This window comes from Methanoculleus sp. (assembly GCF_036677455.1).
Taxonomy (GTDB): Archaea; Halobacteriota; Methanomicrobia; order Methanomicrobiales; family Methanoculleaceae; genus Methanoculleus.
The window spans coordinates 1-54912 of sequence record NZ_JAVBWL010000043.1 but is presented as its reverse complement, the minus strand read 5'-3'; the positions used below and the strand labels follow the sequence as shown (position 1 = coordinate 54912).

The 54912-nt window shown below is 60.5% G+C and carries 62 protein-coding genes and 2 tRNA genes (1 of these 64 only partly in view); 47 read left to right on the top strand and 17 right to left on the bottom strand.

Annotated elements, in window-relative coordinates; all coding sequences use genetic code 11:
• The 5 genes from V6K60_RS09870 to V6K60_RS09850 all read right to left on the bottom strand — a co-directional run.
• Positions 1–614, bottom strand: partial view of an RNA-guided endonuclease InsQ/TnpB family protein gene (locus V6K60_RS09870; RefSeq protein ID WP_332450351.1) — the 5' end (the start) only. 649 nt of this gene lie to the left of the window's left edge; only the first 614 of its 1263 coding nucleotides appear in the window; the start codon lies at positions 612–614; its stop codon lies off the left edge, out of view.
• Positions 615–742: 128 nt separating this feature from the next.
• Positions 743–1003, bottom strand: a complete 261-nt coding sequence (locus tag V6K60_RS09865) for a type II toxin-antitoxin system HicB family antitoxin (protein WP_332450350.1) — start codon at positions 1001–1003, stop codon at positions 743–745.
• 143 nt (positions 1004–1146) lie between these two features.
• The gene (locus V6K60_RS09860) at positions 1147–2010 is read right to left on the bottom strand and encodes a TIM barrel protein (protein ID WP_332450349.1); all 864 of its coding nucleotides are present in this window, start codon (positions 2008–2010) and stop codon (positions 1147–1149) included.
• 41 nt (positions 2011–2051) lie between these two features.
• Positions 2052–2124: transfer RNA gene (locus tag V6K60_RS09855), tRNA-Gln, on the bottom strand.
• A 53-nt stretch (positions 2125–2177) separates the two neighbouring features.
• Positions 2178–2909: a thymidylate synthase gene (locus V6K60_RS09850; RefSeq protein WP_332450348.1), complete on the bottom strand. Its 732-nt coding sequence runs from the start codon at positions 2907–2909 to the stop codon at positions 2178–2180.
• Positions 2910–3404: 495 nt separating this feature from the next.
• Between V6K60_RS09850 and V6K60_RS09845 the strand changes: the two genes are divergently transcribed.
• From V6K60_RS09845 to V6K60_RS09810, 8 genes are all read left to right on the top strand, one after another.
• Entirely contained in the window at positions 3405–5747 is a 2343-nt protein-coding gene (locus tag V6K60_RS09845; protein ID WP_332450347.1) for an MEMAR_RS02690 family S-layer glycoprotein, read from the top strand.
• Positions 5748–5870: 123 nt separating this feature from the next.
• On the top strand, positions 5871–6032 hold the full coding sequence (locus V6K60_RS09840; RefSeq protein WP_332450346.1) for a hypothetical protein: 162 nt from the start codon (positions 5871–5873) through the stop codon (positions 6030–6032).
• Between the two features lie 319 nt (positions 6033–6351).
• Positions 6352–6642, top strand: a complete 291-nt coding sequence (locus V6K60_RS09835; RefSeq protein WP_332450345.1) for a nucleotidyltransferase family protein — start codon at positions 6352–6354, stop codon at positions 6640–6642.
• Positions 6639–6980, top strand: coding sequence for a HepT-like ribonuclease domain-containing protein (locus V6K60_RS09830; RefSeq protein WP_332450344.1), 342 nt, complete (start codon positions 6639–6641; stop codon positions 6978–6980). Before V6K60_RS09835 ends, V6K60_RS09830 begins: the two co-directional genes overlap by 4 nt.
• A 343-nt stretch (positions 6981–7323) precedes the next feature.
• Positions 7324–8847 carry an AMP phosphorylase gene (locus tag V6K60_RS09825; protein WP_332450343.1) on the top strand — a complete coding sequence of 508 codons (1524 nt, stop codon included), beginning with the start codon at positions 7324–7326 and terminating at the stop codon, positions 8845–8847.
• Positions 8848–8887: 40 nt separating this feature from the next.
• On the top strand, positions 8888–10282 hold the full coding sequence (locus V6K60_RS09820) for a carboxypeptidase regulatory-like domain-containing protein (RefSeq protein WP_332450342.1): 1395 nt from the start codon (positions 8888–8890) through the stop codon (positions 10280–10282).
• Between the two features lie 292 nt (positions 10283–10574).
• On the top strand, positions 10575–13604 hold the full coding sequence (locus V6K60_RS09815; protein ID WP_332450457.1) for a VWA domain-containing protein: 3030 nt from the start codon (positions 10575–10577) through the stop codon (positions 13602–13604).
• 620 nt (positions 13605–14224) lie between these two features.
• Positions 14225–17083, top strand: coding sequence for an Ig-like domain-containing protein (locus tag V6K60_RS09810; protein ID WP_332450341.1), 2859 nt, complete (start codon positions 14225–14227; stop codon positions 17081–17083).
• A gap of 37 nt (positions 17084–17120) precedes the next feature.
• On the opposite strand, the gene V6K60_RS09805 is transcribed toward V6K60_RS09810, so the two are convergent.
• Positions 17121–17192, bottom strand: a tRNA-Arg gene (locus V6K60_RS09805).
• 56 nt (positions 17193–17248) lie between these two features.
• Here V6K60_RS09805 and V6K60_RS09800 point away from each other — a divergent pair.
• Positions 17249–17674, top strand: coding sequence for a dCTP deaminase (locus tag V6K60_RS09800; protein ID WP_332450340.1), 426 nt, complete (start codon positions 17249–17251; stop codon positions 17672–17674).
• Complete coding sequence (locus V6K60_RS09795; protein WP_332450339.1) at positions 17671–18639, top strand: DUF128 domain-containing protein; 969 nt, start codon at positions 17671–17673, stop codon at positions 18637–18639. The genes V6K60_RS09800 and V6K60_RS09795 overlap by 4 nt, the downstream gene beginning before the upstream one ends.
• On the opposite strand, the gene V6K60_RS09790 is transcribed toward V6K60_RS09795, so the two are convergent.
• Positions 18623–20512 carry a tubulin/FtsZ family protein gene (locus V6K60_RS09790; RefSeq protein ID WP_332450338.1) on the bottom strand — a complete coding sequence of 630 codons (1890 nt, stop codon included), beginning with the start codon at positions 20510–20512 and terminating at the stop codon, positions 18623–18625. The two genes, V6K60_RS09795 and V6K60_RS09790, sit on opposite strands and share 17 nt — an antisense overlap.
• 356 nt (positions 20513–20868) lie before the next feature.
• Here V6K60_RS09790 and V6K60_RS09785 point away from each other — a divergent pair, with 356 nt between their 5' ends.
• The 3 genes from V6K60_RS09785 to V6K60_RS09775 all read left to right on the top strand — a co-directional run bounded on the left by V6K60_RS09785 (position 20869) and on the right by V6K60_RS09775 (position 24416).
• The gene (locus V6K60_RS09785) at positions 20869–21861 is read left to right on the top strand and encodes a 5,10-methylenetetrahydromethanopterin reductase (RefSeq protein WP_332450337.1); all 993 of its coding nucleotides are present in this window, start codon (positions 20869–20871) and stop codon (positions 21859–21861) included.
• 177 nt (positions 21862–22038) lie between these two features.
• Complete coding sequence (locus V6K60_RS09780) at positions 22039–22968, top strand: galactose-1-phosphate uridylyltransferase (protein WP_332450336.1); 930 nt, start codon at positions 22039–22041, stop codon at positions 22966–22968.
• 26 nt (positions 22969–22994) lie between these two features.
• The gene (locus V6K60_RS09775) at positions 22995–24416 is read left to right on the top strand and encodes an aldehyde dehydrogenase family protein (RefSeq protein WP_332450335.1); all 1422 of its coding nucleotides are present in this window, start codon (positions 22995–22997) and stop codon (positions 24414–24416) included.
• 513 nt (positions 24417–24929) lie between these two features.
• On the opposite strand, the gene V6K60_RS09770 is transcribed toward V6K60_RS09775, so the two are convergent.
• Positions 24930–25772: a F420-dependent methylenetetrahydromethanopterin dehydrogenase gene (locus V6K60_RS09770; RefSeq protein WP_332450334.1), complete on the bottom strand. Its 843-nt coding sequence runs from the start codon at positions 25770–25772 to the stop codon at positions 24930–24932.
• A gap of 141 nt (positions 25773–25913) precedes the next feature.
• Here V6K60_RS09770 and V6K60_RS09765 point away from each other — a divergent pair, with 141 nt between their 5' ends.
• The 28 genes from V6K60_RS09765 (at position 25914) to cmk (ending at position 41875) form a co-directional block, all read left to right on the top strand.
• Entirely contained in the window at positions 25914–26318 is a 405-nt protein-coding gene (locus tag V6K60_RS09765; RefSeq protein ID WP_332450333.1) for a Tfx family DNA-binding protein, read from the top strand.
• Positions 26319–27131: 813 nt separating this feature from the next.
• Positions 27132–28145 (top strand): 50S ribosomal protein L3, encoded by a 1014-nt coding sequence (locus tag V6K60_RS09760; RefSeq protein WP_332450332.1) that lies wholly within the window; start codon positions 27132–27134, stop codon positions 28143–28145.
• Positions 28146–28151: 6 nt separating this feature from the next.
• Positions 28152–28901 (top strand): 50S ribosomal protein L4, encoded by a 750-nt coding sequence (rpl4p, locus tag V6K60_RS09755; protein ID WP_332450331.1) that lies wholly within the window; start codon positions 28152–28154, stop codon positions 28899–28901.
• Entirely contained in the window at positions 28898–29146 is a 249-nt protein-coding gene (locus tag V6K60_RS09750; protein ID WP_332450330.1) for a 50S ribosomal protein L23, read from the top strand. Before rpl4p ends, V6K60_RS09750 begins: the two co-directional genes overlap by 4 nt.
• A 12-nt stretch (positions 29147–29158) precedes the next feature.
• Positions 29159–29878, top strand: a complete 720-nt coding sequence (locus tag V6K60_RS09745; protein ID WP_332450329.1) for a 50S ribosomal protein L2 — start codon at positions 29159–29161, stop codon at positions 29876–29878.
• A gap of 9 nt (positions 29879–29887) precedes the next feature.
• Positions 29888–30301: a 30S ribosomal protein S19 gene (locus tag V6K60_RS09740; RefSeq protein WP_332450328.1), complete on the top strand. Its 414-nt coding sequence runs from the start codon at positions 29888–29890 to the stop codon at positions 30299–30301.
• Between the two features lie 5 nt (positions 30302–30306).
• A complete protein-coding gene (locus V6K60_RS09735) occupies positions 30307–30768 on the top strand; it encodes a 50S ribosomal protein L22 (RefSeq protein WP_332450327.1) in 462 nt (153 codons plus the stop codon).
• Positions 30768–31469 carry a 30S ribosomal protein S3 gene (locus V6K60_RS09730; protein WP_332450326.1) on the top strand — a complete coding sequence of 234 codons (702 nt, stop codon included), beginning with the start codon at positions 30768–30770 and terminating at the stop codon, positions 31467–31469. The genes V6K60_RS09735 and V6K60_RS09730 overlap by 1 nt, the downstream gene beginning before the upstream one ends.
• Positions 31470–31673, top strand: a complete 204-nt coding sequence (gene rpmC, locus V6K60_RS09725; protein ID WP_292382422.1) for a 50S ribosomal protein L29 — start codon at positions 31470–31472, stop codon at positions 31671–31673.
• Entirely contained in the window at positions 31670–31942 is a 273-nt protein-coding gene (locus V6K60_RS09720; RefSeq protein WP_332450325.1) for a ribonuclease P protein component 1, read from the top strand. Before rpmC ends, V6K60_RS09720 begins: the two co-directional genes overlap by 4 nt.
• Before the next feature lie 13 nt (positions 31943–31955).
• The gene (locus tag V6K60_RS09715; protein WP_332450324.1) at positions 31956–32282 is read left to right on the top strand and encodes a 30S ribosomal protein S17; all 327 of its coding nucleotides are present in this window, start codon (positions 31956–31958) and stop codon (positions 32280–32282) included.
• Positions 32279–32677, top strand: a complete 399-nt coding sequence (gene rpl14p / locus V6K60_RS09710; RefSeq protein WP_332450323.1) for a 50S ribosomal protein L14 — start codon at positions 32279–32281, stop codon at positions 32675–32677. Before V6K60_RS09715 ends, rpl14p begins: the two co-directional genes overlap by 4 nt.
• A 14-nt stretch (positions 32678–32691) precedes the next feature.
• Entirely contained in the window at positions 32692–33057 is a 366-nt protein-coding gene (gene rplX / locus V6K60_RS09705; RefSeq protein WP_332450322.1) for a 50S ribosomal protein L24, read from the top strand.
• A complete protein-coding gene (locus tag V6K60_RS09700; RefSeq protein ID WP_332450321.1) occupies positions 33057–33785 on the top strand; it encodes a 30S ribosomal protein S4e in 729 nt (242 codons plus the stop codon). Before rplX ends, V6K60_RS09700 begins: the two co-directional genes overlap by 1 nt.
• Entirely contained in the window at positions 33782–34285 is a 504-nt protein-coding gene (locus V6K60_RS09695; RefSeq protein WP_332450320.1) for a 50S ribosomal protein L5, read from the top strand. The genes V6K60_RS09700 and V6K60_RS09695 overlap by 4 nt, the downstream gene beginning before the upstream one ends.
• A gap of 3 nt (positions 34286–34288) precedes the next feature.
• Positions 34289–34468, top strand: a complete 180-nt coding sequence (locus tag V6K60_RS09690; RefSeq protein WP_332450319.1) for a 30S ribosomal protein S14 — start codon at positions 34289–34291, stop codon at positions 34466–34468.
• 13 nt (positions 34469–34481) lie between these two features.
• Positions 34482–34874: a 30S ribosomal protein S8 gene (locus tag V6K60_RS09685; protein WP_332450318.1), complete on the top strand. Its 393-nt coding sequence runs from the start codon at positions 34482–34484 to the stop codon at positions 34872–34874.
• 13 nt (positions 34875–34887) lie between these two features.
• On the top strand, positions 34888–35412 hold the full coding sequence (locus tag V6K60_RS09680; RefSeq protein WP_332450317.1) for a 50S ribosomal protein L6: 525 nt from the start codon (positions 34888–34890) through the stop codon (positions 35410–35412).
• Between the two features lie 5 nt (positions 35413–35417).
• Entirely contained in the window at positions 35418–35846 is a 429-nt protein-coding gene (locus V6K60_RS09675) for a 50S ribosomal protein L32e (protein WP_332450316.1), read from the top strand.
• Positions 35839–36291 carry a 50S ribosomal protein L19e gene (locus tag V6K60_RS09670; RefSeq protein ID WP_332450315.1) on the top strand — a complete coding sequence of 151 codons (453 nt, stop codon included), beginning with the start codon at positions 35839–35841 and terminating at the stop codon, positions 36289–36291. Before V6K60_RS09675 ends, V6K60_RS09670 begins: the two co-directional genes overlap by 8 nt.
• Entirely contained in the window at positions 36291–36818 is a 528-nt protein-coding gene (locus V6K60_RS09665; RefSeq protein WP_332450314.1) for a 50S ribosomal protein L18, read from the top strand. Before V6K60_RS09670 ends, V6K60_RS09665 begins: the two co-directional genes overlap by 1 nt.
• 1 nt (position 36819) lies before the next feature.
• The gene (locus tag V6K60_RS09660) at positions 36820–37437 is read left to right on the top strand and encodes a 30S ribosomal protein S5 (protein WP_332450313.1); all 618 of its coding nucleotides are present in this window, start codon (positions 36820–36822) and stop codon (positions 37435–37437) included.
• Positions 37437–37898, top strand: a complete 462-nt coding sequence (locus V6K60_RS09655; protein WP_332450312.1) for a 50S ribosomal protein L30 — start codon at positions 37437–37439, stop codon at positions 37896–37898. Before V6K60_RS09660 ends, V6K60_RS09655 begins: the two co-directional genes overlap by 1 nt.
• Positions 37899–37903: 5 nt before the next feature.
• The gene (locus V6K60_RS09650; protein WP_332450311.1) at positions 37904–38329 is read left to right on the top strand and encodes an uL15m family ribosomal protein; all 426 of its coding nucleotides are present in this window, start codon (positions 37904–37906) and stop codon (positions 38327–38329) included.
• Between the two features lie 20 nt (positions 38330–38349).
• On the top strand, positions 38350–39783 hold the full coding sequence (gene secY, locus V6K60_RS09645; RefSeq protein WP_332450310.1) for a preprotein translocase subunit SecY: 1434 nt from the start codon (positions 38350–38352) through the stop codon (positions 39781–39783).
• Between the two features lie 341 nt (positions 39784–40124).
• A complete protein-coding gene (locus V6K60_RS09640) occupies positions 40125–40700 on the top strand; it encodes an adenylate kinase (RefSeq protein ID WP_332450456.1) in 576 nt (191 codons plus the stop codon).
• Positions 40701–40706: 6 nt separating this feature from the next.
• Complete coding sequence (locus V6K60_RS09635; protein WP_332450309.1) at positions 40707–41327, top strand: DUF106 domain-containing protein; 621 nt, start codon at positions 40707–40709, stop codon at positions 41325–41327.
• Positions 41327–41875, top strand: a complete 549-nt coding sequence (gene cmk / locus V6K60_RS09630) for a (d)CMP kinase (RefSeq protein WP_332450308.1) — start codon at positions 41327–41329, stop codon at positions 41873–41875. Before V6K60_RS09635 ends, cmk begins: the two co-directional genes overlap by 1 nt.
• Here cmk and V6K60_RS09625 read toward each other — a convergent pair.
• The 3 genes from V6K60_RS09625 to V6K60_RS09615 form a co-directional block, all read right to left on the bottom strand.
• Complete coding sequence (locus V6K60_RS09625) at positions 41872–42516, bottom strand: V-type ATP synthase subunit D (protein ID WP_332450307.1); 645 nt, start codon at positions 42514–42516, stop codon at positions 41872–41874. The two genes, cmk and V6K60_RS09625, sit on opposite strands and share 4 nt — an antisense overlap.
• A 9-nt stretch (positions 42517–42525) precedes the next feature.
• Complete coding sequence (locus tag V6K60_RS09620; protein WP_332450306.1) at positions 42526–43653, bottom strand: V-type ATP synthase subunit C; 1128 nt, start codon at positions 43651–43653, stop codon at positions 42526–42528.
• 203 nt (positions 43654–43856) lie between these two features.
• Positions 43857–44318 (bottom strand): GyrI-like domain-containing protein, encoded by a 462-nt coding sequence (locus V6K60_RS09615; RefSeq protein ID WP_332450305.1) that lies wholly within the window; start codon positions 44316–44318, stop codon positions 43857–43859.
• Between the two features lie 262 nt (positions 44319–44580).
• Between V6K60_RS09615 and V6K60_RS09610 the strand changes: the two genes are divergently transcribed.
• Positions 44581–45573: a histone deacetylase family protein gene (locus V6K60_RS09610; RefSeq protein ID WP_332450304.1), complete on the top strand. Its 993-nt coding sequence runs from the start codon at positions 44581–44583 to the stop codon at positions 45571–45573.
• A gap of 37 nt (positions 45574–45610) precedes the next feature.
• Here V6K60_RS09610 and V6K60_RS09605 read toward each other — a convergent pair whose 3' ends face one another.
• Complete coding sequence (locus V6K60_RS09605) at positions 45611–45745, bottom strand: hypothetical protein (protein ID WP_332450303.1); 135 nt, start codon at positions 45743–45745, stop codon at positions 45611–45613.
• Positions 45746–45991: 246 nt separating this feature from the next.
• On the opposite strand from V6K60_RS09605, the gene V6K60_RS09600 reads away from it, so the two are divergent.
• The 5 genes from V6K60_RS09600 (at position 45992) to V6K60_RS09580 (ending at position 50298) form a co-directional block, all read left to right on the top strand.
• Complete coding sequence (locus tag V6K60_RS09600; protein WP_332450302.1) at positions 45992–46558, top strand: hypothetical protein; 567 nt, start codon at positions 45992–45994, stop codon at positions 46556–46558.
• Entirely contained in the window at positions 46548–48080 is a 1533-nt protein-coding gene (locus tag V6K60_RS09595) for an ABC transporter ATP-binding protein (protein WP_332450301.1), read from the top strand. The genes V6K60_RS09600 and V6K60_RS09595 overlap by 11 nt, the downstream gene beginning before the upstream one ends.
• Positions 48023–48796 (top strand): energy-coupling factor transporter transmembrane component T family protein, encoded by a 774-nt coding sequence (locus tag V6K60_RS09590; protein WP_332450300.1) that lies wholly within the window; start codon positions 48023–48025, stop codon positions 48794–48796. The genes V6K60_RS09595 and V6K60_RS09590 overlap by 58 nt, the downstream gene beginning before the upstream one ends.
• Positions 48797–48802: 6 nt before the next feature.
• Entirely contained in the window at positions 48803–49237 is a 435-nt protein-coding gene (locus tag V6K60_RS09585; RefSeq protein ID WP_332450299.1) for a hypothetical protein, read from the top strand.
• A gap of 95 nt (positions 49238–49332) precedes the next feature.
• Positions 49333–50298: an EF-Tu/IF-2/RF-3 family GTPase gene (locus V6K60_RS09580; RefSeq protein WP_332450298.1), complete on the top strand. Its 966-nt coding sequence runs from the start codon at positions 49333–49335 to the stop codon at positions 50296–50298.
• A gap of 590 nt (positions 50299–50888) precedes the next feature.
• On the opposite strand, the gene V6K60_RS09575 is transcribed toward V6K60_RS09580, so the two are convergent.
• The 5 genes from V6K60_RS09575 to mtrG all read right to left on the bottom strand — a co-directional run.
• Complete coding sequence (locus V6K60_RS09575; protein ID WP_332450297.1) at positions 50889–51653, bottom strand: DUF364 domain-containing protein; 765 nt, start codon at positions 51651–51653, stop codon at positions 50889–50891.
• 1 nt (position 51654) lies between these two features.
• Positions 51655–52689, bottom strand: coding sequence for an ABC transporter ATP-binding protein (locus V6K60_RS09570; protein WP_332450296.1), 1035 nt, complete (start codon positions 52687–52689; stop codon positions 51655–51657).
• Positions 52686–53378, bottom strand: coding sequence for a GTP-binding protein (locus V6K60_RS09565; RefSeq protein WP_332450295.1), 693 nt, complete (start codon positions 53376–53378; stop codon positions 52686–52688). Before V6K60_RS09565 ends, V6K60_RS09570 begins: the two co-directional genes overlap by 4 nt.
• Positions 53379–53524: 146 nt before the next feature.
• Positions 53525–54562, bottom strand: a complete 1038-nt coding sequence (mtrH, locus tag V6K60_RS09560; protein ID WP_332450294.1) for a tetrahydromethanopterin S-methyltransferase subunit H — start codon at positions 54560–54562, stop codon at positions 53525–53527.
• 15 nt (positions 54563–54577) lie between these two features.
• A partial coding sequence (gene mtrG, locus V6K60_RS09555; protein WP_332450293.1) for a tetrahydromethanopterin S-methyltransferase subunit MtrG occupies positions 54578–54912 on the bottom strand: 335 nt, incomplete at its 5' end.

The following is a 54912-nucleotide window of genomic DNA, read 5'->3' as shown; positions in this document are numbered from 1 at the left end:
TCGCTGGAGAAGGTTACTCCGTCGCTTGTGGTGGCGATCTTCACCACCCCGAGATCGACCCCGAGGTACTCAGAGGGGTCGGCAGGCTCGATGTCCGGTGTCTCCACGGTCGCGTAGAGCCAGAACGCTCCGTCCCGATAGATGAGATCCGTCTGCTTGACAACTTCGACCGCCGGGAAGTGATCGGGCTTGCTGTACCTGAGTTTGATCCGACCCTCCAGCGTCCAGATGCTCACCCGGTTCCGGCCGAGGGAGAGCACCCGGGCATCGTAGCAGATGGCCCCGTGCTCCCGGAACGAGATCTCGGTGAGAGACTTCAGGGGTTTGCCGAGAACGGCAAGCACCCTGTTCTGCTCCTTGATCGCCGCTTTGGTGCTTCGGTAACTCCCGGCAACCTTGCGGATGGCAAGCTGGGCCACCTGCGCCGAGAGCCCGAAGGTCTCCCGGATCTGATAATACAGCCGCTTCTGCAGGCCGATGTTAGAGAACTGGCGAACAGAGAAGGCAACCGACGAAACCGCGTTGCAGGCGGCATTGTACCGCTCCATCGTGGCGAACAGCATCCGCCGCTCGTCGGGAGACGCAACCAACCGCAACTTCGTCACCGATTGCATACACCTTCTCAGTTGTCGCTCGCCGGCATAAAGAAGAGCCGCGCGGGGTGAAAGTGGATTGGGCTCTACAGAGGGCCGATTCCTCCCCTGACTCGAGTTGGGGGGCTCCTCGGCCCACGATCCTGATCCTATGCTCCGGCACCCGTATCCACCCTGACGATCTCTCCCACCGTGCGGCCGGCGACCGGGGGTATCGGGAGGCCGCGGCGGAGCCGTATGATCAACCATTCGTCGATGACGCCGGCAAGATTCCTCCTGCACTCTTCCAGTGTCCTGCCGGTTGCAAAGACCCCGGGAAGCTCCGGGACCTCTCCGTAATACGGCTCGTCGTCCTCAATGATCTCGTAGTTGGCGTGTTCGAGTGCCGCGTTGATATACTCAAGGATCATTGTGTTTCTATGGGATTTCCCACGCATATAGGGTTTTGCCCGCCCGGGTCGAGCGGGATCACGACTGCTGCTGTTGGGCTATTCCATCTTGATGTCAGGATGTGGGGCGTGTTCGTCGTTTCCCATGCGACATGGGGTTGGGTTCACTCCCCGGCATGGTCTTCCCAGAGGCCGGTAAAGACCCGCGCCTGCCGGGTGTAGATCTCGGGGATATCCTGCTTGTACTCGAGCGTCACCGGGACGGCGGGGTGCCGCCGGAGCCGGGCGAAGACCGCCGCGAGGTCGAGGCCGCCGTCGGGGTGGTCGAGTTCGAGGTGCTCGTCATGGATTGAGCCTCGCCGCAGATTCGAGAGGTGGTGGAGGGTCACGTTGAGCCTCTCGAATCGCCCGAGTTCATCGAGAAACGAGAGGGGGCGGTGGTTTACGGTGCAGGCGAGGTGCGGGAAGTCGAGGCAGAACTGGGTTATCGTTCCGCCCGCAAGGGCGGCGAGTTCTTCGGCGGTGGTCCCGAGGAGGGGGTGGCCAGCGTAGACCGAAGGAAGGTTCTCGAGGGTGAGCCGTGGGTCGGTGTAGGTGTCCAGGAAGCGGGAGAACTCTTCCACGGCGGCGGAGCGCCCTCCCGGCTCGTATCGCCCTGCGTGGAGGACGATCGTCTCTGCGCCGAGGGTGTCGGCGGCTTCAAAGGTCTGGCTCATGGCGACCTCGATGTGCTCCTTGATCTCCGCCGCCGGGCGATCGTCGTAGGCGGTGGGGGCGCAGGGGTTGACGCCGTGGCTGTGGTGGGGCGCGTGGACGACCGAAGGGATGCCGGCTGCGACGACCCTGTCGAGGGCCTCCTGGAAGAGGGGCTGGGGGAGCGGGACGGCCTGGATCTGGATGTGCCTGATATTGCCCTCGTCGTAGAGCTTGGTGAGCAAGGCGAGCGTTTCCGATGGCCTGGAGGCTTGAGCACTGGAGGTGTGAAGTTCGTCGAGCTGCACGGTGCAGCCGAGGTTGTAATCAGCCATATATCGCCCTCTGGTGTATGGTGCTGAGAAAAAGGTTCGAGTAGCCCGGAGCAGATTCGAACTGCTGTCGCGAGATCCAGAGTCTCACATGATTGACCGCTACACTACCGGGCTATTGGGCTCTAAAATGTTGTGTGTAGTTCCTAATTAACCTGACGCCCGGAGGGTCACACTTTTGCGGCGCGGGGGCACTTTCCGCAGGCCCGGCAGACCTCGGCAACAGGCTGGATCTCGGTGCCGGATCTGCAAAACGCCGGGATATCGTCTAGATCTCGCCGGAAGTAGACATGGGGAACAAGCGCGATGTGGGTGTAGCGCCCGCAGGGCACGCCGAGTTCGTCCGCGATCGCCTTCTGGAGGTGGACGAGCGCGTACATGTTCGAGCCGGCGGCAGAGAGGATGTCGTTGCTCCGGAAGACGACCTTCATCTGGAGCTTCCCGTCCCGGAGGAGGCACTGGACAAGCTGCAGGCAGGGGCAGTCGTCGAGGTTCTCGTCGATGACCGGGTTCCAGGTGACCGCGACGGCCCGCCGGGAGTTCGCGGCGGCAGAGAGTTTCCGGGTGATGTAGGCGATCTGGTCGACGTGGACGTCTTCGCCCTCCGGCGCGACCTGGAGTTGTTCCCCCCAGTCGAAGAGCCGCCGGTGGTAGTCGTACTCGAACTTCGCATCGGAGCCGTGTAGGAGATTCTCGGTGTAGGCGTCCAGGAACCGCTTCTGGAACCGGGAGGCGGGGCTCGCCATGGGAACGCTCTCCGGCGACTCCACCTCGAGCGCGAGTTCCTCGCACTCGATCGTCGCCTCGTCGTTCTCGGTCTCCAGCACCCATCCCTTCTCGAGGACGGTCCTGACCGCCAGTTCGTGTGCCCGTGCGAGCGTGGGGGCCCGAATGATCCGCATGGAGAGTAGTTGGCCGGCCGGGATAGAAAAGTCTCCGCACTAGGGGTGGTCTCCTATATACATGCTCCGGCATTGTGACACCGTCGCCGGGGTGGGAGGGGGGAGACACCCGGGGTGCTCCCCCGCCTGTGACGGCGCCTGCCATGGGTGGTGTGGGCGCACGGGTGCGGCGCGGGAGAACAGGCAGGAATGAAGAGCCCATATGGTCGGGCGCTCCCCGGTTTTGCCGGGGTAACATTTTTATTCTCGTACAATAATGAAACCGGGTGATCCGGGAATGAAGCATGATCCTGGCGTATTCGGGGTGTTTTCCCGTATCGTGGTGCCTATCAGAGACGTCGGACACCCGGTCGACCACAAAGGATATAATAAGTGTTCCACAAATATTGTGACATATTCCGTGATTCGGAGTATAGAGCGTGGTGAACCCGTATTCGACGTCTGTCGAGTACCTCGCGTTCACACTCCCTCATGTCATCACAATGGAGGTATAGTATGAAGAGTATGACAAAATTGATGGTTATCGCCATGCTGCTCGTGGCTGCGCTGGTCGTTGCACCGGCTGCGGCGAGAGCAGTTACAACCGGCAACACCATCTATGTAGGCGAAGAAGACCTCGACGTAAGTGCGGTCTTCGGTGGAGCGGCCAGCGGAAACCTGGTCTACTTCAGCAGCCTTAGCGACAGGACTGTTGTGGGGTCACCCATCAGTGTACCCGACACCACGAACTTCGACCTGAGTGCAACTGCAGTTGGATCCTCGACTGGAACCTGGTATGCTTTCGCTACCGGTGCCAACTATGGTGACAACACGGTTGCTCCCCTTGGGAACGTTCTCGTTCAGATCCCGTCGACAAACCTCCGGGTTCTGCTCGGGACCAGTGGCACCACATCCGTTGACGGCCAGAGCGTAACCCGCTCGAGCAACATCCGGTTCCGGATTGACCACAACCTTGCAGGTCTTGCCGACCCCCTCGACCCCGCTTACAACATCATCGAGGTCCGGCTTACCACCCCCGGCGGCGGTACTGTTACGACCTTCGGTAACAACAGCGTGAACCTTGCACTGCCCCTCACCGGCCAGTGGAGCGAGACCCCGGCAATTGATCTGACCGGCGTCACGGCCGGCACGTACACCGCTCGCGGTGTCTGGCCCACTGCGGCTGGCCTCGGCACGGAGTACAACACCAACACCGTGACCTTCGAGGTTGCCTCTGGAGCAGTCGGCATCACGGCAAACAAGGACACGGTTGTTCGTGGCAACGCGTTCACCGTGACCATCACCGGTGAGTCCGAGAAGAACTACCACCTGTTCATCACGAACCCGGGCAACAATGCCCCGACGTTCCGGACTGGTCAGGTTGGCGTGACCCCCGTCACAGCGGACAACGTGACTGTCAAGACCACCGCCGGTGGCACCCGGTCCGTTGAGCTCAACACCAACCAGAACACCAGGGAAGCGAGCTACACCCTCCGTGTCGCCGACCCCCTGGATGCAAGCAAGTATGACGAAGTCCGGGTGAAGGTCGAAGCAGGCTCGGTCACTGTCACGTCCTCCGGCACCGGCACCTACTACGTCGGTGAAGAGATTACCCTCTCCGGAACCAACACTGACAGCAACGATGTCTACCTCTTCATGACCGGTCCGAACCTCGGCACCCGTGGTGTCGGGCTTGTCGGCAACCTGAATGCAGTAGTGGACAATACTACCCCGGGCAACTTCGTCCATGTGGACGTTGAGGCTGACGACACCTGGTCCTACAAGTGGGACACCAGCGCGATCACCCGGTCTCTCGATTCCGGCGGCTACACGATCTACGCTGTCTCTGCCCCCAGGGACAAGGAAAACCTCGGTGACGTCGAATACGACACCCAGACCATCCAGCTCCGGCCCGGGTTCATCACCGCGACCATGAGCAGCGCAACCGTTGCGAAGGGCGATGATGTCACGATCACCGGAACTGCACAGGGCAACCCGTCCAACGTGAACATCTGGATCTTCGGCAAGAACTTCTATGGCGGCGCGAACGGGCAGCTGGCTGTCCAGTCCGTCAATGTCGAGTCCGATGGCACCTTCGATCACGACATCACTGGCACCGAGAACCTCGTTGCCGGCCAGTACTTCGTTGTCGTCCAGCACCCGATGGGCACGGACTTCGAAGTTGCACAGGGAACTGGTGCGCAGGATGCCAACAGCATCTACCGCGCTGACGATACTGGCGCCACGAACGTCTTCGTAGCAAGACTCACGAGCCTCCAGGCAGCCGAAGCGGCAAACGCCCTGATTGACGCCCTTGAGTCCCCGTACGTCAACGACGCCTACACCAAGCTGACCTTCTTCCTCGAGGACGCCTGGATCCGGATCGACCCCGTTGGCGACAAGTCCGCGGGCAGCACGTTCACGATCTCCGGCACCACCAACCTCGCAGCTGGCGAACAGCTGATCGTTGAGGTCACCTCCGCGGCGTTCCAGCCCGGCCAGACCGGCCAGACCACCGGCTTCTCCAGCGATGCCGGCACAGTGACCGTCCAGGCAGGCGAGGCCGCGAACACCTGGTCCTTCGAAGTCGATGGAACCAGCTTCAGACCCGACCAGTACATCGTCACGGTCGAGTCCATCGAAGCCGGCACGACCACGACCGGAACCTTCAATGTCGTTGAAGCGGCCCCGACCACGCAGCCCACGGGCAACGTGACCACGGCCCCGACCGGCACTGAGACCACCCCCACCGGCACTGCGACCACCGCAGCAACCCCGACCCAGTCCCCCGGATTCGGAGCAATCCTTGCTCTCGCCGGCCTTGGTGCGGTTGCCTTCCTGGTCCTGCGCCGGAACTAAACCCTAACTAACCAACCCTAATTTTTTGTTTTGTTCTGTTTCGCTGAGCGGTTTTTCGGGTACGGGACGGGATCGCGAGTCCTGAGATTATCTGAGGATCGGCGGTCGTGCTTCGAGTTGCCTTTGAGAGCAGAACCGGATCCCCTGATCGGCATTGAGACGAAAGATGAGATTGCTGGGTTCCGGAAAGATGCCGGAAAATACCTTGATGATGAATTTACGGAGATCAAGAAGGAGCTTGCTGCCATCAAGGGTGCCCTTTCCAGAGCGGGTATCCAGATGTGACTCCCCTGGCTGATATCGAAGGCATCCGGAGAACTATCGATCTAGTATATAGATAATGCGTGATAATCGCTCCGAACGGCATTTTACTATTGGCGTGATCGTTTTTTCCCTGCCGCATCACGCTGCCTGCCCACACAAAGGCTCGTACCACCTCGTGACCTTTTGATTCCCCGGAGTCTGCCCACACCAAGCCCTCATTCAATGGTAGTCCCACTACAGATATGCATCTCGCTGCCGGGGATCAGCGCAACCTCGCCTGCCTTCCTGGGCGAACCCTTATATCTCCTGCTTCATAAGATCGATGCAGGAGAGGGATCGAATGAGTCTGCATGCCGAACTGCTCAAAAAAAGAGACGAGATCCTTGAGATCGCAGCCCGACACGGTGCCCGCACGGTCAGAGTCTTCGGATCGGTGGCCCGGGGCGAGGAGACCCCGGCAAGCGACCTCGACCTCCTTGTCGAGTTCGAGCCAGGAAGGAGCCTCCTTGACCATATTGCCCTCGCTCAGGACTTGCAAGACCTGCTTGGCCGTGATGTCGACGTGGTGACCGAGAAGGGGCTGCACTGGTATATCAGGGACCGCGTCTGCCGGGAGGCCGTGCCGCTGTGAACGACGACCGCCTCTACCTCATCCATATCCTCGAGTCGATAGAACGAATTGAGGACTATACCCGGGAAGGGCGTGAAGTGTTCATGAATTCTCCGATGGCACAGGATGCAGTGATACGGAACTTTGAGATCATCGGCGAAGCTGTGAAACAGATCCCGATATTCTTGAAGGAGGAGTATCCAGATATCCCGTGGCGCCGGATTGCGGGTCTCCGAGATGTCCTGATCCACCAGTACATGAGCGTGGATCTAGAAGCCGTTTGGGCTATCACCGGAGAAGATCTCCCCGGGTTCAAGCGGGCAATTACGGAGATCCTGGCTGGAATGCAGGGTCGCTGAGCAGTCTGCCGGAGCCCTCTCACTCATGGCCTCACCCGGGCGCCGTCTCATAGTTGAAGATCTGATGTGGGAAAGGGAGTTGTCAACTACTGCGCTCGGGGGGTCCGAGAACTTCACGCTTATTAGGCAGGGTTCAAACGGGAATGGGTGAAGCTCAGCCCCGGATTCGGTCACTTGGACGTACAGGAGGGATTGTGGGCAGAGAGCCCTATAGAACAATGCGTGATGATTGTCTCCTCAATCGACCATCGCGGGCTTGAAACGGATACCCCTGCAAGTCAACCCGATCAGCCGCTCTTAAGTAGTACAAGGCCTCAATTTCAAGTAGGATGAGGTTACGCGTATGAAACTGACCGTAAAATTGCTCGACATAGCAAACAAGGGAGTCCTTCTCCACAGCACCGACGCACGAAGCATGCGCATCCGCGACGGCGACCGTGTCCAGGTCACTGACGAAGCAACGGGAAAGGTTGCCCAGGCCCACGTCGATACCACCGGCTCGCTCATCGAGCCCGGCCTCATCGGCATCTACCGGCCGCTGAACGCCACGCTTGCCGTCGACGAAGGCACTCCCGTTGAGGTCAGGGGTGCCGAGCGGCCGGCATCCCTCTCGCACATCAAGAAGAAGATGGACGGCGGCCGGTTCACCAAGGACGATACCCTGGATGTCGTCAGGGACATCGTCAGCGACACCCTCTCGCCGGGCGAGATCACCGCCTACGTCACCGCGTCCTACATCAACGGCCTCGACATGGACGAGGTGGAGTACCTGACGAGAGCCATGGTCGAGACCGGGGATCACCTCCGCTTCGCCCGGCACCCCGTCGTCGACAAACACTCCATCGGGGGCGTGCCCGGGAACAAGATCACCCTCCTGATCGCGCCGATCGTCGCCGCGAGCGGCCTTTTGATCCCGAAGACCAGTTCCCGCGCCATCACCGGCGCCGGCGGGACTGCGGACCTCATGGAGGTCCTCGCGCCCGTCTCGTTCTCGGCGACCGAGGTGCAGCAGATGACCGAGAAGGTCGGCGGCGCCATCGTCTGGGGCGGGGCCACGAACATCGCTCCTGCTGATGACAAGATCATCACCTATGAGTACCCGCTCCGGATCGACGCCCGGGGTCAGATGATCGCGAGCGTCATGGCCAAGAAGTTCGCCGTCGGCGCCGATCTCGTGGTCATCGATATCCCGGTCGGCCGGAACACCAAGATCCCTGACGCCCAGGAGGGGCGGAAACTCGCCCGGGAGTTCATCGAACTCGGGGAACGGCTCGGGATGCGGGTCGAGTGCGCGCTCAGTTACGGGGAATCGCTCGTCGGTCATACCATCGGCCCGAACCTTGAGGTGCGCGAGGCGCTCGCTGTCCTCGAGGGGGCGACCGAACCGAACTCCCTCATCCAGAAGAGCCTCTCGCTCGCCGGGATCCTCTTCGAGATGGCCGGGAAGGCTGCACAGGGCCAGGGAGCTCAGATGGCCTCAGATATCCTCCGGAGCGGCAAGGCGCTCGAGAAGATGCGGCAGATCATCGAGATTCAGGGCGGCGACCCAACGGTGAAGGCCGAAGATATCGTTCCGGGAGAGTACCGGTTCGAGGTGCGGGCGCCACAGGACGGGTACGTCATTGAACTGAACAACAGCGCGCTCGTCACGCTTGCCCGGCTCGCGGGCTCGCCCTACGACCACGGCGCGGGGCTCTACATCCACGCAAAGAAGGGGACCCGGGTCAGGAAGGGCGACCCCATCTTCACCATCTACGCCGAGCGGGAATGGCGTCTTGAGCGCGCGATCGAGGTCGGCCGGGTGCTGATGCCGGTGGTCGTGGAAGGGATGGTCCTCGAGCGGATTCCGCCTGAGCGCTGGATGTAAACCGAAGCACTCAAATTTTTGGGCCGCAGTACACTTCAATATGGCTAAATATCGTCTCATCATAACCCTTCTCATCTCCTGCGTCCTCCTCTGCTGCACGGCGCAGGCGGTCACCCTGCAGATCAGCGTGGCCGACGAGGAGACCGACGATGCCGTTTCCGGTGCCTCCGTGTACATCGACGGCGCCTACGTGGGGAAGACTTCCTCGGACGGCACCTACTCCTACGCCCATTCGGGGGATGACGACCTGTACCTGAAGGTTGTCCGGGCAGGGTATCGGAACTGGGTGGACTACGTCGATTACGACGCGACCCGTGTCTGGGTTGACATGATCCGCGAGGACGAGACCCTCACGTTCGAACTCTACGATGCGGTGACCCTGCAACCGGTCATCGGTGCCGTTGTGCGCGTCGAGGGTGGCGACTACTCCGACTCGGAGGTCACCGGCAAAGACGGGAGCGTGGACTTCTCGGTGAGGGCGGGCACGTCGTACAACGTCGAGGTTCGCGCGTCGGGCTACTACGACCTCTCGCAGACCGTGCAGATGGAGAGCGGTGACAGGCCAATTCAGTACTGGCTCTTCAGCAAAGACCTCGTGGGGATCCTGGTCAGGGACGCCGAGACCTCTGCTCCCATCACGGGCGCGGAGGTGTACATCGATAGCGCGCGCGCCGGGGTGACTGACGCCGAAGGTAGGCTGCAGTTCCACCTGGATCGGGGAAAGCGGTATTCCGTCAGGGTGACAGCGGCCGACTACCAGCCCTTCCAGGAGAGCCGCGACCTCGAGGTGGACAACGTGCTCCTTCAGGTCTCTCTCTCAAAGTCGGCATATCCCCTCTCGGTAACGGCCTTCAACGAGGCGACAAAGCCGGTCGAGGGGGCGGAGGTCTACCTCAACGGGACGCTCAAGGGCAAAACCAACCCGTATGGCCGGTTCGCGCTCTCTGAGCTCCATGCAGGCACCTATGAGATCCTGGTGAGAGCCCCCGGCTACGGGGACTGGCGTGCGACGCGCCAGGTTGCCGGAGTGGGAGACGATGTCGTCGCCGAACTCAAATACGACCGGGCAACCGTGACCGTCCGGGTGGAGGGCTCCGACCGGAAAGCCCTGGCCGACGCGGTCATCGTCATCGACAATAAGGTTGCCGGGGTGACCGACAGCCTCGGGCGCTTCCAGACGGCGCTCGTTACGAACCGGGCGTATGCCGTGACCGCCGCCCGTGACGGCTACCAGAACGTCTCGGTCGAGGCGGATATCCCGCTCGGTGCGACCGAGTTCACCGTCCCGCTGGTCATGGAGCAGAACTTCAATGTCTGGCTGCTCGTGGCCGGCATCGGGGTCGTTGCCGTGGTTATCATTGGTGCAATCCTGGTGATGCGGCGCAGGCGGGCCGGGCAGAGCCGGGGCAGGCCACGCGACCGGGACAGCCTCTAGGACCTTCGGGTTCCTTTTTTTTCCTCGGGGGGCGGGGCCGCACGATTTTGTGTACAACGGCGAAATAAATCCTGCAAGAAAAGAATATTCTCGTTTTTGTGGTCCGAAAAATATCTTTTTTCGTTGTTGTGGCGCCTGCACCGAAGGTTTGTTCAATTTGCGTGAATATCATTGTCCGATGGATGAAAGGAGGCTTTTTAGTTCCGCGTTCTATTGACAACATTTATATGCTAAGGTGCACCAGGAACAGATACGGTGGTGTATGAGTAGATTGACATATGCGTGCCTGGTGATGGGGCTGATTCTGCTGGCGGCCCCGGTCGGTGCGCTGATACCGGATAAAATCGAGATACTTGATCCAAGTCCCGATGATTGGGTGACGGCGGGGAGCGGGGAGCCTGTGACCATCACGGCGCGGGTGTTGAGCAATACGCCCAATAGCAATACTCCGGTCGGCGGGGTTGCCGTCGAGTTTACCCTGGACGGTGGTTTAGGGAGCATCTCTTCCGCGCAGGCGGTGACGGATAATAATACCGGATATGCGACGACGGTCTTTACCCCCGGGACCACCAGTGGGGATGTGACGATCACGGCGACGGTTGCGCTGGATGCGCCTCTGGAGGACAGCGTCGACCTGCATATCGATCACGCGGTTCCCTATAAGATCGCCAATCTGTGGTATGAGCCGGAGGTGATCGCTGGAGAGACGACGGAGATCGTTGTCCGGATGGTGGACAGATACGGGAATGTGATAGATTGCCGCAACATAGCCGAGAGCGTGAAGTTCATGGTGGGTTCGCCCGAGGGAGGTGAGGATGCAATTTTTGATGACCCCGAGGTCGACGTAGACTCTGCCGGAGACGCCACCGCAACTCTCCGGGTCGGTACGATGGCCGGGGAGAATCTTGTCTGGATACAGCCGCCGAAGACTGTAAAAGGTGAGTATATCTCCATCGCTGGCGTGGCGGGACCGGTGGTCAAGATCACGCAGGTGGTTGATCCCTCCAGTGCCTCGGTTCCGGCCGATGGGGATAAAGTAGTCTCGTTTACCTATACCCTGTTTGACGAATACGCCAATCCCGCCGCTGGACAGGAACTCTTGGTGAGCGCCCTGGTGAAGCGGGTTGGCCGCCCGGAGGAGTTGCAGACCGTTTCCCTGCATTCCAACTCTCATGGGCAGGTGATGATCACCTACGGACCTGAGGACTCCGTCGGTATCGCGACCATCACCGCCACGGTCTCCGCGGATGAAAACGTGCATGTGTCAAAGGATGTGGTATTCACCAGTACTGCTCCGGTGGACATGCTCCTCTCGGCAAGCCCTCAGTCTATGCCGAGCCGGGATGTCAAGGAGAACTCCGTCTCGCAGCTCCGGGCCAAGGTGATGGATGAGTCGGGGAACCCGGTCGAAGGCGAGACCGTGACGTTTGAGACAATTCCTGAGTCGATCGTTGTCGGGGACTACGTAGCGACCGGGAATCCGTATCTCGGGATCGAGGGACAGATGAACGGGGTCACAGCCGAGACCAACGAGGACGGGTATGCCATTGTCAAGTTCCACCCCGGTGCGTTCACGACCGATCGAGATGCAGAGGGCTGGAGCGCCACCGCGACCGGCACAGCGATTGTCCAGGCGAAGTGGGTGAACGACGCCGGAGATCGAAGTGCAACGCAGGACATCACCCTGACCTGGAAGAACTACCCCTACCTCTCGGTGGAGACGGCAGTCTCCCCCGAAACGGTCGCGGTGGACGAGGCGGTCGACGTCACGATCCGCCTCCGGGGGGACGGCTGGGCGCTGCAGCCGGACCCGATCGATGTGGTGCTGGTGATTGACCGGTCGGGGAGTATGCTTCGCGATAAGCCCGACCGTATGCACTCGGTTCGTGAGGCGGCAAAGGCTTTTGTGAATGAGTTCTCAGAAAATCATGATCGTGCAGGTGTTGTCTCGTTTGGGCGAAAAGGGACCATCTCCACTCCTGGGGAGAAATCGGGCCTCACAAACTATAAAAATAATGACTACGCGTGTCCAAAAACCTATGATAATTATGCAACACTTGACGCTGGGCTCACTTATAACCTCCAAACAGTAAAGGATGCCCTCGACGGTATCGTTCCCGACCACGGGACACCGCTCCGGCAAGGGCTCAAGGTTGCGATTGACCACCTAGATACCAATGCATACGATGGTTCGGTCAGGGCTGTAGTGCTTCTCTCCGATGGCGATTATAATTGGTACGGCGACCCTCTTGCCCGGGGATCGAGTTCGACTGCCTCTCCGGATGATTATGGGGATCTCACTCAGGGTTATTATAAATTCAGCGACTTAATGGATGCTGAACAGAATCTTTCGTTCTATGCTAAGAGCAAGGGCGTCACGATTTATTCTATCGGATACGCGAACAGCATCTCCACAAATGGCAAGAGCACCCTGAAAAAACTTGCCGAGTCTACAGGGGGGTTATATTACGATGGCGATGCGGCTAACATCGGTGCCGTCTACACGGCGATCGCCGGCGAACTCAAGACCGAGGCTGGTGTCGACACCGAGCTGGACGTCGTCTTTAGGGACGTCGAGGTGAACGGGGCACCCGTCGGGTCCGAGATCGACGTGTTTGACTACGTCTATGAGGACGAGATATCGACCATCATCAAGAGCTGGATCGACGATGACGATGTGGGGCACTACGTGATCGGCCCTCATACTATTGATCAGACTGAAGACTGGGAGGGCGATCACAGCCTGAACTTCAACATCGGCACCATCCGTCTCGGCCAGACCTGGGAGACAACCTTCCGTCTCAAGGTTTTGGAAGAAGGGAACATCAACGTATTCGGCCCGGGCTCGACGATCACGTTTAACAACGCGATCACGTTTAACAACGGTGCTGATACGCTGGAACTCCCCGACACGTTCATCACAGCCGTCCCTGACCTGAACAACCTGGGTATCACGTCCTGTTCGCTCAAGGTGGAGCTTGGTGACCCGATTCCTCCTGAAGAGCAGGGTGCATTCTACGACACCATTCCGCTGACCTGGACCGTCACCTATGACGGCACCCGGGATATCGACGAAGCCCTTGCCTACTCGGACGACAACGGACGTTCGTGGACCGTCTTCTGGACGAAGACTATTGACCGCTCGGCGGAGCCGGGCGAGACTCTGACAGGCGAGACCCAGATGGATGTCAGCAGCCTGCCTGCGGGCGAGTACCTCATTCGACTGGTCGCCTCGGCTCTCGATGCCCCCGATGCGGTGGATACGACGAGTACCGCGATTCGTATCGGGAACGCCTCGCGTGACTATATCATGATTGGGTGAATATACCCGCTTTTTGCTTTTTCGCACCAGGCACATCGTACACGTTACCCCCAGGAAAAGGTGATCGTTCACTTCTCCTGGGGGTGGGTGGGTTGACCACTGCTCGTGAGCCGCATTTGCGGGGGGTTGAGCCCCGAGCAATTGGGTGTATCGCTTCCCAACTTGCATGCCTGGTGACGGTGTATGGTGTAGGTGGGTGCCGCGGCCGGGCCCCCTGACCCCCCTCTCCTGCGGCCGCTTGGCTGGCGAGGCCCGACCCTGGGCGGACACTCTCCCGCTTATTCGCACAAACCTCTATTTAACTCTCGCGGAGCGCCCGCCATTTTCCGGGAGGCAATCGTTCGTTGAACTGAATTACTCTCGCTGGAAGTAGTTGCCCTGGGGCCAGAAACTCTTCTTTTGTAGTATTACATTGGTTAAAATTATGTCGGATAATCACTATAAGATTCTTGTGTGGAATGCCCGGTCTCGCTGCTCTGATTCTGGATGAAAAAAACTTCAAATATAATTATTATAATCAATCCGTAGGGTAATTGTGGGTTTAAATTCAGTTCACTGGATCGAGAGTAAATAGGAAACAATATATATAACATACGGGATCACGGCTCCTTGATCTCAGCATGAATTTCCAGAAAATAATCATCCTCACGATCCTGCTTGGCCTGATCGTTCCTGCGGCTGGTGCGGCAGGCCCCGACCGGATCGCCCTCTCAAGCGATACCGACTGGCTGGTGGCGAACGGGACCGATTTCGCCGGAATAACTGTGCGGGTGCTCGACGGAGGCGGGGCGCCGCTTCCAAACTGCACCGTGGCGCTCTCGGTCGACCCGGCCTACGGTCGCCTCGCGCCCGCGACCGTCACCACCGGACCGTCCGGAACCGCCGCTACGCGTTTCATCACCAACACGACGAGCGGTGTCGCCGTGATCACCGCCCGGGCCGGGACGTTGGAGGAGACCCTCTCCCTCTCAATCGACCATGACCTGCCCTCCCGCTTCACCTACCTCCATTATGACGGCGAACTGACCGCGGGCAATACCACCACCATCACCCTGGGGCTTACCGACCGGCACGGCAACCCGGTGGACGATCGCAGGGTCACCGAGACCGTGCGCTTCAGCGTTGGTTCGGTCGACGACGATGCCGTCTTCATCGACGACGGAGGCTCACCGGTGCCTGAACTCGAACGAAGCGTCAACGTCACGGGATTTGTCCAGGCGGAGCTTCGGACCGGCCGGACCATCGGTGAGAACATCGTCCGGATGACCGTCCTGCCGGCCGGCGTCGACCGCTACATCTCCATTCGCGGGCTGCCCACAGGGCTTCCCGCCGCAATCGAGGTCTCGGTCAGCCCTGATGCCGATCCCATCCCCTATCGGTCCGCGAACGGTGTGGAGACCTTCACCCTGACCTACAGGCTCTTCGACGCCTGGGGCAACCCGGCAGCCGGCCGCGGCCTCCAGGTCAACACCTCCCTTGGCGAAGGCGTCGTCCTGACGACGAACGGCACGGGCATCGCCTGCCTCACCTACGGCCCGAAGGAGACCACCGGCAGGATCACCATCACTGCAACGGCCGTGGAGAACGCGAGCGTGATCGCATCGGAGACCGTCGAGTTCATCCACACCGACCCTGTGGATATGCTCCTGTCGGCAAACCCCCAGTCCATGCCGAGCCGGGACGTCGACCGCGATTCCGTCTCGGAACTCCGTGCAAAGGTCATCGACGAGAAAGGAAACCCGGTCCAGGGGGAGGACGTGACATTCTCGATCCGCAACATCGACGTCAGCGACTTTGTGCAGACCCGGGCCCCGGTCCTCGCCGAAACATCCGCGAAGACCGACGCCAACGGCTACGCCTCCGTCAGGTTCTACCCGGGCGCGTTCACGACCGACCGGAAGGACCCGAAGTGGAGCGGCAGCGCCCGGGGCGGGTGCGAGGTCGTCGCCACGTGGAACGGTGCCACCCGGACGATCCCCGTGACCTGGGAGAACTACCCTTACCTCTCCGTGGAGGCAGAGGTGGTCAACGAGACCGTTGCTGTCAATGATACGATCGATGTCACGGTCCGCCTCCGGGGTGACGGGTGGGCGCTCCAGCCAGACCCGATCGATGTGGTGCTGGTGGTGGACCGTTCGAAGAGTATGGACACCAGGGATAAAGGGGAGACAAAGACGAGGATGGCGGCGGCAAAGGCCGCAGCACGAAGTTTCGTAGGGGAGATGAATCCTGCGCGGGATAAAATCGGCCTGGTTTCATATAGCACTGACGCCTCCTGTGATCTGTCGCTGGCTTATGATTATTCGAAAGTGAACAGCACTATTGACGGACTCAGAACCGTATTATATACGGCTACACGGAAAGCGCTGTATGTTGCCATCCAGGAAATGGCCGCCAACAAAAATTCGGATCCCGATGCCGTGCAGGCCGTGATCCTGCTCTCCGACGGTGAGTACAACTACTACGGTGACCCGCTTGCTCGGGGTACAGGAAGATCCAAGTATGATTGGTCGACACCTCAGAACGACTATACAAACTTCTCTAATCTTAGGGACCAGCAGAGTATGGCTGCCTATGCAATGAACAACGGCATTCGGCTGTACATGATATCGTTCTCAGGCGATATCACCGAGAACAGTCCCACGTGGAAGACGATGGACACCCTCGCAGGGGCGACCGGCGGCAAACACTACCATGCCGCCACCGGTGACGACCTGGCTGCTATCTACGCTGAGATCGCCGGCGTTCTCAAGGCCGAGGCCGGCGTCGACACCACCATGACCCTTGACTTCGGCACGATCCGGGTCAACGACGAAGACCGGGAAGGAAATGATACCTTTGCCTATATCCACGAAAACGGGGTATCAACGGTGATCGCGAGCTGGGTCGAGAACGAGACCGGGAATCATACAATCATCCACCCGCAGACCATCAACCAGACCAACGACTGGAACGATGACCAGAACCTCAACTTCGACATCGGCACCGTCCACCTTGACCAGACCTGGGAGGCGACGTTCCGCCTCCGGGTCCTCACTGACGGCAACATCAACGTCTTCGGGCCCGGATCGAGGATACGCTTCAATGACGGTGCGGAGCTCGCCCTTCCTGACACCTTCATCACGGCCGTCCCGGACCTCACCAACACGGGCCTCGGCTCAGAAACGCTCACGCTCGCAAACCCGCGCTACACCTGCGCCGAGCCGGTGCTGGAACTCCTCACCGGCGCCTGGGACCTCACGTACACCGGGTCGGGGACCGTGACCCAGATCGTGGAGTACTCCAACGACGGTGGCCTCTCCTGGGTACAGTTCGACACCCCGACCGGAGGCGTCACCTCCCTTTACGTCAGGGATCTCCCCCGGGGTGAATATCTCATCCGGGTACGCGCCTCAGCGGACGACGCGCCGGATGCCGGGACAATCTTCCCCCCTATCCAGGTAGGAGAACGACAAAATGCGTATATTCGGCTTGCGTGAATCTCCGGGTGCCATTGTGCGCACCCGGAAGAAATGACGGACCCAGCGGGAATTGAACCCGCGTCCTTGGGTTCGAAGCCCAAAAGGATGTCCTCTACCCCATAGGTCCCCTCTTGGTTTTCTATCATAAGTTATTAAGCGTTTTTATGTCCAGTACACTATACAATGATCCTCTCGTCAAGCGAAATCGTTCGCCGGCTCCAGGACGGCGAACTCGTCATCGAGCCATACCACGGCGTATCCCAGCAGCCCGCCTCCTACGACCTCCGGGCGGCCGAGGAGACCGTGCTCCCGTGCGGCACGTGCACCCTCGTCCCCTCGATCGAGCGAGTGGAACTCCCTGCCGACCTCGCGGCAACTCTACGGTGCCGTTCCTCGCTCGCCCGGCGCGGCATCCTCCTCGGCGGCGGGTTCGTAGACCCCGGGTTCCGGGGCCAGCTGACGCTCTGTCTGACGAACATGGGTAGAGAACCGGTTACCCTCGCTGGCGGAGACAGGATTGTGCAGATGATTCTCCAGGAGGTGCGGAGCGGCGACCGGCTTTACCGGGGTCGGTACCAGGACAGTGTTGGTGTGGTGCAGACACGATGAGCCCGTCGATACGTTCGGAACGGAAGTACCTCGAGATCCTGCGGATCCTTGCAGAATCACATGAACCGCTGGGTGCCAAAAGGTTGAGCGAGAAGATGGCCGAGAGGGGGTTCGTCCTGAGCGACCGTGCCGTCCAGTACTACCTCCAGTATCTCGATGAAGCGGGGTTTACGGAGAAGGTCGGAAACCGGGGCCGTATCCTCACCGAGGCGGGGATCGCCGAGAGCGAGAGCGCCCTCGTAGACGAGCGGATCGGCTTCATCATATCGAAACTCGAACAGCTCTCCTTCCGGAGCACCTTCGACCCGGCGACTGGGACAGGGAGCGTCGCCTACAACCTCTCCTTCGTGCGGGAGGAGGATCTCTCAGGTGTCACAGCGGCCTTCGACGAGGTTGCCGAAGCCGGCTATGGGCTTCTGAACACCTACCGGATCATCGACTCCGATCCCCGCATACCCGAAGGCCATGTCGGGATCATGACGGCCTGCAGCGTCACCCTGGACGGCGTCCTCCAGAAGATGGGCATCCCGACAAGGCTCGAATATGCCGGCAGGATCGCTATCGATGAAGATGGCTCCGCCGGGTTCCTCGACCTCATCGGCTACCGGGGGACATCGGTCGACCCGCTTCACCTCTTCATATCCGCCGGCCTCACCTCGATCACCCGGCTGGTGACGACCGGGGCCGGGGTAGGGCTTGCAAACGTCCGCGCGGTTCCCGCAGTCGCGCGGGGCCAGGTAGAGGAGGTTATCGGACTGATGATGGAGTGTGGATTCGTATTCCCCGCCGGCAGGGGCATCGGGGAGTTTAACCTCCCGAAGCACCCTTACCGGCTCTCGATTGTGGCGTTCTCCGGCATGAACATGGTGGGAAACGCCGTTGAGAAAGGCTACGCCATCAGGACCGAGATCGGCGCCGGGACCATACCGTTCGAGCGAATTACAGATGCTACCGGATCCAGGTGAACCCGTCGCTGTCCGGATCCGGCTTCTTCTCTGCTTTTTTTCTCCGTGATTGAGCGGTTGCATCGATCACGTCAAGCCTCCCGCGCGCGGGGTCAACCTCCTTCGGACGGGAACTCCCGTGGCCGAACCCCCGGCCGGTCTGGTCCAGCAGGGCATCCCTCGGTGCGGGGGCCGTCCCACGCATGGAGAGGTTGTGCCCATCGAGGGTGCCGTCGCTCGGTCGCTGTATCCCGCGGTCGATCGAGACCTGATCGCCGGTGAGCGCCCCCTCTTTCGGCCTCTGCACCGGCTTTACGGCCGCGGAGTATACGATTGCATCGTCTTTGGGAGCAGTAGTCTTCTCGATGCTGATCCCTTTCGGACCAAAGACAGAGTTCTTCGGCGCGGGCATAGATGAGGCGACCGAGGCCGAGCCGGTGAGGTCGATCTCCCTCCCGCCCTGCTTCGGGGGGAGGATGACGGCGCCGTCATCTCGCTTCTTCTCGGCTCTGGGGAGCATATCGATGGTATCGTCCCTGCGCGTGTTGCTGCCCTTGCCGCTGCCCGGGAGCAGGAGCATCTCGTCCCTCTCCGTTGTGGATGGTTCTGTCATATACGCGTTCTCCTCCAGAAATGCTGACTCAAGGGGTGAGGCGAACTCCGGGACGTCGTCCTCCACCGGTTCCCCGGTCTCCACCTCCCGGAGGGCCTCTTCGCGCAGCCGCGCCTCCTCTTCGGCCTTCAGTTCTTCCTCCTCGCACTCAAGCCGGTACTCGGCCCGGATCTCCCGGAGGTCCTCGACGCGGGGGATGTTGGACAACCCCGAGAGCACGATGATGATCCCGACAAACGAGGTGTTCCTCACCGGGTAGTCGCCGGACCGCATCTCGAGGCCAGCGATGCTCCGGTCGATCCACTTTCGGACCGTCTGAAACCCTTTCATCGAGAGCTCGGCCGAAGGCCCGGCGATCAGCACCAGCGCTTTATCGGCGCTGGTGAGGTCGCAGGGGACTGATACCTCTTCATAGACCGCTTTCTTCGCGAGCGAGACGATCCGGGCGGCCTTCTCCTGGGAGCCCTGAATGAAGTACTTCAGCGACCGGCGGCGGTAGAGGAAGTCCAGCCATCCAGTCGGCAGGCGCTCGGTAGCGTAACCGACCGCGACGAAACCGTTCCCTTTCAGGGTGTTGAGGACCTCCCCGGCGTCCAGGACAACTTCGGCGGCATCGAGCCCGGACTCGTTGAACTCGCCTGCACGGAGGAGGATGCCGATCTGTCGCGCGATCCGCTCGTTGAGCAGACCGTAGTGGACCCTCGGGTTGAGCGCTCCCGGGTTCCGGCGCAGTTTGCCCATGAGGCCGGGTTCCTCCGCCCCGGCTGCAGCCGCAGCCGCCTGGATCTTCTGCGACCAGGTCTCGTTGTCGAAGAGGAGGACCGCATCGACGAGCCCCTGGAGGGTATCGAGGTCGTCGGCGGCCTTGGCCGAGACACGTTTTCCCTCATCAAGGCATGGAAGCATGGCAAGCGCAAAGATCGGCTCCACATAGGATTTCCGGAGCTCCTCGATGATGAGCGGCGAGATGTCGATCACGTTGCCTCCGAGCCCGCAACAGATCAGGATGGCGTCGATATCCAGGGTGTCCAGACCCTGGATCCGGGTCATCACCTCCTCGATATCGATCACGTTCGTGATATCGCCGGAATCCATGACGTCGATCCGTGGAAAGAAGATTCTTGCGGGGTCGGGGAGGTGGCGGAGTTGTACGAGGGAGTTCGGGTCGATATCGATCGCTACCGCGCTCATACAGTAGACCCTGCTTCGCCGGTCGTGATCGTAGAGGCTATCCACAACCCGCGACCCGGCGCCGCCCAATCCTATCGCCAGCACTCGCATACCGTTATGCTCCCCCGTCCTGAACCATCACATGTCCATAGTGACTTTTGCCGCAAAAAAGGCGCGTATATCACTCAAAACCATTGATAACTATGTGAGCGGGCGAACATATATATTTCTGTCACGCCCGGACCCGGGCGCGCACCCGTTCGCAAGGCAATCTATTTGAATCCTTTGGTTTTATCCCCGCCTGCTGGACCCCTTCGATGGGTAAGAAAGAAGATTCTCCAGATGTCCTGGAGAACACGTTACAACTCTCCGTTTTGCAGTACCTGTGCGGTGCGTGTCGTTTGGCGAGCACAAAATGGGAATATATATAACTCCCGGCACGTAACTACTCATTGAGGTGTATAGCCTTGACTACATATGGAATTGAATTTGTGCCCGGAGCAATCAACGTCAAGCAGGTGGTGAATTACACCAAGCTTGCAGAGTCAAAGGATATCGACTACGCTTGGATCACCAACCACTACAACAACCGCCATGCATACCCGACCCTTGCCATGATCGCGGCAAACACCGACTCGATCAAGATGGGCCCGGGCATCATGAACACGTTCACCGACACCCCGGCAGCCATTGCATCCTTTATGGCTACCTTGAACGAGATCTCCGACGGACGCGCCGTCCTCGGTATCGGACCCGGTGACCTCTCGACCCTCCCGAAGCTCGCCATCGACCCCGTCAAGCCCGTCGGCCACCTGAAAGAGGGTGTCGAGCAGATCCGGAAACTCCTCGCCGGTGAAGAGGTCAAGAAGACCGGCAACATGGAATTCTTCGACTACGACGGCGCCAAGCTGACCGGCGTCACCCTGCCCGGCAAGAAGGGCATCCCGGTATACATCGGTGCCCAGGGACCCAAGGTGCTCGAGCTCGCCGGCGAGATCGGTGACGGCGCCCTGATCAACGCGTCGAACCCCAAGGACTTCGAGGTCGCCATCCCGATCATCAAGGGAGCGATGGAGAAGGCCGGCAAGAAGACCTTCGACGTCGGTGCCTACACTGCCATGTCCATCGACATGAACGAGAAGAAGGCCCGGAACGCCGCAAAGATCGTGGCCGCATTCATCGCCGCCGGCTCCCCGCCCGCGCTTCTCCAGCGCCACGGACTCGACCTCGCCAACGTCGCGAAGATCAAGGAAGCGCTCGGCCGCTTCGACTTCAAGACCGTCGGCGGACTCGTCGGCGACAAAGAGATCGACGCCTTCACCATCGCCGGAACCCCCGACATGGTCAAGCAGAAGTGCGAAGACCTCGCAAAGGCTGGAGTTACCCAGATCATCTTCGGCTCGCCGCTCGGCCCCGACATGACCACCTCCATCCGCCTGCTTGGCAAGTACATCGTCTAAGACGGAAAACTCGTCACCTTTTTTTGCCCGCATACGTGTTCCTGGTAGCCACGCGGTCCTGGATCCACAGGTATTCCTGGTTCCCTTCCTGTGTCCTGCGAGGGATGTCGCTCCCCGCCGCCGTCAATCCATACCGGGTTTTATACGGTCGGCACACTAACTGGAATATGAAGGGCTATGTTCACCATCCGCGAGGTCCGGACTGATCGGGGGGTTCTCCAGTACCGCCGGGAAACCCTCACCGGCATCCGGTGCCGGATCAGTCCTGTCCGGTGCGAACGGCAGATCGATGCCGCTCCTGCCATGCCCGGCTCCCGTGACGGCTGCCCGTTCTGCCCCGACGCCATAGAAACCGCCACTCCGACGTTCGAGGACGGCACCCGGCTCCGGTGCGGGAAGAGTGTGACGTTCCCCAACCTCTACCCCTACGCCGAACACCATGTGGTCACGGTGATCACGCCCGATCACGATGTGGCTGGCCTGTTCGACAGGAGGTGTCTCGCCGACGCCATATCCGGTACGGCGGAAGCCCTGGCCCGGTCCCCGGGCTACGCGAGCATCAACTGGAATTACCTCCCATCAGCCGGTGCAAGCCTCGTCCACCCACACCTGCAGGGTCTCGCCGACTCGGAGCCCACCTGCCTTGCGGGCCTCTACCTATCCGCCGGCCGCCGGTACCTCGCCGATCACGGCCGTCTCTACTGGGACGACCTCGTGGAGCGCGAGCGCATCTCCGGCCGATTCCTCTTCGAGGACGAGATCTTCTGGTCGGCAAATCCCGTCCCTCTCGGTGAGCGGGAGGTCCGCGGGATCCTCCCGGTATCGACGCTCGCCGAACTCGGGCCGTATGTTGAGGACCTGGCCACCGGGATCCTCCAGGTCGTCACCTTCTACCGGAGCCTCGGCACGCACGCCTTCAACCTCTCGATCTTCTTCGACACTCCCTCTGCAGGAAGGGGTCACCGGGCCTTCTGCTCTCTCATCGCCCGCCTCAACCCGAACCGCCGCTCCATGTGCGACTCGGCGTTCATGGAACGGCTGCACCTGGAACCTGTCGTCCTGACGCTTCCCGAGGAACTGGGCGCGCTCTTTCGTGAGAAAAGTTGATTTTGAGGCGTACCGACTCTCTTTATATGATAGACCCGCGTGGATTTCTGGTCGGCGGAGAATGGCGGACGAGCACCGATATTCTGGACATCCGGTTCCCATACACCGGAGAGGTCGTCGGCCGGGTCTGCCTTGCCGGGAGCGCTGACGTCGAAGGCGCCCTCTGTTCTGCCGAACGCGGTTTCTCCATCACCCGGCGCCTTCCCGCACACCGCCGCTCGGAGATCCTTTACGCTCTTGCCGGTCTCATCCGGGAACGCGCAGGAGACCTTGTCGATGCGATCGTGCTCGAAGCGGGAAAGACCCGTCTTCTTGCCGAAAACGAGGTCGTGCGTGCGCGGGAGACGATCGAGGTCTCTGCCGAGGAAGCGCGCCGGATCGAGGGCACGATCCTTCCTCTCGACTGGAACGCGGCCGGGGAAGGGCGGACCGGCTGCCTTTGCCGGTTCCCGCTCGGCCCGGTGCTCGCGATCACGCCGTTCAACTTCCCGCTCAACCTTGCCTGCCACAAACTCGGTCCGGCCATCGCCGCCGGGAACTCCGTCATCCTCAAACCCGCGTCGGCCACCCCGATCTCCTCGCTGATGCTCGGGGAGATGGCGCTCGATGCCGGGGTTCCGCCCGAAGCGATCAACGTCTTCCCCTGCCGCACCGATCTCGTGGAGAGGATGGTGCGGGACGACCGAATCGCCTATTTGAGTTTCACCGGGAGCCCGGCCGTCGGGTGGCACCTCAGGGGTATCGCCGGCAAAAAACGGGTCGGACTGGAACTGGGCGGAAACGCGGCCGTGATAGTCCACTCCGATGCCGATATCCCCTACGCGGTCGCCCGTATCGTTGCCGGCGGGTTCTCGAACGCCGGTCAGACCTGCATTGCGGTGCAACGGATCTACCTCCACCGGCCGATCTACGAGGAGGTGCTCGCGCTGCTCGTCGAGCGGGTCCGCGCCCTTACCCCCGGCGACCCGCGCGAGCCCGGGACCGACGTGGGGCCGATGATCTCGGAGTCTGCCGCCGCCGCGGCGCTCGCAAAGGTGGAGGACGCCGTCGCGGCGGGCGCGAAGGTGCTCGCGGGCGGAACCCGCGACGGCCCGCTCTTCAGGCCGACGGTCCTCGCCCGGACCACACCGGATATGGAGGTGAACCGGACCGAGGTCTTCGCCCCGGTGGTGACAGTCGCCCCCTACGAGACCTTCGAGGAGGCGCTCGCGCTCGCGAACGACTCCGAGTACGGGCTGCAGGCGGGCATCTTCACCCACGACTCCCGGAGGATCGCGCAGGCGTTCGCGGAACTCCGGGTCGGCGGCCTGGTGGTCAACGACACCTCGATGTTCCGGATGGATCACGCCCCCTACGGCGGGGTCAGGGGCTCGGGCATCGGGCGCGAGGGGCCGAAGTGCGCGATCGAGGAGATGACCGAGAAGCGGATGATGGTCTTTTTGCCGTAGGCAGCTGTGGCGGGTACCGGGCAAATAGTTTCTTACACGAATAGTGGCTTCTCGAAGAGGGAAGGCGTTTGAGAAGGCCACTGCTCGCGAATTGCTTCTCGTTTTCTGCATCTGCCACTTTTCTGCGACCACACTGGCACGGTTTTCGAGGTGATATCGCCACGCACTGCCCCCGCCCCTGGGCCGATAGTCCCACAGTCCACTGCACGGGGTTTTATTTCAGTTGCGTTGTTGCCAGCACTCGAAACCCTCTGGGTATCTCATGTTCCGGTTCTTATGAACCATCGCGCCTTACGCTCCGGTTCTTATGAACCATCGCGCTCTGAACCGTCGCGACTCGCACATAGCGGTGCTCATGCTCCAGCCCCTTGGTCCGTCGCGCTTCATGTCAGGCACCGATATGGAGATGGTCCCTGAAGACCGCGATACCCCCCGCTTACCGGCGAAGACAAACAGCATGCCCTCTACCAGGCAACGAAGTCTACAAATTCGAAAAAAGAAATGGTATTGAGTTTACTCGGGCTTGCTGATGAGCGCAGTCTTCGAGACGATCTCGCCGGTCTTCTTGTGGGGCTTCCTGATGACCGCGTCCATGCCCTTCTCGAGTTCACGTGCTTCCTCGCAGAGGTGCATCGCCTGGCGCATCATCTCGTGAGCGCTCGTAACGATCGGGATGTACTTCTCCCACTCCTTCGTCATGAAGCAGCCCTTGACGTTGACGCCCGCGACCGCCTGCGCGATCTCGTAGGCCGCGCGGGCCTTCGCGAGCGCGTAGGGGTTGGTGAACTCACCTTCGACTGCCTTGTCGGAGGTCATGACGACCTTCGGGAGAGCGAGGTCCGCGCCCTTCTTGCCTGCCTTGACCTGGTCGATCACCTTGTCGAGTTCCTGCTGCATCTTCCGGAACGCGCCGGTGATAGCGAGGACCTTGACGAGGTTTCCGTTGTAGTCTGCCATCTCGATGGGGTCGAGGAACTCACGGCGGGCGCCGATCATGGCGTCGGCCTTCATGATGATGTAGCCGAAGGTGCTCGCCTTGAGCGCGTCAAACTGCTCCTTCTTGGTGGTGACATCGTCGGTGATGACGATACAGGGAATTCCTGCCGCTGCAAGGTCCTCGCGGGCCTTTGCGGGTCCGGGGAGGACGCCGTTCGGGGAGACGACGATACAGAAGTCGGGGCCCCATGCCTTCATGTTGCTGACGACGCGGTCGATATCCTCAGGCTGCAGTTTCGTGCCGGAGGTCGCCATGAAGGTGATGATATCTTCACGGTCGGCGCGCTCATCGAGAAGGAGTTCGCCCATTACACCACTGGCAATATTTCCCAGTTTCGCAATTCCTACTTTAACAACCACTTTAACACCTCTCAAAATTTGAGAACACGATAGTATCGCCAAGTTCTCATATAAACGTTTTGAAATGGCCCGAAACCCCTCGCCGGGGTGGCGAAGGTTAAGGGGAAGTGTTTAAATTATATGTGATTATATATATATGTGATGAAACAGGGTCTGCTTACCGATCGCCAGAAAGAAGTGCTACGCTACCGGAAGAAAGGGCTGACGCAACAACAGATCGCCGAGATCATCCATACCTCGAAGGCAAACGTCTGCACCATCGAGAAGGCCGCCGTCGAGAACATCTCGCGCGCACGTGAGACGCTCGAGTTCCTCTATACCCTCGATGCGGCACACCTCTGCACGCTTCCGGGCGGCCTCGACCTGCTCAAGGCACCCGAGGTCATCTATGCGGAGGCTGAAAAAATGGGGGTAAAAGTCAAGTACGACACGATCTCGCTCATTAACCGGCTCAGGGATGCCAACCCCGATCGGTTCAGGGGCAGGCAGGTCCGCGACCCGGTCGAGATCTACATAAACGAGGACGGCGACCTGTACTTCGGGTGATGCAGTCTCTCGATGCGCGCGCTCGTGCTGGTGCGGCCATGCCGGGAGTCCTGCGAGCAGCGGGTCTTCCGGTTGCCTGCGTATGAGTGGTGCCCTCGCAGCCCTTCGTTCACCTATCCAGTCGTTCAGTTCAACGAATTGATGCCGCACCTCTGGCAGATATCCTTTTTACGTGGATTTCCGGGAAATAGGATAGCAAGGCTTATATCCTATTTTCTTTAATGTTTAAGAAACCGCTCTCCACTATCCCGTCAGGATCCCGGGGGCAGTTGGCACCGTATGTGCCTTCGATTCCCGGGATCGCTCCGGTTCCGCAACATATGTGGTTCAGGGGCTCGCGGCGGGGTGGTGTAGAGGGTACCAGAAAAAGCAACGATCGAACCCTCCTCATGGAGGGCGATGTCGATACGGAGTTGTGCTCGTCACAACGGGATGACAGGAGCTGGATCTGATCGAGACGTTGGGCCAACGCAGTGCAGCGCGCCCGGTTTCGGGGAATCTCTTCCCGGAAGCGTCAAAGAGTCAGGATCTATTGGCGAAGACTGGACCCATGCCCGGTGCACCGCCCGGGCTGGCAGCGGAGATGAGCGATCGGGATACGCGGAGACGCATGTCTTTCGCCCTCGTGATCTCCGCCGCCTCCATCAACTGTTTCCCTTCGCACCCTGGTGTTTTCACCGGGGTGTTCGATGTCCTGCCCCGAATCAACGGGTTCGTCAGAAGACCGATCGTGCCGGCTCGTCCGGCATGGAATTCGGCGTCGCTCTAGAGAGCGATGTATCGCACTACAATGCACGAAGGGTTGATTGAAACATGCCGAATTTACACAGGCCACGCAGAGGATCCCTCGCGTACAGCCCGAGAAAACGGGCGAAGAGCCCGGTTCCCCGCTACGGTTCATGGCCGGAGTACGTGGGATCCCCGGCTGTGCAGGGGTTTGCAGGGTACAAAGTGGGGATGACCCACGTCATCATGGTGGACGACCATAAGAGCAGTCCCACCGAAGGCAAGGACGTAATGGTGCCGGTGACCGTGGTTGAGGTCCCGCCCATGCGGGTGGCAGGGGTGCGCGCATACAGCGAGGATACCTACGGAAAGCACGCGCTGACCGAGGCCTGGACGACCGACCTCGACGAGGAGTTGTCCCGTCGCATCAACGTCCCGAAGAACCACGACACCGCTGCCGCCCTCGATGCCATCAGGAATGCAATCGGTGAAGGCAAGGTTGCGGAACTCTACGCTCTGGCCTACACCCGGCCTATGGAACTCACCGGTGTCCCGAAGAAGGTCCCCGACCTTATGGAGATGCGGATCGCCGGCGGAAACCTTGACGAGCAGATCGCCTACGCCGCCGGAATTCTTGGAAAAGAGATTTCAATCTCCGGCAACCTCGAGGTCGGCGAATACGTCGACGTGACCGCCGTTACCACCGGTAAGGGCACCGAAGGCCCCGTCAAGCGCTGGGGCGTCCAGGTCCGGAAGCGGAAGCACTCCCGCGGCGGCAAGAAGCGCCACATCGGCAACCTCGGTCCGTGGCATCCGCACCATGTTCGGTGGCAGGTGCCCCAGATGGGCCAGATGGGCTACCAGCAGCGCACTGAGTTCAATAAGCGCATCTTAAAGGTCGGCACCGACGGCGCCGACATAACGCCGGCAGGCGGATTCCTCCACTACGGCCTTGTGCGCGGCCCCTACGTCTTGATCAAGGGCTCCGTCCCGGGACCGAACAAGCGGCTGGTCCGGATACGGTCCGCAATACGGCAGGGTGAACACACCGTCCGCACGCCGACGATCAGTTTCGTCAGCGCGCAGAGTCAGCAGGGGTGAGCAGCGATGAAGGCACAGGTTCGAACACTGACAGGCGAGATCGCCCACGAGATCGATCTCCCGGAAATCTTTAATGAAGAGTACAGGCCCGACCTGATTAAGCGGGCTGTCCTCGCGCTCCAGAGCACCCGGTTCCAGCCACATGGAACTGACCCCTATGCCGGCCTCCGCACCTCGGCAGAGTCGTGGGGTAGCGGCCGGGGTGTCGCTCAGGTTCCCCGTCTGAAGAACGGCAGCAAGGTGGCACGGGTGCCGCAGGCAACCGGTGGTCGTGCAGCGCACCCCCCGAAGGTCGCAAAGATCCTGGTCAAGGAGATCAACCGGAAAGAGAAGCGCAAGGCCTTCCGGTCCGCCGTCGCAGCCAGCACCTACCAGGACCTCGCCCGGGAACGCGGGCACCTCTTTGAGGGCGACCTCCCGCTGGTCTTCGAGGACCGGTTCGAGGAGATCACCCGGACAGGCGAGATCATTGCGGCACTCACTGCGCTTGGTGTCTATGCCGACGTCGAGCGGGCGAAGGGTAGCAGGAAGGTCCGTGCGGGACGCGGTACCATGCGTGGCCGCCGTTACAAGCAGCGCAAGAGCGTCCTCATCGTCACCGGGAACGAACCGCTCCGGGCAGCCAGGAACCTTGCCGGCGTCGATGCCGTGGCGGTCAACCAGCTGAACACCGAACTGCTGGCACCCGGCACGCAGGCAGGACGCCTGACGATCTGGACCGAGTCTGCAATCCGGAGACTGGAGGAGTTCTCATGATGTTGAAATATCCATTCGTTACTGAAAAGGCAACGATGATGCTTGAAGGCGAGAGCAAACTCCAGTTTATCGTGCAGAGGAATGCCACGAAGTCGGATATCAAGCGCGAGTTGGAGTCTGCCTTTGAACAGGAAGTGACCTCTGTCCGCACACTGATGACCATGAAAGGCGAAAAGAAGGCCATCGTAAAGTTTGCTGACATGAAAGCGGCTGAAGAGATCCTCAGCCGGCTGGGAATAATGTGAGGTGAGTGACGAATGGCACATCGAATTATAGCACAGAGCCGCGGGAAAGGCGGCCCGTCCTACCGTGCACCGTCGCACCGGTATAAGGCCGAACTGCGGCACATGGGGAAGACCGACGTCCTGACCTCCGCGGTCGTCATCGACATCGAGCATGATCCGGCCCGTCACGCGCCGATCGCTCTCGCCCGGCTCGAGGACGGCCAGAAGGTCTACATCCTTGCCACTGAAGGACTCGGTGTCGGGGATGCGGTCTCCTGGGGCACGGGTGGCGTGGTGAAGAACGGAAACACCCTGCCGCTCAGCGAGGTCCCGGTCGGCGCATACGTCTGCAACATTGAAGCCAGGCCCAACGACGGCGGTAAATTTGTCCGCTCGAGCGGCGTCCAGGCCCTCGTCATCGGCAAGGCCGATGACGGCAGAGTCGGTGTTCGGATGCCGAGCGGCAAGAACAAGTGGTTCAACGGTGCCTGCATGGCAACCGTCGGTATCGTTGCCGGCGGCGGACGGGGAGAAAAACCGTTCGTCAAGGCAGGAAAGAAGGCTTTCCACGTCAGGTCCTCCTCCGAGAGATGGCCCCGCGTCAAGGGTGTCTGCATGAACGTCATCGACCACCCATTCGGTGGCGGTGGCCACCAGCACTGCGGCCGGCCGAAGACCGTATCCCATGGGACGCCCCCAGGGCGAAAGGTAGGGCATATTGCCGCCCGGAGAACCGGCAAGTGGAAGAAGTGAGGGTGAATCATGGCAAAGAAGACACAGAAGCGAATGCCGCGGCGGCGTGAGGAGTTCACCTATCGCGGCCATTCCATGGACGATCTGCAGCAGATGGCTCTCTCCGAGTTGATGCCGATCATGCCGGCCCGGGCACGGAGGAAGTTTGACCGCGGTCTCTCCCGGGAACACGAGAAACTCCTCGCCGATCTCCGGTCGGGAGACGGGAAGGTCCGCACCCACCTGCGCGACATGGTCGTCCTGCCCGAGATGGTCGGCAAGACGATCGAGATCCATAACGGGAAGGAGTTCCAGAAAGTGGAGATTCAGCCTGAGGCGGTCTTCCACTACCTTGGAGAGTTTGCACTGACCCGCAGAAGGGTTTCCCACGGCAGCGCCGGTATCGGTGCAACCCGGTCGAGTAAATACGTACCGCTGAAGTGATGGCTATGGCAAGAACAGAATATTCAGCACAGATCAAGGGCGAGAACGTCGCTCGCGCAAAAGCGAACGAACTTCCTGTCTCTCCCAAGCACTCGATCGAGATTGCCAGGTTCATCCGGAAGATGACCACCACCGAAGCAAGGGCATACCTTGCCGACGTGGTGGAGTTGAAGAAGGCTATCCCCTTCAAGCGGTTCAACCGGAACGTCGCGCACAAGCGCGGCCTTCAGAAGTGGGCGGCAGGCCGGTACCCGGTCAAGGCCGCAGAGGCCTACATCCGGCTGCTTGAGTCTGTCGAGAAGAACGCCGAGTACATTGGCCTTGATACCGGTAAACTCCGGATCGACCACGTTGCCGCGAACGCCGGCCGTGGCCTCCGGGCATTCTTCCCGCGCGCGATGGGTCGCGCCACCCCGAAGCGCAGGGAGACCGTGAACATCGAGATCGTTGTGACCGAGGTGGCGTAATGGCAATCGAGAAGAAATTTATCACTGACGGCGTGCGCAACGTCCGGGTCGAGCAGTTCCTCACGAAGGAGCTCAAGCGGGCAGGATACGGCGGCATGGACATCACCCGGACGCCGCTCGGCACCCAGGTGACCATCTTTGCGGAGAAGCCCGGTATCGTGATCGGGAAGGGCGGCAAGCAGGTCCGCCAGCTCACTCAGGACCTCGCCACCACCTACGATATCGAGTCTCCGCAGGTGGAGGTCCAGCAGGTCCAGAACCCCAACTTCAACGCCCAGATCATGGCGGAGCGGCTGGCAAACGCGCTTGAACGCGGCTGGTACTTCCGGAAGGCGGGCCAGAGCACGATTCGCCGGGTGATGGAGTCCGGTGCGCTCGGCTGCGAGGTCGTCATTGCCGGGAAGCTGACGGGTGCCCGGTCACGGACCCAGAAGTTCACCGAGGGGTACGTCAAGCACTGTGGTGAGCCCAGCGAGACGATCGTCGAGAAGGGCTACGCGCTTGCGATCAAGAAACTCGGGACCATCGGGGTTCAGGTCAAGATTGTCCCGCCGGATGCCCGGCTGCCCGACACCTTCGATGTCCTTGAGCCCGTGAAGAAGGCCCCGGCCGAGCCCATCGAGACCGAAGAGGTCGGCGAAGAGGTCTTCGAGGAAGAGTTCGAGGATATCTCCGGTGAGGAATACACGGAGGAGAGGTAAATGGCAATCTTTCGCGCACGGGAAGTAAAACAACTCTCCGATGTCGAACTCCTTGAGCAGGAGCAGAAACTCTCCCTCGAACTGATCCAGGAGCGGGGGAAAGTCAGTGCCGGCGGTGCCACCGAGAACCCCGGGAGGATTCGTGAGGTCAGGAGGACTATCGCGCGCATCCGGACAGAACAGAACGCGCGGAGGAACGCATGATCTCTCCCCAGAACGTCCTGCGGCACGAACTGATCGGCCTGGACGTTCTGGTCGCCCGCGCGAGCAACCCGGGTCATGCCGGGGTGTCCGGTCGCATCATCGATGAGACCAGAAACACCCTGGTCATCTTGACCGGGCGAGGAGAGACGCGGATACCAAAGCGGTGCAGCATATTCCGCATCCGGCTCCCGGATGGCACGACCGTCGATCTGGACGGTTCGAGCCTTGAAGTGCAGCCGGAACGGCGGATAAATATGCGCATCAGATAAACGAGGCTGAATAATGGCACGAAACATTGGGTTGGACGTCCCCCTTCCGGAAACGGAATGTGAGGACGTAAATTGTCCGTTTCACGGCAGTTTGCCGGTACGCGGCCAGGTGATTACCGGCAAAGTCGTGAGCGACCGTATGAACGGTAGCGTCGTCGTGGAGCGTGAGTTCCTCCACTACGTCAAGAAATACAAGCGGTATGAGAAGCGCAGATCCCGGTACCACGCCCACAGCACGCCCTGCATCAACGCAGGCGTGGGCGACGTGGTCCGAATCGCGGAGTGCAGACCGCTCTCAAAGACCAAGAACTTCGTGGTGGTCGAGGTGATGAAGGAATGAAGGCGATGCAGTCGACCATTCCGCGCGCCCTCGCCACCGGCTCCCAGATGGTCTGCTCCGACAACACCGGCGCACGACTCGTGGAGATCGTCTCGGTCGACGGCTACCACGGTGTCCGGCGGCGGCAGCCCTGCATGGGCGTCGGCGACATCGCGACCGTGAGCGTCAAGAAAGGCACCCCCGATATGCGGAGGAAACTTGAGAAAGCGGTGGTCATCCGGCAGAAGAAGGAGATCCGCCGCCCGAACGGCATCCGGCTCTCGTTCGAGGACAACGCCATGGTGCTCATCAATGAGCGCGGCGAGCCGAAGGGAACGGAGATCAAGGGTGCCGTCCCCCGCGAGATCGCGGAGCGGTTCCCGAAGATCGCCTCCATGGCGACGATTATCGTCTAAGGTGTGGTGAAGAAATGGTACGCATAGTAAGCAAACAACCGAGAAAACAGCGTAAGGCGCGCTACAACGCACCGAACCACACCCGGGGCCGGTTCCTCTCCGCATCGCTTGCCCCCGAGCTCCGCGGCAAGTACAGCACCCGGAGAACCCGTGTGATCAAGGGCGACACCGTCAAGGTGCTCCGTGGAGACTTTGCCGGCGACGAAGGCGTCGTCGATGCGGTTGATATGAAGATGTGCCGGCTGGTCGTGCACGGCGTGATGGTGACGAAGTCGGACGGAACCGAGGTTCCCCGGCCTGTCGATCCCTCGAACGTGCAGATCACGAAGCTCAACCTGAAAGACAAACTACGTGAGGAGAGACTCGGAGGCGGAGCATAATGTCCAACTATCTCAAGCGGCTGGTAGCGCCGGAATCCTGGCATATCCCCAAAAAAGTGCAGAAATTCGTCATGAAGACCGCTCCGGGCCCCCACAATGCCGGTGCTCTACCGGTCGGCGTCTGGCTCCGCGAGCACATTGGTCTTGCCCAGAACGCGAGCGAGGTTCGGAAGATCCTGCACCAGCGTGACATCATCGTCAACGGGCGGGCCTGCAGGGACCCGCAGATGGGCCTCGGCGTCTTCGATATCGTCTCGATCCCGAAGCTCGGGAAGCACTACCGCATTCAGCTCGACATGCGGGGTAACCTGATCGCCGTCGAGATCCCGGCAGAGTCCGCGAAGACCCGGCTCTGCAAGATCCGGAATAAGACCACGGTCAAGGGCGGCAAGGTTCAGTTGAACCTTGCGTTCGGTGCGAACATCCTCGCCGACAACACCTACAGGGCAAAAGACTCCATCGTCGTGACCCTTGGCGTCGAGGGTGATGACCGGTTCCGGATTGTCGATCACTTCCCCTTCGGAGAAGGGAACGTGGCCACCATCGTCGGCGGAAAGCACTCCGGAAAGGTCGGCAGGATCGTCGAGATCATCAAGACCGCAAGTTCCGTCCCAAACCGCGTCATCCTCGCAGACGACTCGACCGGAACCCGGTTTGAGACCATCGAGGAGTACGTCTTCATGGTCGGCCGCTCCGCGATTGCACCTGAACTGGAGGCACTGGCATGAGCGCGATGAAGGATATCTACATCGACAAGGTTGTCGTGCATATGGGCGTCGGAGAGAGCGGTGAACGGCTGGTCAAGGCCGAGGATCTCATGAGAAAGATCACCGGCCAGAAGTCCGTCCGCACCATCGCAAAGCGGACCCAGCCCGCGTTCGGTATCCGGAAGGGCGCACCCATCGGGTGCAAGGTCACCCTGCGCCGTGAGAGCGCCGAGAAGTTCATCACGACCGCGCTTGCCATCATCGAGCGGCAGCTCGCACCCTCGCAGTTCGACCAGACCGGCAACGTCTCCTTCGGTATCGAGGAGCACACCGACTTCCCGGGCATGTCATACGACCCGACAATCGGCATCTACGGCATGGACGTCAACGTTGTGCTCGAGCGCAAAGGCGTTCGGATTGCACGACGGGCCGTCGAGCGCAGGAAGCTGCCGGCTGACCAGAAAGTGAACAAAGAGGAAGCCATTGCGTTCATGCGCGAGCACTACCAGGTGGAGGTGTAAAGAATGGCAGATGAGTCAGGCGCACCTTCAGCGGGCGAGAACATGAAGAAGTTCGGCCGTGGTGCAAACGAGTGCCGCATATGCGGCCGGAAACAAGGCCTTGTGCGTAAATACGGCATCTACTTCTGCCGCCAGTGCTTCCGCGAATGGGCAGGGAAGATGGGCTTTAAGAAGATGAACTAGAGGTTGAGAGAACATGGCACGACTGAATCCAATCGCTGACGCGATGAGCACGATCAAGAATGCCGGCGACGCTGGAAAGAACGAGGTTATTATCGAACCCGCCAGCAAGCTCCTCGGTGCAATGCTCCGCGTTATGCAGGAAAACGGCTTTATCGGCAGCTTCGAGTTCATCGACGACGGTCGCGGCGGCCAGTTCCGGGTCCAGCTTTCCGGAACGATCAATAAGTGTGGCGCCATCACCCCCCGGTTCCCGGTGGCAATGGCTGATATGGAATACTGGGAGTCGCAGTACCTCCCCGCAAAGAACTTCGGTATCCTGATCGTCTCTACCTCGAAAGGAGTCATCTCCCACGCGGAGGCTCGGGGCGAGGGTATCGGCGGGCAACTGCTGGGATACGTCTACTAAAGGAGGGAAGAGTATGGGAATAACACGACAGATCGAGATCCCTCCTGGTGTGAATGTCACGCTCGAGGGGAGCATGCTCACGGTCTCGGGACCGAAGGGCACGCTGGCTCGTGACATGCGCTTCCCGCAGATCAATGTCACGGTCGAGGGCGGCGAAGTCGTCGTCGCCACGGCATCCGACAAGAAGCGGTTCCTCGCCATGAGCGGCACGCTTGAGGCGCTGGCAAAGAGCATGATCCGGGGCGTTTCCGAAGGCTACGAGTATCGCATGAAGGTGGTCTACAGCCACTTCCCGATCCAGCTCAAGCAGCAGGGTAACCTTCTCGAGATCAACAACTTCCTTGGCGAGAAACAACCCCGGGTAGCGAAGATCATTGAGGGCGTCACCGTCAAGATCGGAAACGACGAAGTGACCCTCACCGGTATCGACAGGGAGAAAGTAGGGAATACGGCCGCAAACATCGAGCACGCGACCAGGGTCACGAAGCGTGATCCCCGTGTGTTCCAGGACGGCGTTTACATCACTGAGAGGGCGTGAAGAGCATGGATGAGACAAGAAGATTGATCCGTGCCCGCACCCGGCACAACAAGCCTGCCTTCAAGAGGCGGGGACTTCACCGCAAATCGAAACTGGCCGATGTCTGGCGGCGTCCGCGCGGCCTGCACAACAAACAGAGGCGGCAGTTCAGCGCAAAAGGCGCTCTTCCCCGGCCGGGATACGGGAGCCCCGTTGCAATCCGTGGCATGCACCCGAGCGGCTATGAGGAGGTCCGGGTCTTTACACCGGCAGAGCTTGCGGGACTGAACCCGGAGGTACAGGCTGTCCGGATCGGCGGGTCCGTAGGGAACAGAAAGCGTGGAGAGATTCAGGCACGGGCACTGGAACTGGGGCTGAAGGTGCTGAATGCAAAGGATCTTACCCCCGCGGCCGTGACTGCGGAAAGCGAGGAAGAGGTGAACGAAGATGAGTGATCTTGCCAGCCAGAGGCGAATGGCAGCCGCCATTCTCAAGTGCGGTGCCAACCGTGTCTGGTTCGATCCTGAGCGCCAGGCTGACATCGAGGCGGCCATCTCCCGAAACGACCTGCGCGAGCTCATCGGAGAAGGGGTCATCAAGGCGCACCCCGTCAAGGGGAACAGCCGGGGCAGGGCACGGGCGCGGATGGCAAAGCGTTCCTACGGTCACCGGAAAGGACCCGGGCGGAGGAGAGGCGCTGCAGGTGCTCGCGGATCGACCAAAAGGGCTTGGATACGCAAGATCCGGGCGCAGCGTCGCACGTTACGCGAGATGCGTGACGAAGGAACAATCGAGCGGAGTCTCTACCGCGTGATGTATCGGCGGGCTTCCGGGGGTCAGTTCCGGAGCGTGTCGCACCTTGCGGCTCATGTTGAGACGATGGCAGGGAGGATGAAATAATGGCAACCGGCCCAAGATACTTCGTGCCCTTCCGGAGAAGGCACGAGGGCAAGACTGATTACTACAAGCGGATGTCGCTCCTCTCGTCAGGAAGCCCGAGGATGGTCGTCCGAAAGACGAACCGTCAGATCATCGTGCAGCTGGTCGTCCCCGAGATTGAGGGAGACCGCACCCTGGTGGCCGCATATTCGGCTGAGCTTACCGATTATGGCTACGAGGGATCGACCTCCAGCACCCCGGCAGCCTACCTGACCGGGATGCTGTTTGCGGTCAAGGCATTGAACGCGGGGTATGAAGAGGGGATCCTGGATATCGGGCTCGCCCGGGCGAAACCCGGCGCGCGCGTCTTTGCTGCTCTCAAAGGGGCAGTGGACGGCGGTCTTGACGTACCCTATGGCGAATCGATCCTCCCCGATGAGGAGCGGCTCAAAGGTGCCCATATCGCCGGGTATGCCCCTGAGAAGGCGGGCAACCTGGTGGCAAATGTAGAGGCTGTGGCTCAGGCCATCAAGAAGGAGCTGGTGTGACATGGCATACGTACAGGAAGAATGGATTCCGCTCACCGGTCTCGGGCGCATGGTTGCCGCAGGCGAGATCACCAGTATCGATGAGGTGCTCGCAAGCGGCAGGCCGATCAAGGAGCCCCAGATCGTCGATCTCCTCCTGCCCGACCTGGAGGACGAGGTGCTGGACATCAACATGGTTCAGCGGATGACGGACTCGGGTCGCCGTGTAAAGTTCCGCACCGTCGTGGTAGTCGGCAACAGGAACGGCTACGTTGGGTTCGGCCAGGGCAAGGATGTTCAGGTCGGCAACGCGATCCAGAAAGCGATCGCAAACGCAAAACAGAATCTCGTCAAGGTTTCCCGGGGGTGCGGGAGCTGGGAGTGCGGTTGTGACACCGCCCACTCGATCCCCATCGAGGTTACCGGCAAGGCAGGCAGCGTCCGGGTGACGCTGAAGCCTGCCCCGCAGGGCATCGGCCTCGTGACCGGGGATATCCCGAAGAAGGTCCTGACGCTTGCAGGCATCAAGGATGTCTGGGCGTTCAACCGGGGGCAGACCCGGACGACCATCAACTACGCCAAGGCGACGTTTGAGGCACTCAAGCAGACGAACATCGTCCGGATCGGAGGGAAAGAGTGATGTACGCGGTAGTGCAGGTGCGCGGCGTGGTCAACACCAACCGCGAGATCAAGGACACCTTAAAGATGCTCCGTCTGCATCATGTCAACCACTGCGTCCTCGTGCCCGATACGCCCGCATACCTCGGCATGATTCGCAAGGTCAAGGACTTCGTGGCGTACGGTGAGGTGACCGGAGAGACTCTGGCCATCCTCCTGCGCACCCGGGGCAGACTGACCGGGGACGTGCGACTGAACGACGAATACGTCCGTGCGCATACCCCGTATGCCGATATCGACGAGTTCGCAACGGCGCTCTGCAACGGTGAGGCCAGTTTCCGTGATCTGGCTGAGATAAAGCCGGTGCTCAGACTGCACCCTCCACGAAAGGGCTATAAAACAATCAAGCGAACCTTTCAGCAGGGTGGGGCTCTTGGCTACTATGGGCCCGAGATCAACGATCTCCTCTACAAGATGAGGTGAGAGAGATGCCCGTAAACAAGAGAACTAAATATCGGGGTTCACGGACCTGTGGCGGCGGTACGCATAAGAACCGGCGTGGCGCCGGCAACAGGGGTGGACGGGGTAGAGCCGGGCAGCGTGACCACCGCTTCTCCCACTTCTACCTGAAGGGTGAGATATCCAACGGTAAGCACGGGTTCGTCAACAAGACCTCTGTGCCGGTATCTGCTCTTGATATCGGCGAGATCGACCAGATGGCCGAGGCACTCCTCCGTGAGGGGCTTGCCACCCAGGAGGGTGATCTCATCACCCTCGATGCCACTGAGATCGGTATCGAGAAAGTACTCGGTGGCGGAAGAGTCACCCACAAGATGAGTATCTCCGCCCGGGAGTTTTCAGAACGAGCCCGGGCAAAGATTGAGGAGATGGGCGGTCAGGCTACGACTGCCTGATCTTCTTTTTAGGTGAAACCATGGGAGATCTGCTGGATAGATTTGAACCCATCCTTGCAGCGATGCCTGCAGTCCGAAGTCCGGAGGGGCACGTCCACTTCAAGAATAAACTGACGTGGACGGTTGCGATTCTGCTTCTCTACTTCGCATTGACTAATATCGATATCTTTGGACTCTCTGCACAGTCACAGGATATCTTCGGAATGTACCGCGCCCTGCTTGCCGGTGCAAGCGGTTCGCTTCTGCACCTCGGTATCGGGCCGATCGTCACCGCGTCGATCGTGCTGCAGCTGCTCAAGGGCGCCGGAATCCTGCAGATCGACACCAGCGAAGCACGTGGTCAGGTCATGTACATGGGCCTGCAGAAGATGCTCATCTTCGTGATGATCATCGTCGAAGCCCTCCCCATGGTCGCGAGCGGGCTGATGCTGCCCGACCCATCAGTGGCAACGCAGTTCTTCGGCGGGAATCTGTTCGCGGTCTCGCTCCTGATCTTCCTGCAGCTCTGCCTCGGCGGCCTGCTGGTGGTGCTGATGGACGAGGTCGTCACCAAGTGGGGTGTCGGCTCAGGCGTGGGGCTCTTCATCGTTGCAGGAGTATCCCAGGGTCTCGTGAACGGCTTCCTGAACTGGCAGACTGGCACCGACCCCTTCCCGATAGGATTCTTCCCGCGACTCTTCGCCGTGGCGACGTCGGGGGCGGACTTCCTCCAGTACTTCGGCACGGACCTGCTTGCCCTCGTCACGACGATTGCCATCTTCATGGTCATCGTCTATGTGGAATCGACCCGTATCGAGATCCCGCTTGCGCATACCGCTGTTCGCGGTGCTCGTGCGCGTTTCCCGGTGAAGATCATCTATGCGAGCGTTCTGCCGATGATCCTGGTCCGGGTGCTGCAGGCGAACATCCAGATGATCGGAATGTTCCTCTCCAACGCCGGGATAACCATCTTCGGCGAGTTCCAGGGACAGATGCCGATAAACGGCCTGATGTGGTTCATTGCCCCGATCAACCAGCCACAGGACTGGATGTGGTGGCTCTCCGACCTCGGGCACGCTCCCTGGGAGATCATGATCCGGATGGGCATCGATATCGGCGTGATGGTGATCGGAGGTGCGATCTTCGCGCTCTTCTGGGTCAAGACCGCAGGGCTCGATTCAAAGGACGTGGCGCGGCAGATCCAGAGAAGCGGGATGCAGATCCCCGGGTACCGCCGGAATGCGCAGGTGCTTGAGAAATACCTCGACCGGTACATCCCGCGGATCACCATCATCGGCGGTGTGTTTATCGGGCTCCTCTCGGTCGTCGCGAACCTCTTCGGTGTCGTCGGTGCGGTCGGAGGGACTGGATTGCTGCTTGCGGTGAGTATCACCTACCGCCTCTATGAGGAGGTCGCAAGCCAGCAGATCATGGAGATGTACCCGTTCATGCGGGGATTCTTTGGAAAAGAATGAGTCCGTAGGCCCCGCTGGGCGGGGCCGGAGGAGTCATTCTGGGAGAAAAAGGTGCATCAGCACCTTTTTCGACCGGGAATGAGTCCGGAAAAGGAATTCTTTTCCGGGTAGAACCGGGAATGCGTCCGGAAGAGGATCCCCCTCCCGGGGGTATGAGCCAGCCCAGATGGCCTGCCCTTCTCCTGACCAAACCACCCGGGGCTCATAAACCTCATATCAGTCCCACAACTTATTTTTCTCATCTGGTTGCCCGCGGGGGCCCGGGATGATTCCGAAAGAAATTACTCTTCCGGGCGCGGATTTATTTTACAAGGAACTATAACTTACATGGAGTGATAGAGTTGGGGAAGAAAGTCGTTGTAACGGGAGTTCCCGGTGTCGGGAAGACCACCGTCATCAATGGTGCGATGGAGAGGCTGGCTGCCGAAGGCGTTTCCTACACGGCCGTCAACTTCGGCACGTTCATGTTTGATGTGGCCAAAAAGGAGAACCTGGTCTCGAACCGCGATGAGATGCGCAAGCTCGGAAAGGATATCCAGAAGCGGTTGCAACAGGCGGCTGCCTCAGGGATCGCCACCATGAGCACTGATGCGAACATCATCATCGATACCCACAGCAGCGTCAAGACCCCGACGGGGTTCCTTGCGGGGCTGCCCGAATGGGTGCTCCGCGAACTGATGCCTGATATGGTCGTGCTGGTGGAGACCGACCCGGACCAGATCCTGATGCGCCGGCTTGGCGACGCCTCAAGGGTCCGCGACATGGAGGGGGCCCGGGATATCGCCGAGCACCAGGAGTTCAACCGTGCGGTCAGCGCGGCGTACGCGATGTACACCGGCTGCACCATCAAGATCGTCAAGAACGAAAACTTCCTGCTCGAGAAAGGTGTCGAAGACCTGGTGAGCGTACTGAGGTAACCCGGCATGGTGGACCTGAAGAAGCACGGCCCGACGATTGCCCTTGTCTTTACGATGCTTGTGATGCTCTCATACAGCGTCGAGTGGATACGGGTGACGGTCGGTCAGGCGATGGATGTAGTGCTGGGCCCCCTGATCGATACGTTTGGCGTACCGTTTTTCGTCATTATTCTGATCCTCTCGAGCATCACGGGTCTCTATTCATCGCTCGTCCAGAAGTACACCATCGACTACGAGAAGATGCAGGAGACGCAGGCGAAGATGAAGGTCTTCCAGAAGGAGTTCCGGGAAGCCCAGCTCTCCGGGGACGAAAAGAGGGTCAAGAAACTCCAGGGAAAGCAGGAGCGGATGATGCAGGACCAGCTGGATCTCTCACGGCAGCAATTCACTCCGATGGCGATCATCCTCGTGCTCTCCGTCCCGATCTTCTTCTGGCTCCTCTTACGGCTCCCGCCGATCGGTACGCCGACCAGCATTGCGAGCGGCATCGTGCTCCCCTACATTGGGGCCGTTGGTCTCTCGGATATTGCGTTCTGGATCGTGCCAGCCTGGATCCTCTGGTACATGCTCTGTTCGCTGACCGTCAGCCAGGTGATCCGGAAATCTCTCAATATCGGAGGGCTCTGATGCGGATCACCATCAGCGGCCCGCCGGGGAGCGGTACGACGTCACTCGCCCGGTATCTCGCCGGGGAGCACGGGCTTGACCTCATCTCTGCAGGAGAGGTCTTCCGCCAGCTCGCCCGGGAGCACGGCATGGACCTTGCCGAGTTCGGCAGGTTTGCAGAGAACGACCCCTCGGTCGACCGGATGATTGATGCCCGGCAAAAAGAGATCGGTGAGGGTGCCGAGGACATCATCGTCGAGGGTAGACTCTCGGGCCGCATGATCGAGAACGCTGATCTCCGGATCTGGCTCTCTGCACCGCTCTCCTGCCGGGCAAGGCGGATCGCCGGCCGTGACGGGATGGACGAGGAGGGGGCCCGGGTCTACACCGAGAACCGACAGCGTTCGGAGGCCACCCGCTACCGGAACTACTACGGTATCGAGATCGACGATCTCTCGCCGTATGACATCGTCCTCTCGTCCGATACCTTCGGCGTGGACACCCTCGGGGCGATTGTGGATACTGCAATTGCATGTCTCGCCCGGCAGAAACAGGCCGGGCCCCTCTAGGGTTTCTCCGCTCTCTCCGCTTTTATCTTTTTGATGCGTCGAAGCCGGACCAGATCCTGCCGCTCCATCTCGTCGCGCTGGTCTTCGATAAACCGGCGCAGTTCGGTAAGCTCCGGGATGACCTTGAGTTCCAGCGCATTCACACGCCGCCGGGTCCGTTCGATGTCGTCGAGCAGCCTTTTGACTCCCCCTTCCAGTTCGGCACTCACGATGATCGCTTCAAGGAGGTCCTCGTAGGCATCGGCGGCATCATCGATGACCGATGAGGTCCCGAGGATACCATAACCCCGCTGGTCGAGCGTCTTCTTCACCATCACCGGCTCGAGGACTGGGAGGGAGACCCCGAAGACGTTCTTCTGCCCGGCTGCATAGGTCGGGGTGGTCTCCACCGAGAGCGCTGCAAGGAGCACTCCCGTCGCCCCCTCCATCATGGTGGCGACCGCCACCGTTTCCCGGGCCCCGGTGTATTTCTCCTCAAGTTCCCTGCGTTTCAGGGCGGTCCGGTCGGTGAGTTTGACCAGTTCCAGCATCATCCCATCGAGTTTCATCGCAAGGAGCCGGTGTATCCGCTCAGCAAGTGCCAGCCGCCGCCTGACGAGCAGGAGGCCGGCCCGGGTGGGTTTGATCTCATCGACCGGCATGGTGCTTCCTCATAGAACGATATATTGCCATATCCGCTCAGTCGGCAGACCGAACGCCTTCCCTCGTGCGATTGCCCGCAGGTTCGCGACCTCGTATTTCTTTCGCTCCAGGTATGCAAGCACCGGCAGGACCGAGAACGGATGGCGTTGCGAGAGCGATTCCAGCCGGTGAAGCCTGATGCGGGTGATCGCCATCTCGACCTCATGGATGGGCCGCTGGCGCTGGTGCCACCGCTGCCAGACCAGTTCCGCGGCGTCGAAACTTGAGAACTCCGGATCCCGGCGGAGATCGCGTATCGCCTGGGCCAGGACCGGGGCGATATCGGTCTCCAGGAAGACGCTGACGAACTCTCCCTCCGTCTCGATGCCGTAGAGTCGCTCGAAGCGACTGACAGGTATCCTGCCGCCCGGGATCATGGTCTGGTCGATGGTCGCAAGGTCGCACGCCTCTATTCCGCAGTGGAGCCGGAGGAGGTTCTTCATGTTGGTGATATCGATCTCAAACCGGAGATACGCGTTCAACTCCTGGCACCCGCTGCACCCGGATCTGCCGGGATTGAGCAGCCCGGCGTAGTAGTGCCTGTAGAGTTCATTCTCGATCCGGGCGAAGACGCCCTTCTCTCCGCAGACCCGGTAGGATTCTGCAAGGACCGGATAGAGCCGCCAGTCCTGGAGAGCTTCGATTGCCTCGCCGCAGGTCGTGAAAGAGAGGAGACGGTCGAGGAGTGCGCTGTCGATCTCGCCCGCCGGGATAAGAAGGTCGCGGACCTGTTGCCGGGGTATGTTGTGAACCGTGCCCCGCAGGATCGCCATGATGTTTGCTATGTCCCATCGGGTGAGGTATTCCCGGGTCAGGGTTTGCAGGTCCCCCGGAGCTATCGCCCTGGCGTTCCGGAACGACCGCGCCAGGCTGCGGTTTACCGCCTCTTCGATGAGATGGGCGCCAGCGAAGTCGTGTATGAGATCCGTGATCTCCTGTGCGTACTCCTCGCGCCGGCCGAGGAGGGTGATGATCTCCGGTATGCTCATCCGCATCAGCCGCAGGTAGTCTTCACGGGGAAGGAGGGTAGTCCTCCGGACCCGGAACCGGGTGCAGGCATAGATGAACGACGGAGAGGTCACGCCGGGCAGGGGCATGCACCCCCATTACCTGCCTGTCTTATAAACGCGCACCCTGTTGTCGAATACGAAGGAGCGGCTGGATACCCGGGAATAGAGCACTGCACACAGTCGATGACTATGGCGATGCCGGGGTCTCGACCGTACCGGCAACCGCCCGGGGTGACCGGGCGAGATCCTGACCTCATCGGGAAACCGGGATGGAAGGGCATGGCGGAGGGTTATACTACAGGCATGACAATCTTCGTCAACAGTTCGCTCTCCGGGTATTCGGGCCCGTTATAGTAATATTCGTAAACAGTGTCGACAGGTTTAAGCCCGTTCTCCTCTATCCAGTTCGCCATCTCGTCATATGTCGACGCCATATCCCTGTATGCACCACGATACATGCAGGAGACGATAGTGCCTTCCGGAATGGAGCCCGGGCGGACATCTCCTCTCTCCGGCAACGCCTTCGATACAGGGAACCCTATCTCGACGTCAAGATGTTGCATGTCCATGTTATGGTAAGCCACATACGGAACATCCGACAGAAGCTCTCCCTGTTCTCTCAGATAGTCAGCCATTCTGCAGTAACTTTCACCGATCAGCACGGGCAGGTTCTCGATAGCCGTCGTGGTGCGGATCGATATGGTGGGTTGTTCCCTTCTATGGAAAACATCAATGTTCGATACTCTTGGCATCTTACTCCTCCAGCACAGCACGCGATATCGTTGACTATCTCCTGCTTTGCCTTTAGGTGATCTGAGATCTCTCCCCTTGTTTGATGATTCCTTCTCCTGCCTCAAATACTTTCTGCCGGGGTTGCGTCGCGCCTCCCGCAAACGGCGCTCTTTTCATGGCCTCCCATCGGACGCCCGGTTATGGTCAACCGAGACCGATCAGGCCCCCTCCGTTCGATGGGCAAGATTCATCTCCGGTGCCGCTAACCCGGCCCTGATAGCCATGCCATACTCGGTCATTACGGGGGGTGTTTTTGCCGGTCACAACGACCCCGGCCACCCGGAATCTCAGGCACGTCTCGAGGCCGCCCTCACCGGGGTGCCGGCCGGCGTCCGCCGTGTAGCACCGGAACAGGCGACATCCGATGACCTCGCACGGGTGCATACGCACCGGTATATTGAGTCCGTCCGCTCGCTCTGCAGGGAGTGTCCACCGGGCCGGGTCCGGTACCTTGACCCGGACACCTATGTCACCTCGCGCTCCTTCAACGCGGCCCTCTACGCAGCCGGGGCCGCCATCCTGACGGTGGAGCGGACGCTTGAGGGCGAGCACTCTTTTGCCCTTGTCCGCCCGCCGGGCCACCATGCCATGCCGGACCGGGCGATGGGGTTCTGCCTCTTCAATAACGTCGCCGTCGCGGCGGTGAAAGCGCTTGAATCGGTCGACCGGGTGGCGATCCTCGACTGGGACGTGCATCATGGTAACGGAACGCAGGCAGTATTTTACGCCTCGAATCGGGTGCTCTACTGCTCGGTCCATCAGGCGGGGATCTTTCCCCTGACCGGGTGGCCGGATGAGCGGGGTGTCGGCCCCGGTATCGGGTATACCATCAACGCGCCTCTTGAAGCGGGCTCGACCGGGGCCGACTACGCGCTGGTCTTCCGTGAGGTCTTCATCCCGGCGTTCCGGTGGTTCAGACCGGACCTTGTGATCGTCTCGGCGGGCCAGGATGCGCTCTTTGATGACCCGCTCGGCTCCATGCTCCTTCGCCCGGGCGACTTCGGGGTTCTTACCGGGATGCTCGTGGACTCGGGCGGCCCGGCTCTCGCCCTCGTGCTCGAGGGGGGCTACGGGCGGTCGCATGCGGAGGCTGTCCGGGCGATCTGTGCGGCCCTTGGTGGGGCGCGCTTCGTGCCCGGGGGTGGCGAGCCGAAGGAGAGCACTTGGCTTCTCGTTGAGGCACATGCCGGTCCGGGGCAGGCAGTTTTCGTCTGACGAGATCAGGTTCACCATTTTTCGGGGGAGATCATGCTTACACGATCATCCTCGTCACCCCCGGTATACCTCCGGTGACGGTGACCACCGCGCCGGTTGCTGTGATGATACCCACGTGACCGGGGACTGCGACGGCTCCCCCGCCCGCACCGACGGCAGAGGTGCCCATCATCGCGGCACTCACTGCAATCGGTGTTGCTTTCGCTCTAACGTGTCTGATGCGGTGGCAATGGTTCCTGTGACGAGTAGGTATATATGCAACAATGTACTATATTGTACTGTGATGCCTATGGAATCCAACCTCCCCTCCCGGGGGCGTCCCCGGCCCTTTTCTCAGCCACGTTGGCGTCTCGGCTGACAAGCCCGGTCTCAAACCCGCATCGTCCGTCGGATACCACACCGTGAAAGATAAGATATCATGAAATCAAGAGATATTGCAATCGTCGGCATACTCCTTGCCGTAGGGGCCATCATCAGGTACATGTCCCTCCTGATCCCCGGCCCCATCGTATCGAACCTCGTGATCGCCTTCTACAGCCTTGCCATCATCCTCATCGTTCCCACGTTCCGGGAGGCGATCGGGATCGGCGTCGTGGCAGGTATCATCTGCGCTCTCCTCAGCCACTCGATCTTCCCGCCCGCGAACCTGATCAGCGAACCCATCGGGGCGGTCGTCTGTCTCGGGGTCTACCTGGTCTTGAGGGACCGGTTCGTTCTCGCCCCGGGCGTGACGACGCTTCTTGCCACCTTCGCGAGCGGGTTCTCCTTCATCCTCATCGCGCTCCTTGCGGTGGCCCCGACGGTCCTCGGCAGGTTCGGTACCCTTGAGGCGTTCCTCGCGGTGACCGTCCCGATCGTCCTCATAACAGGAGCGGTCAACGCCGTCGTTGGGCAGGTGCTTGTGGTGCCGGCATCGCGCGCACTGATGCGGGGCACCGGGCAGGCAGTCCCATCCCCGGGCACGAGGCAGGTAGATGAGTCCTGAGACCGGTCGGAAGACCGCCCTCTCTCTTCGCGGCGTCTCCTACACCTACCCCGGGTCCGGGTCGCCAGCGCTCGACGGGATCGACCTCGAGATCGGGAGGGGGGAGATCGTCTTCGTCACCGGCCCTACCGGGGCGGGGAAGACGACCCTCTGCCTTGCGGCGTCCGGCATCCTCCATCACGAGTACGGCGGGACACTCGAGGGTTCGATCACTATCCTCGACAGAAGCGTCCGGGACTACCGGAGCATGGGCGGGATCGGGAGACACGTCGGGGTGGTCTTCGACGACGCCGACGCCCAGCTCATCTTCTCTACCGTCGAGGAGGAGGTCGCCTCGGGACTTGAGAACCTCGGGATCCCCCGCGCGGAGATGCAACAGAGGCTCCATGACGTGATGGAAGCGACCGGGATCGCCGACCTTGCCGACCGGGCCCCGCACACCCTCTCCGGGGGGCAGAAGCAACGGGTCGCCATCGCGGCAACCCTCGTCCTGGGGACAGAGATCCTGGTCCTGGACGAACCGACCGCCGAACTGGATGCAGAGGCGACCGGTGCAGTATCCATGCTCCTCCGGCGGCTCGCGGAGAAGGGCACGGCCGTGCTCATCGTCGAGCAGAAACTCAACGAACTTGCTGCCATCGCGGACAGGATGGTCCTCATCGAAGGCGGCACGATCATGAGGGTTGGGTCTCCCGCGGAGATGATGCAGGATTCCGTCCTGCGCCACCCGGGGCCCGGCAACGCCCGACCCCCCGTCCCGGCGGCAGCCTCCGCGTGCGGGGCGGCCCCAATCGTATCTGTCCGGGACCTCGTTCACCGTTACGATGGGGTTACGGCAATCGGGGGGCTCGACCTCCAGGTCGCTCCCGGTGAGATTGTGGCCGTGGTCGGGGAGAATGGGTCCGGGAAAACGACGCTCGTCAAACACTTCAACGGGTTGCTCCGTCCTACCCGGGGGAGCGTCATTGTCGACGGGCTCGATGCCGGAAGCGTCTCGATAGCGGAACTCGCCCGCCACGTGGGTCTTGTCTTCCAGAACCCGGACACCATGCTCTTTGCAGAGACCGTGGAGGAGGAGGTGGCCTTCGGCCTCAAAAACATCGACCCCGGGAGCACGGGAGAGCCAATTGACGCAGCCCTCCGCGAGGTCGGCCTTCTCCACCGGAAGGCGGCCTACCCACGGTCGCTCTCCCGCGGCGAGCGGCAGCGCCTGGCGATCGCCTGCGTCATCGCCATGAGGCCGAGGGTGATCGTCCTCGACGAGCCCACGACCGGGCTCGATGCCCGGGAGGCGGCGCGGGTCATGGAGACCCTCGGCCGCCTGCGGCAGGACGGCCACACAATCGTCATGGTGACGCATGACATGCTTCTCGGAGAGGAGTATGCCGACCGCATCGTCAGGATGGAGCAGGGGCGGATCGTCGGCGACAGGAGAATGTATGAGGAGGAACCATGCCCGAAATTATGCAGTATATCACCCGGGAGAGCGCCTTTCACCGCCTCCACCCGTTCACCAAACTGATCTTTGTGATCGTCGTCGTTCTCCTTGCGGTGCTGACGAGCGATATCGTGATGCTCGCGGTCCTTGTCGGGGCGGTCGTAGCTGCGGCGGTGGCGGGGGGGCTTGTCCGCGACCTCCTCCGCCAGGTGCCCCTGCTTCTCTCGCTCGCGGTAAGCCTGCTTGCCCTCACCGTCCTCACCATCCAGAACGGAGAGATCCTCGGCTACCTTGTCCCCCAATCGGTCCCGGTCATTGGAGGGGCCTTCCCCGTCACGGTTGGGGCGATCGACCTTGCCGTCGCGATGACGCTCCGGTTCGCGGCGATGCTCTTCGCCTTCCAGCTCTTCGTCATATCGACCCAGCCGCGCGACCTCGTTCATCTTCTGGACCGCCTCAGGATGCCCGTCGACTACACGCTCATGCTCCTGATTGCGCTCCGGTTCATCCCGAGCCTGCAACTTGAAGGAAAGCGGATCCACGAGGCGCAGCTCGCCCGGGCCTACAACCCGGGGAGAGGCCTCTCCGGGAAAGTCCGGGGCCTCTTTCCCATCATCATCCCCCTGGTCTCGAACTCCCTCGGAAAAGCCACGGTCCTCGGGCTGACCATCGATCTCCGGGGCTACCGCTCCGGCCTGCGGACGCCGATGCGTGACCTCGTCCCGGGCAGGGTCGACGTCGCCGGGATCTGCTGCATGGGGCTTCTCGTCGCAGGGTATTTGGCCATGTTGGTCATATAATTTGATATGCGCGACGGTCCATCCCCCCCTTCCTCCATCCTCCCGCCGACGGCGTTCGAGTTCTACATCGGCGGGAGCGTCGGGCCGTCCCTCTACGTCAGGCTGGTGGACGGCCGGAACGGCCGGCTCCTCTACGAACGTGCGAGTGCCGGCGGCTACTCCGGGGTGGTGATGGAGGTGTCGCCGACACCCGGGGAGTGGGCGCGGTTTATGGAGACCGTTGACCGGCTTGGCGTCCAGGAGTGGGAGCCGGAGTATGTCTCCGCCTACTCCTGCTCTGATGTCACCTACTGGCACCTGCGAATGGAAACGGACGGCTACAGTGTCGTCGTGCGGGGCGCGAACGGTTATCCAGGATCTGCCGGCCCGGAGGTCTCACGGGAGTTCCGAGAGTTCCGCGCGGCAGTGGAACGGCTGATCGGGCAGGATTTTCGTTGCTGAGGTCATGGGAGCACCTTGAGAGGACCTGTGGCGGCATGCCCGCGTAACCCGGGTGAGCAAACCTCATACCCCTGGATAACCAAGATATCTGGCATATGGGCAACCTGAACATTGCTGTGCTGGGACCCGGCGGTTACGCAAAAGACCTCGGGAAGAAGGGCACAGAGTCCGATATCACGTTCTATAACCTGAAGAAGGGCGAGGATACCGTCACCATCATCGAGCCGACACGGTATCCCGAGCGGCTGGCCCCGCTCTTCTACGCTGCATCGATGGCGGATGCGGCACTCATCGTGGTGAGCGCCATCACCCCGACGCTCGGGGAGTGGGTGCTGATGCTTGACGAGGTAGGGGTAAAGCAGGGCTATATTATCCTCCAGAACTACCTGACCCCCGATGGGGTCGCGCCGCTCCTCCGGGGGACGGTGCTCGAGCACTACGAGTTCGTGGAAGAGGACCCGATCGCGCTCCGCGACCGCCTGCTCCGGGAGGCGCATGCCCGCCCCTCCGTCCAGCCGGAGGCCGGTGCGGTGGGCACGATCCCAATCGACCACCACTTCAATGTCCGCGGCATCGGGACGGTCATCCTCGGCGGCGTGGTGCGGGGCGGCATCAGGAAGCACGACGCCCTGAAGGTCTACCCCGGGGAGCAGGTGAGCACGGTGCGGTCCATCCAAAAACACGACGACGACTTTGACTGGGCTGCCAGAGGCGACCGCGTAGGGCTCGCGCTCAAGAACATCGAGTCCGACGACCTCGACCGGGGCTTTGTCCTCTCAAACGACCCCGCGCTCCGGACCGGGACGGACCTTGAGGCACGGGCGACCCTGGTCAAGTACTGGCCGACGCCGCTCACGGCGGGGACGGTGCTCCACATCGGCCACTGGATGCAGTTCATCCCGGCACGGGTGGAAGCGGTGCGGGACGACGGCGACTGGCGGCAACCGACGCTGACGCTTGCGCTCGAAAAAGACCTCGTCTACCTCCCCGGCGATAGAGCGGTGCTCCACTACCTTGAGGGCGGGAAACTCCGGATTGCCGGGCATATTGAACTCGCGTGAAACCATAGAAAACCCTTGCCCCTTATTTTGCAATTCCTCCTGTAATTTCGCTGTTTGCGAAATGCATATCATCTGCGTTGTTAGCGGCCTCTTGCAAGCACGGGGAGACTCTGGAGAAGAACCGTGCACGGCTTCCCACCGGGCTCGCACCTGGCGGTGCTCGAACTCTGTTCCTATCGGAACATCGTTTATCGCCACGCACTGCCCCCGCCCCAAGGGGTTGGGAACGACTGCTGGAACAGCAGGAGTTTGAGCACCGGAGGTGCGAGTGAGGAGGCCGAAGGCCGGGCGGGGTGGGGGCAACAATTAGAGGCTTACATGATGGAGACAGGGGAGGGGCGCGCCCCCTCGAAGACCTTCGGTCTTCTCCTGCTCACTTCGTTCGCACCTCGCACCTATCGGTGCTCAAGCTCGCTGCGCTCGCACTCCCCGTAAGCCCCACCCCAGTGGCGATAGCCACCACGGTCCACTGTATGGGGAGACTCTGGAAATAAGCAGGTTCCCGGGACACGGCTTTCCATCAGGTATCACCATGACTGCCCCACCCCTCGCGTGCGGGTGAGGTGGGGGCTACACGTCTCTTTATGGGATCAGGCCCTGGGGCGGAGATACTCCACTTTCATCCCCGCCCCGAAGATCCTCTGGCTCTCCGCTCCTCTGATGATCCTCTTTGCAAGTGCAGCATCGGTTGCGACAAAACCCGAGAGATCGGAGACGCCGTAATCGAAGAAGACCGAAGAAAGGGGAGTCCCAGGACCTACGATCGTCACGCCCTTTGCGTTCTCCGAGAGTTCGAGGAGCCGCGGCATGGTCTTATCGCTGACGGCGGCGCAGGTCAGGAAGACATAATCGGACTCGGGCAGCAGGTACTCACAGGCAGAATACGGATAATCTCCTTCTTCCGGGTCCCACTCAATGATGCTCATGTCAGAGACAGGAGCAATCAACTTCTCGAGGAACGGGAAATGGCCGACGACACAGACTTTTTTTCCCTTCACAAGATTCTGGGATTTGATGAATGGATCTTTCAGTCGTTCTTCGACCCGTTTCTTCTCTGCAACCTCGATCCCTGCACTTCTCGCGGTATCCGGATGATTGTACCACGCGTTGATCGCCGCGTTGCCGATCGACGCTTCCCACAGATTCCAGGACTTCACGCACCCGGCTATCTCTTTCAACGATTTCCCGATCCTGTTCTCGGTCATCATCGGGGCGCGCTGGATATAATAGCGGTATCCGGCGATACCGATGCCGCCGTTTGCCTCAACATACGTCAGTTCTCCGCCGAGAGCCATGTCTTCAACGACAATGTCGTCGGGGATCCCTTCGATCAACGCATCGTATAATTCCCACATACTATCTCTCCTGAAATTCCGGAATGCTCTCTTCTGTAACGATCTCTCCTCTCCGGAGCTGGTTGCGGATAGTGAGGAGGGCAGAATCGATCGCCTCGATCTTATGCAGTGTCTGCTCCTCTTCCGCGGTCGTATCAATCACTTTTGTCACGCCTCCGTTTCTGATGACGATCCTTTTGTCGGCACGGAGGGCAAGAAGCGGGTCATGCGTCGACATGAGGACAATCTTTTCGTTGCCGACAAGGATCTCGATCGCCTCCCGCCGGTCGATTCCGGCATTCTCCAGTTCGTCGATGAGGATGATCGGGGATGAACTCAACAGAGCGGTATCGGCGATCATCAGCGACCGCGACTGCCCCCCCGAGAGCTGGGTTACTTTTGTATCCAGGGTGAATTTCTCGCCTGCTAACGAATTGGCAACCGCAAAACACTTCTCCACAACTGCGGCAGAGTCCGGGATCATCCGGCTTTTTGCATGCATCTCGAGAAACTCCTGCACTGTTAAGTCCATGACGAAGTTCATGTTCTGCGAGAGCTGGGCTACCAGTTTTCCCCCGGTGGAAAATCTCTTATCGAGATCCGGGACCGAACCGTTGATGAGGATCTGCCGTGCAGTCGGCGTGTCGCGCTGGGCCAGGCATTCGATATCCTCAAGCAGCCTGCTCTTTCCCGAGCCGGTGGGACCGACAATGCTCACGACCTCGCCGGGTGTCACCGTCAGTTCGAGCATCTCGGGTCTTCCCGCCTTGTCCCGTCCGCCGAGGATCGTGATGGAGGCTATCGTCTCAATAGACTCATCCGTTCGGGAGAATGCCTCCAAAAATGCACTGAAATGGAATATGACCTCCTCGCGGTCAAGCCCGAACTCCTCAAGCATATCCTCATCGACGTCCTCCAGGATCTCGGGGAGCGTCTTTGTCTCATCAACCCCGACCAACCGTATGTTGGCGAGGTAATCGACCGCAAGAGGATAACGACGGAGGATATCACCGATGGGTACCGAAGAGACTTCTGCAACATAGTCAAGGGCTTTCATACATCGTCAAACTCCATCCTCTTGACCATTCCCATCTGATACATCTCTCCGATAAGGGTCTCGCCGGTACAGTAGGAACAGATGGCGGCAGGCATGGTGAATCTGAGTTTGCGGTCACGAAGTGTCTGGATATCCAGGGTTTCCTGCCAGTGGCGGGCAAGCATAAACGCTCCCTGGCCGGTGATCCCGTTTACGAAAAGAACTGTTGCCGATGCATTCACCTCGCGGATGTTGAAGGCGAAGACCTCGCGCTCTGCCTGGGAGACAACATCCCCTTTCGTGACAACGACGATATCGGCATACTTCAGCATCGGACCGATCTTTCTCGGCGTGTTGACACCGGAGAGATTGTCGATGACACAGACCGATAAAATGCCGTTCACGTAGGGCGAGCACCGGTTGCAGAGCCCTGCGCTCTCCGTGACGAGAACCGACAATCCCTTCTTGATGCCCCATTCAACCGCCCCTTCGACATTGCTGACGAAATGGTGGTCAGGACAGATCTTTCCGGCAAAAGCCGTCTGATTGGGGATCTGCTGTTCATCGTAACGCTGGTGGTCAAAGGAGGTGAGCGAGTCAAACTTCACAACACCCACGCTCCCTGTGGGCAGTCCAAGGGCTGCAATGGTTTTGAGAATCACAGAGGTCTTCCCCGAAGATGGAGGACCTGCAACGGTAATCAGCTTCATAAGCGCCTGGTGCTCTGGTATAGGGTTCACGAATGTATAGTTTTTACTAAAATCAATTTTTTAAGGCAAATCAGTTTACCTGGCACGCTGACCTTCCTCTCGGTGGGGATGAATGCTGTCCAGAGGAATACAATGAAAAAAAGGGTTTAAATGAGTTTGAAGAACGGGTGGGAGTCGACCTGGGGCTCGATGCCGAGGTCGCGCACCGCTTCCAGCACAACGATATCTGTGTAGGCCTGTGCGGTGATCATCGCCTCGACGTTCTCGATCGGGCCGTACATGATCAGGTCGGCGCCAAGCGTGCTTGCAATCATGTTGCAGCCGATATCGGGTGCAGACCAGGCTGCCTGGCGCATACCGTCCGTCCCGCCAAGGTAGTGGCGGGTGAGCTGCTCGACGAGGGCGTCCTTGCCTTCGAGGCCTGCCAGCTGCTGCGAGGGAACCTTCTTCGATCCCTTCCAGCGCTTGAGCCAGGTCCAGGAGACGGTCATGTTGTGGTACGCGCCGCCGGTGGGGAGGCCGTGGATCGCCTTGCAGGCGAGGATCTCACGGTACGAGCCACCGGAGCCGAGGCCGAGCGGGGTCGCTGCGGTATCGAGGATCGGGCGGGTGATGCCGCACTTCTCTGCGATCTCAAGCATGCCCATCTCCTGTCCGGCGACGCCGCCCTCGACCAGGACCTTCTCACGGCCGGAGACCGAGGGGTCGCCGGGGTTGAAGGCGAGGACGATGGCTGCGTTCACATCGCTCTTGGCGAGCGCCTCGATGTTCTCGGGCAGGATCGAACCGTTGATCGAGTTGTAGATCGCACGGTCCGCAACACCGGCCTGGGTGACGTAATCGCATGCATGGGCGAGTGCCGTGGGTGCCGAAGAGTCCATCAGGAACGCGGTCTTGTCATCGATGCCGCAGAACCAGTCGATGTAGCTGTCGAAAGCCTCGCCGTATTCCGCGATCATCTGGATGAAGTGCGGAATGCCGGTGAGGTCCGAGAGTTCCTGGCAGCGGTTCCAGAGCGCCTCTGCCTTCAGCTTGTCGATCTTTCCGGTGTGGTCATCCAGTACAACCTCGTGTTTGTTGTAGAAGATGGATGCACCGAGCACGGTCGGGTATTCTCCAGGCTGCCCGCCGATCTTGGTACCGTTGAAGTCGTGTACCGTCTGCTCTTTTTCGAACTTGAACATATTCGTCAATCCTCCTTACAGGTACCCAACCAATTTGGGCAGTAATACCAACAACATCATGAATACAATCAAACCTGCGACCAGTCCGTACAGGATGCCGATATCGCGTCCGATCTTCCTTCCGACGCGCTGGGCAATCTCTGCATCGACGAACTCGATCCTCTCCTCGATGGCGTTGAGCCGCTCTTCGATCTCAAGGAACTGCGGGTTCGCGCCTGCGGCGGCAACTTCCGCGCCGGCTCCGCCTGCTTCCTTGACCTCGACGATCATGGGTTCTGCGGGGAACGCACCGGGGTCTTTGGCCTTGAGTTCGTTGATCTTGGCCTTGATGGTGCCCATATCCTCGCTTT

Excerpts from the sequence above, each read along its gene's own strand:
- V6K60_RS09620 (WP_332450306.1), bottom strand. The coding sequence starts at position 43,653 with ATGCCCCTGCCCGGCGTGACCTCTCCGTCGTTCATCTATGCCTGCACC.
- V6K60_RS09765 (WP_332450333.1), top strand. The coding sequence starts at position 25,914 with ATGAAACAGGGTCTGCTTACCGATCGCCAGAAAGAAGTGCTACGCTAC.
- V6K60_RS09655 (WP_332450312.1), top strand. The coding sequence starts at position 37,437 with ATGTACGCGGTAGTGCAGGTGCGCGGCGTGGTCAACACCAACCGCGAG.
- secY (WP_332450310.1), top strand. The coding sequence starts at position 38,350 with ATGGGAGATCTGCTGGATAGATTTGAACCCATCCTTGCAGCGATGCCT.
- V6K60_RS09685 (WP_332450318.1), top strand. The coding sequence starts at position 34,482 with ATGGCACGACTGAATCCAATCGCTGACGCGATGAGCACGATCAAGAAT.
- V6K60_RS09825 (WP_332450343.1), top strand. The coding sequence starts at position 7,324 with ATGAAACTGACCGTAAAATTGCTCGACATAGCAAACAAGGGAGTCCTT.
- V6K60_RS09615 (WP_332450305.1), bottom strand. The coding sequence starts at position 44,318 with ATGCCAAGAGTATCGAACATTGATGTTTTCCATAGAAGGGAACAACCC.
- V6K60_RS09650 (WP_332450311.1), top strand. The coding sequence starts at position 37,904 with ATGCCCGTAAACAAGAGAACTAAATATCGGGGTTCACGGACCTGTGGC.
- V6K60_RS09565 (WP_332450295.1), bottom strand. The coding sequence starts at position 53,378 with ATGAAGCTGATTACCGTTGCAGGTCCTCCATCTTCGGGGAAGACCTCT.
- V6K60_RS09625 (WP_332450307.1), bottom strand. The coding sequence starts at position 42,516 with ATGCCGGTCGATGAGATCAAACCCACCCGGGCCGGCCTCCTGCTCGTC.
- V6K60_RS09575 (WP_332450297.1), bottom strand. The coding sequence starts at position 51,653 with ATGTGGGAATTATACGATGCGTTGATCGAAGGGATCCCCGACGACATT.
- V6K60_RS09695 (WP_332450320.1), top strand. The coding sequence starts at position 33,782 with ATGAGCGCGATGAAGGATATCTACATCGACAAGGTTGTCGTGCATATG.
- V6K60_RS09635 (WP_332450309.1), top strand. The coding sequence starts at position 40,707 with ATGGTGGACCTGAAGAAGCACGGCCCGACGATTGCCCTTGTCTTTACG.
- V6K60_RS09845 (WP_332450347.1), top strand. The coding sequence starts at position 3,405 with ATGAAGAGTATGACAAAATTGATGGTTATCGCCATGCTGCTCGTGGCT.
- V6K60_RS09720 (WP_332450325.1), top strand. The coding sequence starts at position 31,670 with ATGATCTCTCCCCAGAACGTCCTGCGGCACGAACTGATCGGCCTGGAC.
- V6K60_RS09580 (WP_332450298.1), top strand. The coding sequence starts at position 49,333 with ATGGGCAACCTGAACATTGCTGTGCTGGGACCCGGCGGTTACGCAAAA.
- V6K60_RS09810 (WP_332450341.1), top strand. The coding sequence starts at position 14,225 with ATGAATTTCCAGAAAATAATCATCCTCACGATCCTGCTTGGCCTGATC.
- rpmC (WP_292382422.1), top strand. The coding sequence starts at position 31,470 with ATGGCAATCTTTCGCGCACGGGAAGTAAAACAACTCTCCGATGTCGAA.
- V6K60_RS09820 (WP_332450342.1), top strand. The coding sequence starts at position 8,888 with ATGGCTAAATATCGTCTCATCATAACCCTTCTCATCTCCTGCGTCCTC.
- V6K60_RS09735 (WP_332450327.1), top strand. The coding sequence starts at position 30,307 with ATGGCAAGAACAGAATATTCAGCACAGATCAAGGGCGAGAACGTCGCT.
- cmk (WP_332450308.1), top strand. The coding sequence starts at position 41,327 with ATGCGGATCACCATCAGCGGCCCGCCGGGGAGCGGTACGACGTCACTC.
- rpl14p (WP_332450323.1), top strand. The coding sequence starts at position 32,279 with ATGAAGGCGATGCAGTCGACCATTCCGCGCGCCCTCGCCACCGGCTCC.
- V6K60_RS09585 (WP_332450299.1), top strand. The coding sequence starts at position 48,803 with ATGCGCGACGGTCCATCCCCCCCTTCCTCCATCCTCCCGCCGACGGCG.
- V6K60_RS09680 (WP_332450317.1), top strand. The coding sequence starts at position 34,888 with ATGGGAATAACACGACAGATCGAGATCCCTCCTGGTGTGAATGTCACG.
- V6K60_RS09860 (WP_332450349.1), bottom strand. The coding sequence starts at position 2,010 with ATGGCTGATTACAACCTCGGCTGCACCGTGCAGCTCGACGAACTTCAC.
- mtrH (WP_332450294.1), bottom strand. The coding sequence starts at position 54,562 with ATGTTCAAGTTCGAAAAAGAGCAGACGGTACACGACTTCAACGGTACC.
- V6K60_RS09570 (WP_332450296.1), bottom strand. The coding sequence starts at position 52,689 with ATGAAAGCCCTTGACTATGTTGCAGAAGTCTCTTCGGTACCCATCGGT.
- V6K60_RS09660 (WP_332450313.1), top strand. The coding sequence starts at position 36,820 with ATGGCATACGTACAGGAAGAATGGATTCCGCTCACCGGTCTCGGGCGC.
- V6K60_RS09740 (WP_332450328.1), top strand. The coding sequence starts at position 29,888 with ATGGCAAAGAAGACACAGAAGCGAATGCCGCGGCGGCGTGAGGAGTTC.
- V6K60_RS09745 (WP_332450329.1), top strand. The coding sequence starts at position 29,159 with ATGGCACATCGAATTATAGCACAGAGCCGCGGGAAAGGCGGCCCGTCC.
- V6K60_RS09780 (WP_332450336.1), top strand. The coding sequence starts at position 22,039 with ATGTTCACCATCCGCGAGGTCCGGACTGATCGGGGGGTTCTCCAGTAC.
- V6K60_RS09795 (WP_332450339.1), top strand. The coding sequence starts at position 17,671 with ATGAGCCCGTCGATACGTTCGGAACGGAAGTACCTCGAGATCCTGCGG.
- V6K60_RS09600 (WP_332450302.1), top strand. The coding sequence starts at position 45,992 with ATGAAATCAAGAGATATTGCAATCGTCGGCATACTCCTTGCCGTAGGG.
- V6K60_RS09595 (WP_332450301.1), top strand. The coding sequence starts at position 46,548 with ATGAGTCCTGAGACCGGTCGGAAGACCGCCCTCTCTCTTCGCGGCGTC.
- V6K60_RS09760 (WP_332450332.1), top strand. The coding sequence starts at position 27,132 with ATGCCGAATTTACACAGGCCACGCAGAGGATCCCTCGCGTACAGCCCG.
- V6K60_RS09850 (WP_332450348.1), bottom strand. The coding sequence starts at position 2,909 with ATGCGGATCATTCGGGCCCCCACGCTCGCACGGGCACACGAACTGGCG.
- V6K60_RS09665 (WP_332450314.1), top strand. The coding sequence starts at position 36,291 with ATGGCAACCGGCCCAAGATACTTCGTGCCCTTCCGGAGAAGGCACGAG.
- rplX (WP_332450322.1), top strand. The coding sequence starts at position 32,692 with ATGGTACGCATAGTAAGCAAACAACCGAGAAAACAGCGTAAGGCGCGC.
- V6K60_RS09815 (WP_332450457.1), top strand. The coding sequence starts at position 10,575 with ATGGGGCTGATTCTGCTGGCGGCCCCGGTCGGTGCGCTGATACCGGAT.
- V6K60_RS09800 (WP_332450340.1), top strand. The coding sequence starts at position 17,249 with ATGATCCTCTCGTCAAGCGAAATCGTTCGCCGGCTCCAGGACGGCGAA.
- V6K60_RS09750 (WP_332450330.1), top strand. The coding sequence starts at position 28,898 with ATGATGTTGAAATATCCATTCGTTACTGAAAAGGCAACGATGATGCTT.
- V6K60_RS09700 (WP_332450321.1), top strand. The coding sequence starts at position 33,057 with ATGTCCAACTATCTCAAGCGGCTGGTAGCGCCGGAATCCTGGCATATC.
- V6K60_RS09675 (WP_332450316.1), top strand. The coding sequence starts at position 35,418 with ATGGATGAGACAAGAAGATTGATCCGTGCCCGCACCCGGCACAACAAG.
- V6K60_RS09730 (WP_332450326.1), top strand. The coding sequence starts at position 30,768 with ATGGCAATCGAGAAGAAATTTATCACTGACGGCGTGCGCAACGTCCGG.
- V6K60_RS09690 (WP_332450319.1), top strand. The coding sequence starts at position 34,289 with ATGGCAGATGAGTCAGGCGCACCTTCAGCGGGCGAGAACATGAAGAAG.
- rpl4p (WP_332450331.1), top strand. The coding sequence starts at position 28,152 with ATGAAGGCACAGGTTCGAACACTGACAGGCGAGATCGCCCACGAGATC.
- V6K60_RS09715 (WP_332450324.1), top strand. The coding sequence starts at position 31,956 with ATGGCACGAAACATTGGGTTGGACGTCCCCCTTCCGGAAACGGAATGT.
- V6K60_RS09590 (WP_332450300.1), top strand. The coding sequence starts at position 48,023 with ATGCAGTATATCACCCGGGAGAGCGCCTTTCACCGCCTCCACCCGTTC.
- V6K60_RS09605 (WP_332450303.1), bottom strand. The coding sequence starts at position 45,745 with ATGATGGGCACCTCTGCCGTCGGTGCGGGCGGGGGAGCCGTCGCAGTC.
- V6K60_RS09835 (WP_332450345.1), top strand. The coding sequence starts at position 6,352 with ATGAGTCTGCATGCCGAACTGCTCAAAAAAAGAGACGAGATCCTTGAG.
- V6K60_RS09790 (WP_332450338.1), bottom strand. The coding sequence starts at position 20,512 with ATGCGAGTGCTGGCGATAGGATTGGGCGGCGCCGGGTCGCGGGTTGTG.
- V6K60_RS09865 (WP_332450350.1), bottom strand. The coding sequence starts at position 1,003 with ATGATCCTTGAGTATATCAACGCGGCACTCGAACACGCCAACTACGAG.
- V6K60_RS09610 (WP_332450304.1), top strand. The coding sequence starts at position 44,581 with ATGCCATACTCGGTCATTACGGGGGGTGTTTTTGCCGGTCACAACGAC.
- V6K60_RS09775 (WP_332450335.1), top strand. The coding sequence starts at position 22,995 with ATGATAGACCCGCGTGGATTTCTGGTCGGCGGAGAATGGCGGACGAGC.
- V6K60_RS09670 (WP_332450315.1), top strand. The coding sequence starts at position 35,839 with ATGAGTGATCTTGCCAGCCAGAGGCGAATGGCAGCCGCCATTCTCAAG.